This is a genomic window from Ligilactobacillus sp. LYQ60, from assembly GCF_045033015.1.
Taxonomy (GTDB): Bacteria; Bacillota; Bacilli; order Lactobacillales; family Lactobacillaceae; genus Ligilactobacillus.
Map to the genome: position 1 here is coordinate 57,672 of NZ_JBJFZV010000003.1, position 57,671 is coordinate 115,342.

The 57,671-nt window shown below is 45.2% G+C and carries 47 protein-coding genes, 1 other RNA gene and 1 other annotated feature (2 of these 49 cut by a window edge); of the genes, 8 read left to right on the forward strand and 40 right to left on the reverse strand.

The features are described 5' to 3' along the window. Nucleotides 1–397 carry the 5' portion of a glutamate racemase gene (gene murI, locus ACI3EZ_RS04015; protein ID WP_405024160.1) on the reverse strand. Its footprint begins 383 nt before the window's first position, so only the first 397 of its 780 coding nucleotides appear in the window; the start codon lies at nucleotides 395–397; its stop codon lies off the left edge, out of view. Further along, the gene (locus ACI3EZ_RS04020) at nucleotides 394–1,170 is read right to left on the reverse strand and encodes a DeoR/GlpR family DNA-binding transcription regulator (RefSeq protein ID WP_405025602.1); all 777 of its coding nucleotides are present in this window, start codon (nucleotides 1,168–1,170) and stop codon (nucleotides 394–396) included. Before ACI3EZ_RS04020 ends, murI begins: the two co-directional genes overlap by 4 nt. Nucleotides 1,171–1,403: 233 nt before the next feature. Here ACI3EZ_RS04020 and ACI3EZ_RS04025 point away from each other — a divergent pair, with 233 nt between their 5' ends. Together ACI3EZ_RS04025 and ACI3EZ_RS04030 are read left to right on the forward strand one after the other, a co-directional pair. Further along, the gene (locus ACI3EZ_RS04025) at nucleotides 1,404–2,897 is read left to right on the forward strand and encodes an MDR family MFS transporter (RefSeq protein WP_405025603.1); all 1,494 of its coding nucleotides are present in this window, start codon (nucleotides 1,404–1,406) and stop codon (nucleotides 2,895–2,897) included. After that, nucleotides 2,894–3,631 carry a DUF4811 domain-containing protein gene (locus ACI3EZ_RS04030; protein WP_405025604.1) on the forward strand — a complete coding sequence of 246 codons (738 nt, stop codon included), beginning with the start codon at nucleotides 2,894–2,896 and terminating at the stop codon, nucleotides 3,629–3,631. The genes ACI3EZ_RS04025 and ACI3EZ_RS04030 overlap by 4 nt, the downstream gene beginning before the upstream one ends. 761 nt (nucleotides 3,632–4,392) lie before the next feature. Here the strand turns inward: ACI3EZ_RS04030 and ACI3EZ_RS04035 are convergent. The 4 genes from ACI3EZ_RS04035 to ACI3EZ_RS04050 all read right to left on the reverse strand — a co-directional run bounded on the left by ACI3EZ_RS04035 (nucleotide 4,393) and on the right by ACI3EZ_RS04050 (nucleotide 6,959). Beyond that, a complete protein-coding gene (locus ACI3EZ_RS04035; protein ID WP_405024165.1) occupies nucleotides 4,393–5,526 on the reverse strand; it encodes a class I SAM-dependent RNA methyltransferase in 1,134 nt (377 codons plus the stop codon). A gap of 77 nt (nucleotides 5,527–5,603) precedes the next feature. Next, nucleotides 5,604–5,979: RNase P RNA component class B (gene rnpB, locus ACI3EZ_RS04040), an RNA gene on the reverse strand. Between the two features lie 26 nt (nucleotides 5,980–6,005). Continuing rightward, the gene (gene gpsB, locus ACI3EZ_RS04045) at nucleotides 6,006–6,341 is read right to left on the reverse strand and encodes a cell division regulator GpsB (protein WP_405025605.1); all 336 of its coding nucleotides are present in this window, start codon (nucleotides 6,339–6,341) and stop codon (nucleotides 6,006–6,008) included. A 51-nt stretch (nucleotides 6,342–6,392) separates the two neighbouring features. Beyond that, nucleotides 6,393–6,959 carry a DUF1273 domain-containing protein gene (locus ACI3EZ_RS04050; protein ID WP_405024264.1) on the reverse strand — a complete coding sequence of 189 codons (567 nt, stop codon included), beginning with the start codon at nucleotides 6,957–6,959 and terminating at the stop codon, nucleotides 6,393–6,395. A gap of 115 nt (nucleotides 6,960–7,074) precedes the next feature. On the opposite strand from ACI3EZ_RS04050, the gene recU reads away from it, so the two are divergent. Both recU and ACI3EZ_RS04060 read left to right on the forward strand, forming a co-directional pair. After that, nucleotides 7,075–7,674: a Holliday junction resolvase RecU gene (recU, locus tag ACI3EZ_RS04055; protein WP_405025606.1), complete on the forward strand. Its 600-nt coding sequence runs from the start codon at nucleotides 7,075–7,077 to the stop codon at nucleotides 7,672–7,674. A gap of 37 nt (nucleotides 7,675–7,711) precedes the next feature. Beyond that, nucleotides 7,712–9,937 carry a PBP1A family penicillin-binding protein gene (locus tag ACI3EZ_RS04060; protein ID WP_405025607.1) on the forward strand — a complete coding sequence of 742 codons (2,226 nt, stop codon included), beginning with the start codon at nucleotides 7,712–7,714 and terminating at the stop codon, nucleotides 9,935–9,937. Nucleotides 9,938–10,002: 65 nt separating this feature from the next. Here ACI3EZ_RS04060 and ACI3EZ_RS04065 read toward each other — a convergent pair whose 3' ends face one another. The 12 genes from ACI3EZ_RS04065 to ACI3EZ_RS04120 form a co-directional block, all read right to left on the reverse strand. Next, nucleotides 10,003–10,896 carry an EamA family transporter gene (locus tag ACI3EZ_RS04065; protein ID WP_405025608.1) on the reverse strand — a complete coding sequence of 298 codons (894 nt, stop codon included), beginning with the start codon at nucleotides 10,894–10,896 and terminating at the stop codon, nucleotides 10,003–10,005. Nucleotides 10,897–10,980: 84 nt separating this feature from the next. Then, complete coding sequence (gene pheT, locus ACI3EZ_RS04070) at nucleotides 10,981–13,392, reverse strand: phenylalanine--tRNA ligase subunit beta (RefSeq protein ID WP_405025609.1); 2,412 nt, start codon at nucleotides 13,390–13,392, stop codon at nucleotides 10,981–10,983. Nucleotides 13,393–13,396: 4 nt separating this feature from the next. Then, nucleotides 13,397–14,443, reverse strand: a complete 1,047-nt coding sequence (pheS, locus tag ACI3EZ_RS04075; protein WP_405025610.1) for a phenylalanine--tRNA ligase subunit alpha — start codon at nucleotides 14,441–14,443, stop codon at nucleotides 13,397–13,399. A gap of 48 nt (nucleotides 14,444–14,491) precedes the next feature. Beyond that, nucleotides 14,492–14,705, reverse strand: a binding site (T-box leader). Nucleotides 14,706–14,749: 44 nt separating this feature from the next. Continuing rightward, the gene (locus ACI3EZ_RS04080; protein ID WP_405024172.1) at nucleotides 14,750–15,079 is read right to left on the reverse strand and encodes a winged helix-turn-helix transcriptional regulator; all 330 of its coding nucleotides are present in this window, start codon (nucleotides 15,077–15,079) and stop codon (nucleotides 14,750–14,752) included. A 16-nt stretch (nucleotides 15,080–15,095) separates the two neighbouring features. Then, entirely contained in the window at nucleotides 15,096–15,593 is a 498-nt protein-coding gene (locus tag ACI3EZ_RS04085) for an HD domain-containing protein (RefSeq protein WP_405025611.1), read from the reverse strand. A gap of 98 nt (nucleotides 15,594–15,691) precedes the next feature. Then, entirely contained in the window at nucleotides 15,692–16,471 is a 780-nt protein-coding gene (locus ACI3EZ_RS04090; RefSeq protein ID WP_405024174.1) for a TrmH family RNA methyltransferase, read from the reverse strand. A 25-nt stretch (nucleotides 16,472–16,496) separates the two neighbouring features. Next, a complete protein-coding gene (locus ACI3EZ_RS04095; protein WP_405025676.1) occupies nucleotides 16,497–16,817 on the reverse strand; it encodes a hypothetical protein in 321 nt (106 codons plus the stop codon). Between the two features lie 67 nt (nucleotides 16,818–16,884). Continuing rightward, a complete protein-coding gene (gene lepA / locus ACI3EZ_RS04100) occupies nucleotides 16,885–18,720 on the reverse strand; it encodes a translation elongation factor 4 (protein ID WP_405025612.1) in 1,836 nt (611 codons plus the stop codon). A 2,019-nt stretch (nucleotides 18,721–20,739) separates the two neighbouring features. Then, a complete protein-coding gene (locus ACI3EZ_RS04105; protein WP_405025613.1) occupies nucleotides 20,740–21,717 on the reverse strand; it encodes an acyltransferase family protein in 978 nt (325 codons plus the stop codon). A 29-nt stretch (nucleotides 21,718–21,746) separates the two neighbouring features. Continuing rightward, nucleotides 21,747–23,012, reverse strand: a complete 1,266-nt coding sequence (locus ACI3EZ_RS04110) for a peptidoglycan bridge formation glycyltransferase FemA/FemB family protein (RefSeq protein WP_405025614.1) — start codon at nucleotides 23,010–23,012, stop codon at nucleotides 21,747–21,749. Between the two features lie 23 nt (nucleotides 23,013–23,035). Beyond that, nucleotides 23,036–24,298, reverse strand: coding sequence for a peptidoglycan bridge formation glycyltransferase FemA/FemB family protein (locus ACI3EZ_RS04115; RefSeq protein WP_405025615.1), 1,263 nt, complete (start codon nucleotides 24,296–24,298; stop codon nucleotides 23,036–23,038). A gap of 53 nt (nucleotides 24,299–24,351) precedes the next feature. Further along, on the reverse strand, nucleotides 24,352–26,439 hold the full coding sequence (locus ACI3EZ_RS04120) for a peptidoglycan D,D-transpeptidase FtsI family protein (RefSeq protein ID WP_405025616.1): 2,088 nt from the start codon (nucleotides 26,437–26,439) through the stop codon (nucleotides 24,352–24,354). A 250-nt stretch (nucleotides 26,440–26,689) separates the two neighbouring features. On the opposite strand from ACI3EZ_RS04120, the gene ACI3EZ_RS04125 reads away from it, so the two are divergent. Further along, a complete protein-coding gene (locus ACI3EZ_RS04125) occupies nucleotides 26,690–29,269 on the forward strand; it encodes a YfhO family protein (protein WP_405025677.1) in 2,580 nt (859 codons plus the stop codon). An 84-nt stretch (nucleotides 29,270–29,353) separates the two neighbouring features. Here ACI3EZ_RS04125 and ACI3EZ_RS04130 read toward each other — a convergent pair whose 3' ends face one another. The 9 genes from ACI3EZ_RS04130 to uvrC form a co-directional block, all read right to left on the reverse strand. Next, nucleotides 29,354–29,881 carry an adenine phosphoribosyltransferase gene (locus tag ACI3EZ_RS04130; RefSeq protein WP_405025617.1) on the reverse strand — a complete coding sequence of 176 codons (528 nt, stop codon included), beginning with the start codon at nucleotides 29,879–29,881 and terminating at the stop codon, nucleotides 29,354–29,356. Between the two features lie 15 nt (nucleotides 29,882–29,896). Beyond that, entirely contained in the window at nucleotides 29,897–32,227 is a 2,331-nt protein-coding gene (gene recJ / locus ACI3EZ_RS04135) for a single-stranded-DNA-specific exonuclease RecJ (protein ID WP_405025618.1), read from the reverse strand. A 10-nt stretch (nucleotides 32,228–32,237) separates the two neighbouring features. Continuing rightward, the gene (locus ACI3EZ_RS04140; RefSeq protein WP_405025619.1) at nucleotides 32,238–32,507 is read right to left on the reverse strand and encodes a lipopolysaccharide assembly LapA domain-containing protein; all 270 of its coding nucleotides are present in this window, start codon (nucleotides 32,505–32,507) and stop codon (nucleotides 32,238–32,240) included. Nucleotides 32,508–32,518: 11 nt separating this feature from the next. Then, complete coding sequence (locus tag ACI3EZ_RS04145; RefSeq protein WP_405025620.1) at nucleotides 32,519–33,328, reverse strand: SDR family NAD(P)-dependent oxidoreductase; 810 nt, start codon at nucleotides 33,326–33,328, stop codon at nucleotides 32,519–32,521. A gap of 11 nt (nucleotides 33,329–33,339) precedes the next feature. Continuing rightward, a complete protein-coding gene (gene rnz / locus ACI3EZ_RS04150; RefSeq protein WP_405024189.1) occupies nucleotides 33,340–34,287 on the reverse strand; it encodes a ribonuclease Z in 948 nt (315 codons plus the stop codon). A gap of 168 nt (nucleotides 34,288–34,455) precedes the next feature. Next, on the reverse strand, nucleotides 34,456–35,916 hold the full coding sequence (locus ACI3EZ_RS04155) for an NCS2 family permease (protein WP_405025621.1): 1,461 nt from the start codon (nucleotides 35,914–35,916) through the stop codon (nucleotides 34,456–34,458). Nucleotides 35,917–36,437: 521 nt separating this feature from the next. Further along, nucleotides 36,438–38,318: an acyltransferase family protein gene (locus ACI3EZ_RS04160; RefSeq protein ID WP_405025622.1), complete on the reverse strand. Its 1,881-nt coding sequence runs from the start codon at nucleotides 38,316–38,318 to the stop codon at nucleotides 36,438–36,440. A 320-nt stretch (nucleotides 38,319–38,638) separates the two neighbouring features. Further along, nucleotides 38,639–39,940, reverse strand: a complete 1,302-nt coding sequence (gene obgE / locus ACI3EZ_RS04165) for a GTPase ObgE (RefSeq protein WP_405025623.1) — start codon at nucleotides 39,938–39,940, stop codon at nucleotides 38,639–38,641. Between the two features lie 65 nt (nucleotides 39,941–40,005). After that, nucleotides 40,006–41,781 carry an excinuclease ABC subunit UvrC gene (gene uvrC, locus ACI3EZ_RS04170; RefSeq protein WP_405025624.1) on the reverse strand — a complete coding sequence of 592 codons (1,776 nt, stop codon included), beginning with the start codon at nucleotides 41,779–41,781 and terminating at the stop codon, nucleotides 40,006–40,008. 138 nt (nucleotides 41,782–41,919) lie between these two features. On the opposite strand from uvrC, the gene ACI3EZ_RS04175 reads away from it, so the two are divergent. Next, entirely contained in the window at nucleotides 41,920–42,060 is a 141-nt protein-coding gene (locus ACI3EZ_RS04175; protein WP_405025625.1) for an SPJ_0845 family protein, read from the forward strand. Nucleotides 42,061–42,129: 69 nt separating this feature from the next. Here ACI3EZ_RS04175 and ACI3EZ_RS04180 read toward each other — a convergent pair whose 3' ends face one another. The 12 genes from ACI3EZ_RS04180 to glyQ all read right to left on the reverse strand — a co-directional run bounded on the left by ACI3EZ_RS04180 (nucleotide 42,130) and on the right by glyQ (nucleotide 55,304). Next, nucleotides 42,130–43,509 (reverse strand): sodium:solute symporter family protein, encoded by a 1,380-nt coding sequence (locus ACI3EZ_RS04180; RefSeq protein WP_405025626.1) that lies wholly within the window; start codon nucleotides 43,507–43,509, stop codon nucleotides 42,130–42,132. Nucleotides 43,510–43,611: 102 nt separating this feature from the next. Continuing rightward, nucleotides 43,612–44,571 carry a dihydrodipicolinate synthase family protein gene (locus ACI3EZ_RS04185; protein ID WP_405025627.1) on the reverse strand — a complete coding sequence of 320 codons (960 nt, stop codon included), beginning with the start codon at nucleotides 44,569–44,571 and terminating at the stop codon, nucleotides 43,612–43,614. 12 nt (nucleotides 44,572–44,583) lie between these two features. Continuing rightward, nucleotides 44,584–45,579, reverse strand: coding sequence for a LacI family DNA-binding transcriptional regulator (locus ACI3EZ_RS04190; RefSeq protein WP_405025628.1), 996 nt, complete (start codon nucleotides 45,577–45,579; stop codon nucleotides 44,584–44,586). Between the two features lie 208 nt (nucleotides 45,580–45,787). Further along, the gene (locus tag ACI3EZ_RS04195; protein ID WP_405024195.1) at nucleotides 45,788–46,087 is read right to left on the reverse strand and encodes a nucleoside triphosphate pyrophosphohydrolase family protein; all 300 of its coding nucleotides are present in this window, start codon (nucleotides 46,085–46,087) and stop codon (nucleotides 45,788–45,790) included. A gap of 1 nt (nucleotide 46,088) precedes the next feature. Next, nucleotides 46,089–46,697, reverse strand: coding sequence for a ribosome biogenesis GTP-binding protein YihA/YsxC (yihA, locus tag ACI3EZ_RS04200; protein ID WP_405025629.1), 609 nt, complete (start codon nucleotides 46,695–46,697; stop codon nucleotides 46,089–46,091). Between the two features lie 332 nt (nucleotides 46,698–47,029). Further along, complete coding sequence (locus tag ACI3EZ_RS04205; RefSeq protein ID WP_405025679.1) at nucleotides 47,030–47,491, reverse strand: hypothetical protein; 462 nt, start codon at nucleotides 47,489–47,491, stop codon at nucleotides 47,030–47,032. Nucleotides 47,492–47,508: 17 nt separating this feature from the next. Continuing rightward, nucleotides 47,509–48,342: a Nif3-like dinuclear metal center hexameric protein gene (locus tag ACI3EZ_RS04210; RefSeq protein ID WP_405025630.1), complete on the reverse strand. Its 834-nt coding sequence runs from the start codon at nucleotides 48,340–48,342 to the stop codon at nucleotides 47,509–47,511. Continuing rightward, nucleotides 48,326–49,036 (reverse strand): tRNA (adenine(22)-N(1))-methyltransferase, encoded by a 711-nt coding sequence (locus tag ACI3EZ_RS04215; RefSeq protein ID WP_405025631.1) that lies wholly within the window; start codon nucleotides 49,034–49,036, stop codon nucleotides 48,326–48,328. Before ACI3EZ_RS04215 ends, ACI3EZ_RS04210 begins: the two co-directional genes overlap by 17 nt. Nucleotides 49,037–49,209: 173 nt before the next feature. Then, a complete protein-coding gene (rpoD, locus tag ACI3EZ_RS04220; protein WP_405024200.1) occupies nucleotides 49,210–50,334 on the reverse strand; it encodes an RNA polymerase sigma factor RpoD in 1,125 nt (374 codons plus the stop codon). Between the two features lie 14 nt (nucleotides 50,335–50,348). Further along, nucleotides 50,349–52,193, reverse strand: a complete 1,845-nt coding sequence (gene dnaG / locus ACI3EZ_RS04225) for a DNA primase (protein WP_405025632.1) — start codon at nucleotides 52,191–52,193, stop codon at nucleotides 50,349–50,351. A gap of 112 nt (nucleotides 52,194–52,305) precedes the next feature. Next, the gene (glyS, locus tag ACI3EZ_RS04230; protein ID WP_405025633.1) at nucleotides 52,306–54,384 is read right to left on the reverse strand and encodes a glycine--tRNA ligase subunit beta; all 2,079 of its coding nucleotides are present in this window, start codon (nucleotides 54,382–54,384) and stop codon (nucleotides 52,306–52,308) included. Next, on the reverse strand, nucleotides 54,384–55,304 hold the full coding sequence (gene glyQ, locus ACI3EZ_RS04235) for a glycine--tRNA ligase subunit alpha (RefSeq protein WP_405024203.1): 921 nt from the start codon (nucleotides 55,302–55,304) through the stop codon (nucleotides 54,384–54,386). The genes glyS and glyQ overlap by 1 nt, the downstream gene beginning before the upstream one ends. A gap of 364 nt (nucleotides 55,305–55,668) precedes the next feature. Between glyQ and ACI3EZ_RS04240 the strand changes: the two genes are divergently transcribed. Next, nucleotides 55,669–56,319, forward strand: a complete 651-nt coding sequence (locus ACI3EZ_RS04240; RefSeq protein WP_405025634.1) for a DUF975 family protein — start codon at nucleotides 55,669–55,671, stop codon at nucleotides 56,317–56,319. 80 nt (nucleotides 56,320–56,399) lie between these two features. Next, nucleotides 56,400–57,167 carry a DUF975 family protein gene (locus tag ACI3EZ_RS04245; protein WP_405025635.1) on the forward strand — a complete coding sequence of 256 codons (768 nt, stop codon included), beginning with the start codon at nucleotides 56,400–56,402 and terminating at the stop codon, nucleotides 57,165–57,167. 40 nt (nucleotides 57,168–57,207) lie between these two features. On the opposite strand, the gene recO is transcribed toward ACI3EZ_RS04245, so the two are convergent. Next, on the reverse strand, nucleotides 57,208–57,671 hold the 3' portion of the coding sequence (recO, locus tag ACI3EZ_RS04250) for a DNA repair protein RecO (RefSeq protein ID WP_405025636.1). Its footprint extends 343 nt past the window's final position; 464 of the gene's 807 nt are visible here — the last part of the coding sequence; the start codon falls outside the window, past its right edge; the stop codon is at nucleotides 57,208–57,210.

The window sequence follows — 57,671 nt, forward strand, 5'->3', positions numbered from 1 at the left end:
CCGCCAGCTGGGTAAATTTCTCTTCCCGCAGCGTTAACGGCGTCGCCATCACAATAATCTGTTGCCCGGGATGTTGCTCAACCGCGGGCTTCACTGCCGGTTCAATTCCGATAATCGGAAGCGCTGCGTACTTTTGCCGCAAAAGCGCCGCTGCCGCGCTAGTTGCCGTATTACATGCAATAACAATTGCCTTAACTTTCCTTGCCAATAGATGCCCAACAACCGCTTCGCTTAAACGTTGCACCTCCGCCGTTGGCCGGGGACCATATGGTGCATTCGCAGAATCACCAAAATAACAAAAATCCTCATGCGGAAGTTCCCGCACAGCCGCACGCAATACAGAAATTCCACCAACTCCCGAGTCGAAAATGCCAATCGGTTTATCCTGTTGCTTCATTCCTGTTCTCCTCCCTGTTCATTTCCAACGATCCGAATTTCAGTCTCACGCGGAAAAATCGCGCGCTGTTCCGCAGTTAAGCGCTGATCCGTGATAAAGAGGGATACCTTTGCCGGGGAACAAATCCGAAAATATGATTGGTTCGTAAACTTCTGATGTTCCGCCACCAAAATGACCTTTCGTGCCCGGCGAACTGCCATCCCAACAATTTGCGCATCTTCTTCATCTAGTAAGTACAATCCATGCCGATCAATTCCTGAGGCCGCAATAAACGCGGTATCAAAGGCAATGTTACTGAGCTCTTCAATGGCATCATGAGAGTAAAAAAACCGGTTATCATGGTTTAACGTTCCACTTAGAACCTTCACCGTCACCTTACTGCGTTCCGCCAGCGCAACGCAATTATCCAGCGAGTGGGTCATAATTGTCACGGACATATTAAGGTTCTGACAAGTCTTAAGCAAAATCGTTGATGAATCGATAAAATAAACATGATGAGGTTCAAAATACTCTGCCGCAGCCACCGCAATTTGCGTTTTCTGCTTGGTAAAACGCGACAATCGGCTTTGAAAATTAGGAACACTCCGCCCAAAATCCAACGGTAAAATTCCTCCATGTGTTCGCCGCACTTCACCCCGCTTAGTTAGTAAAACAATGTCCCGCCGGGCGGTGTCTTGCGACACACCAAACTCATGCATAATATCCCGCGTTGATAATTCCTGTCGTTCCTCTAACAGTTGTTTGATTAACGCAATTCTTTTTTCCTGACTCACCTGATGCCACCCCAAGACTTTTTTCTCAATTATACCCCATTTTACAATCTAACCGCAGATGATGAAAAAATGATCCTTTCAATTGACAATCACTTCCACCCAGCGTAAAATGACAAGATGTCACATGACATACCGTCATGTTGACTGCTCGCGCAAAGAATATTTTTAGCACTTCCAATGCTTAAGTGCTAAAATAGAAACCAGTTTAAAAAGATCAATTCGAGGTGAATTACATGGCAAAGATGAAACCTGCAACCGATGTTCACGGTAAACCGTATAGTCGGTTTCTTCTTTTTATAACCCTAATTATTGGCGGGTTCGTTGGTTTTCTTGCCGGAACAATGCTGGGAACGGCATACCCAACTTTTATGAGTAAATTTGGAATTGGGGCTTCGACAGTTCAATGGCTTTCAACCGGATTTATGCTGGTAACCGGGGTAATGATTCCGATTACCGCCTGGTTAATGAACCGCTTCAGCTCAAAACTCCTTTACATCGTCGCAATGATCCTCTTTACGGTGGGAATTACAATTTCATACTTTGCAAATAATTTCGGATTACTGCTAACAGGCCGGCTTGTTTCGGCCGTTGGTGCTGGGGTGATGACATCCCTCATGCAATCCATTGCCTTAACGATTTTCCCGGTTGATAAACGGGGAACAATCATGGGGATTGTCGGTCTTGCTGTTGGAATGGCCCCAGCAATTGGCCCAACGCTTTCAGGATGGATCATTGACACCTTTAATTGGCGGATGATTTTTGGAATCTTAATTCCGATTTCAATTATTGACATCGTCATGGCGTTCTTCTTTATGCGAACCGTTCTAGAGTTATCCCACCCTAAGATTGACGTTCTCTCTGCCATGCTTTCCGTAGTTGGATTTGGTTCGTTTCTTTACGGAACATCCGAAGCCGGAACGGATGGCTGGGGATCATTTCAAGTTCTTCTAAGCTTAATCATTGGAGCCATCTTCATTGCCCTCTTTTGCTGGCGGCAGATTAAGCTTGGCGATAAAGCCTTCTTGGATATTCGACTGCTTAAAAACTGGCACTTTACGATTGCTTCCATTCTTGGGTCAATCGCCCGGATTGCCCTAGTTGGGGTCGAGCTAATTCTCCCAATGTACATCCAAATTGTTCGCGGACAAACTCCGTTCCATTCCGGATTAATGTTACTTCCTGGAGCACTGATGATGGGGCTAATTAACCCAATTTCCGGGTTCTTATATGACCGAATGGGTGCTAAAAAACTTGCAATGACCGGATTAGCAATTCTTACGCTGGGAACGTTTAACTTTATCACGATTTCAACAACTACCCCAATGATCGAAATTATCGTTCTTTATGCCGTCAGGGTTGTTGGGGTTTCGTTCGTAATGATGCCGGTTAATACGGCCGGAATGAACGCCCTGCCACTGGCAAAAATCAATGACGGAACGGCCGTCAACAACACCCTCCGGCAAGTTTCTGGAGCAATTGGCACAGCAATTTTTACAACAGCATTGACTAATGTTCAGGATCATATGGAACCGGCTCACCACCTGCTTTATACAGCTCCGCTGAAATACAAGCACCAGATGATTAGTGCTGCTCTTGGTGGGTATCATATGACGTTCTTCCTGGCATTCCTCTTCGGGATACTTGGAATTATCATTGCGTTTTATTTCAAGGATGTTAAGCGGAAAGTTGACCTTCCTCTTGATTCAAAGGATGGTGAAGTAGCATGATTTTAGTTATTCTTGTTGTCGCACTGCTACTATTCTTAGTGCTGTCAATTCTATGGCACCACGGACACCTGCTAAAAGTGGTTATTTGTGCTGGATTTTTTTTGATTGCGGTTGCCTGCTCCCTCATACTGATGCTCAATGACGTCAGTCACCTGGGAATGAAAGAAGTAGCGGTAACTACTACTACAAAGTTACAGCCAACCATCAACCCTAAAAAGTTACCGGTTAACCTATTAATGTACAAACAGTTAGGAACGGGAAGTGAAAAGGTTTACCTATACAAACCAGCCGTCACAACTAAGGTCAGTCACACTGACGCAGATGTTTCTGCGTCAACTCAGGTTATTCATTCTTCCCGTGCTAAAACTGCAACGGTCACAATTACAAAAACCAAATACCAGGCAAAAAATTCATTTTGGCGTGTTCTATACTATGGTCTTGGCTTGGAAAATCAAGTTAAACAACGTCATTATCGGTTTACCATTCCGGTTAGCTGGCAGATCGTGAGTGTTGCACAACTTAAGCGGGCACAGCAACGGTTAAAACACGATAAACCTGCCATTGCTCAAGCAATGAAACAGCAAGTACCACTGCTTGTTAAACAGCAAGTTACCCAGGCCATGCAAAAGAACCCCACAATGAGTTCACACCAACGAGTTCAAGTAACGCAGCGCGCAGAACAGCAAGCTAAGCAACAGATAATGCGGCAGTTCATTAATAAGGCGTTTCAATAACCTAATTGGTATTGTGCCATAAACCAGATATCTATAATTCAACGCTTAAACAAACAGGCCGAGTAGAAGCTTCTAATCCCCCACTCCTTGCTCCATGATGCACTCAGCTTATTATTCCTGCAGCATTGGTTTTCTTTACTTACTTTTTAAGAATGGTAGCCTTATGTTATACTAACTCTATGACTAACTAAAGAAAGGAGCGTTTTGAATGGTACCGGGAATGCCGGAGTGGTTGTTAGTAGTTAACAGTCTTATCATTATTCTTATTACAACCAACTTCATCATTCAAACAACACTCCTTATTATTAAAATTTACCAGGGGAAAGTGGCTGTAATTCCTCACGGGCGGGTACGACTACGGTGCAGCGCATGCACAATTGAATATAATATCGATTTCATTACTACTCACCGGTACCGAATTAACCGGGTTCCTACAAACGATCCTAACATTGTTAGTTTTACTGAAAACTGCCCCTCCTGTCGTCAGTACTGCCCACAAGAGGTAATCGCTGATCCCCAAGGGGTTGTCCCAATGGCCGCCGGGCGCATTGATCCATCCTTTAAGCGGTTTTTCCTTTATGGCGCTATCCCCCTCCTTTTCTTAATGTACTCGTCTGGAGGATGTTGTGTAACGTTTACATCCCTGTACGTTATTGGAATGACTGCCATCACTGTTAAACATTGGTGGGAAAAGCATAAAGTAAGTAGTGGGGAGGGAGACAGCAATGGGTTGCCTTCCCCCCCCTACTTTATTACGAGGCTTACTTTACTTTTTTCCCCCAATACTGAAAAAGGTCTGTTCGTAACCGTCCGTTATATAACTTTCTACGCTTAGTGGCAGGTTGACCATAAAAGCGTTCAAATTCCATGTCACCAGTCAAAATATACTTACTCCAACTCGCCAATGGCCGGTAAACCGCTCCCATTTGTGCATACAGTTTTCTAGCTGCTTGGCGGTCCCCTAACCGTTCGCCATACGGCGGGTTAGCAACAATTACACCATTTTTTTTATCGGTTTTAAAGTCCTTCGCTGCCATTTGCTTAAAGGTAATACTATGAAATAACCCTGCTTCCTGCGCATTTTGCCGGGCAATTGCGACCATCCGCCCATCAATATCATAACCAGTAATGTCTAATTCCCGATCGTAGTCCGCCGCCGCATCTGCGGCCGCCCGTTCATTGGCGCTGACCTGCTGGGGTAACCATTCCCACTGTTCGCACGTAAAATCACGGTTAAACCCCGGCGCAATGTTATGACCAATCATCGCCGCCTCAATCGGGATCGTTCCTGACCCACACACTGGATCAACAAACGGCATCTCTGGATACCAGTGCGCTAGTAAAACTAACGCGGCAGCCATATTTTCCTTTAACGGTGCGGCACCTTTATTAATCCGATAACCCCGCTTAAAAAGGCTCGCCCCAGTTGTATCAAGGGTTAGAAGTACTTGATCCTTATTAAGAGCTACCTGAACGGGATATTGCGCGCCAGTTTCCGGAAGACGCGTCCGCCGATGAAAAACAACCTGTAACCGGTTAACGATTGCTTTTTTGGTGATTGCCTGAATACTCGGAACGTTATGAAGAACCGATTTTTGTGACTTCCCAGTAACAGGAAACGCAGCATCAACGGGTAAGTACCGCTCCCATTCAACTGCATTAACGTGATCAAATAATTCACCAAACGTCCGGGCGGAAAATTCGGCAATAACAATCCGTACTCGGTCCGCCGTTCGTAGCCACAAGTTTGCTCGAATAATATCCTGAATGGTGCCACTAAAACGAACCCGACCGTTCTCCACCCGTACATCATTGTACCCGAGATGGCGCAGTTCATTTCCAGTCAACGCTTCAATTCCTGCCGCACACGTTGTAATTAACTGATACCGTTCCACCAGCAATTCCTCCGTTATTTATTAACCAATAATAAAAGGGCCGTGACAACAGTCACCGCCCTCCTGAAGATGTAGGCCTCTATAAGCCACGTTCCGTACGTCATCCAGTCTCAGGAAACTGAAATCGGTGGTAATCATCTATCTCCGAACTGTTAACCAATTCGCCCCCATGATTAGTTCATTTCCGTCATGAAGCGCCCCTACCAAAATTTGGGTTACCTGCTCGCAGGGTTTACCGCGTTCCACAATCATTGTTTCCAACGATCCTCGTCTCTGTGGCACTTTCAAAACTACTTAAGCATAGCCTTAACGACCGTAGCCCTTTCGTTTGCCGTCACCATTAAGGTGCCCCGCCTTATTTTTTCAGCGAGTACGATCACTACGGGCATCGCAGCCCGTGCAAGCTTGGACTTTCCTCAGCCTACTCAAGGTAGACCGCGATTACCAGAAACCTACATCCGGATTAACACTAACTAAACCTAAAAGTGGTTCCCCTGAGAATCATTCATCTGGGAACCAAATACCCGCCGCTCAAGGTTTGAAAGGCGCTTAAGAATGTCCATGTTAGTGGCCCCAACCGTTGGTCGAACAGTCTGGCCAGACTGACCAACCGCAACCTGCTTGGTAAGATCATCAACTTTCTTTTTCAAGCGGTCGTTTTCTTCTTCAAGTTGCCGGGTAACCTTATTAAACTTCTCATAGTCCTGAATCACCTGATCCAAAAACTCATCGACGTCTTCCGGGTCATATCCCCGCATTTTGGGCTTGAAGTGCTTATCATAAATTTCTTTCGGCGTAAGCTTAATATCATTCATTCGTCTAACACTCCATTGTAAACTCATTAACACCTATATTATAGCTACAATTTACCATGATTGCAAATCATTCTTCACCGCTGCATACTCCGTTACGGCACTCTGCAGTTGATCCATATCAATTAACGTGCACGGATAATCATGCTGTTGTTGCCACCGTTTAATTGCTGCGTAATCGTATTTTGGTTTTCCTGGATACTCCTGATCATACACTAAAAGGGCTGCATCCGTATGAGACAACATAAAACGCTGATAATTTTGTAATTGGGCTGGTGACTGGTAAGGTTGGTCACTGACGTTCGCGTGAAAGTCAACCTGTTGTTGGAGAGTAGCTAACTGCAGCTGTTTATCCTCTTTCCACCGATGAGCAAACTCTGCGTACGGGAACATCATTGAAACATGCAACTCGGGATATTCATCCCGGAGAGTAACCGCCGTCATTGCCGCCCATTGTTCAACGCCCAACTGTCCTCCGGTAATTATCCATTCCAAACCGGCATCAAAAGCGTTAATAAACGCTTGTCTTAACGCAAAACGGATCACCGCTATCCGGGGATCATCATTATTAAAAATCGGAAACTCATAGCTCCGATAACCCGTTACCCATAGCCGCATAATGTCCCCCCTTAATTAATGCACCCTTATCCTACCGCATTCTCCCGCCAAAGGCCACTTCCTTTTGCTTCCCCCTAACGTCCTTGCTATAATAGGTGGGATAAGAAGGTGATGCATTGTGGCGTTGAAGTACCCTGACGGACGATCATTCCAACAATCAACCCCATTATCGCAGTCCAAGCACACTTCGATTCAATATGGTAATCGCGGAATGACGCTTGAACAAGAAATTAATGCAACAAATAAGTATTATCGTGTCAACGGGATTGCCGTTATTCATAAAAAGCCCATTCCAATTCAAATTGTGAACGTTGACTATCCCAAACGGAGTGCGGCTGTTATCCGGGAAGCATATTTTAAACAACCCTCAACAACCGACTATAACGGCGTTTATCAGGGGCACTACCTCGACTTTGAAGCTAAGGAAACCCGCAACAAAACAGCTTTCCCGTTGAGTAATTTTCACGCTCACCAGGTTGAACATTTAAAGGCTTGTATGGCACAAAACGGCATTTGTTTTACAATTGTTCGCTTCACCATTTTAGATGAACTGTACTTGATGCCGGCAGCAACGCTTTTCCGCTATTGGGATCAGCAAGCAAATATAACAGGCCGCAAATCGATCCCCCGAAAAGTAATCGCTACCGAAGGGATTAGCCTGCAATATGGTTTAAATCCACGCATCCCGTACTTGAGTGCCGTTGATCAACTAATCTAGCAATGTAAACTACTATAAAGGAGTATGGTACCTAATAATGACTGAACAGGATCCACATTATTCAAGAACAGCTCGCCACCAGACCCGAGAAAAAGAGGAACACCAACGGCATTCCCATTGTAAGCACCGTTTTTGGGGATGGGCGCTTGGAATTATTGCTTTCCTAATCGTTGCTGGCGGGTTTCTTTTTGTTGCGTACGCTAGTACTGCCCCCAAATTATCAATTTCCCGACTATCAAGTCCAGAAATGACAACGATTTATGCAAGTAACGGGAAAAAAATCTACACGTTAGGAAGCGAAAACCGTCAAATAGTTAAGCAAAACCAAATCCCTCAGCAGCTAAAAGACGCAATTGTTTCGATTGAGGACCGCGGTTTTTATAAACAAAAAGGGATTGATCCGCTCCGGATTGTTTCCGCAGCATTTTCTAATATTTTTCACCCAAACGCTATTCAAGGGGGGAGTACGCTTGACCAACAGCTGGTTAAACTTTCATACTTCTCAACTAGTAACGCTGATCGAACGCTTAAACGGAAAGCGCAGGAAGCGTGGCTAGCCATCCAGCTCGATAAACATTACAGTAAAAACCAAATTATGACGTTTTATGTCAACAAAGTTTATATGGGATCTAACTGTTACGGAATGCAAACGGCGGCCCATTATTACTATGGAAAGCCGCTTAAAGACCTGAATCTGGCCCAGACCGCAACAATTGCCGGGATTCCCAACGCTCCGGCATCTTACGATCCGTTAATCAATCCTAAACTAGCAACCCAGCGGCGGAATCTTGTTTTAGACGCAATGGTTCAAAACAAAAAGATTTCTTCCGCTCAAGCAGCGGCGGCAAAACAACAAAGTATTACTGCCGGACTTATTACGGACCATGCAGCCCAAAATGATGAAAACTCTAAACGTGAACTTGTAGCGGACGCCTACATTCAACAGGTTTTACAGGAAGCTAAGCAACAAGGTTATGATCCGAACAAAGGAAATCTAAAAATTTATACGAATTTGGACTGGAACGTTCAAAAAAGGCTCTACGCAATTGCTAATACCGACGAATACATTGTTTTCCCTAATAACAGGTTACAAATGGCCTCTACCGTCATTAATCCCCAGAACGGGAAAGTTATTGCGATGATTGGTGGGCGAAAAAGCAACACACCATTTGGGTTAAACCGCGCAGTTCAAACTAATCGATCTAATGGTTCGTGTGCTAAACCTCTAATGGATTACGGGCCGGCTATCCAGTACCTCCACTGGGCAACCTACCATCCGCTTGAAGATACTCCATACAAATATCCGGGAACAAATACTTCATTGTACGACTGGGATCACAAATATCCAGGAAAGATGACGCTCCGAAGCGCCCTCGTCCAATCACGAAATATCCCTGCTATCCGCACTTTATCAGCCGTTGGATTAAGCAATGCGCAGAATTTTCTGGGTAATTTAGGGTTTGACAGTTCTAAAGTTGATAAATACAGCTATGGGATTGGGATTCCATCATCTACTCTCCAAAATGCAGCTGCTTACTCTAGCTTTGCAAACGGCGGCACTTATTACAAGCCACAGTTTATCAGTAAAATAAAATCAACCGACGGTAATGTTAAAACGTTCAGTGTTAATGGGCAGCGCGCAATGAAGCCAGGGACGGCTTACATGATTACCGACATCCTAAAAGGTGTGTTTAAGGGAAAAGGAACAGCAACGGACGCTTCTATTCCAGGGTTATATGTTGCCGGAAAAGACGGAGAAACCAATTACCCAGATAGTGTCGCTAATAAAGTCCCTGCGCAATCATGTATGGATGGCTGGATGAACGGTTATACTAAAAACTATGCTGTTTCCGTTTGGGTTGGCTATGACCATCCAATGCACGCTGGAAACTACATGTCAATTCCGGAAGCCAAAATATCACATTCCATTTTTAAAAATGAGATGACATATCTTGCCGAACTAGCACCAAACACAGATTGGATTCGGCCATCTAGCGTTGGTACAAAGACCTTAAATGGAGTCAAACAACTCTACTGGATTGATTATCCTGATTCTGATATTTTTGCGGGGAATTCATCATCCGGATTATTTTCACACAGTGGGCATGATAATGATCATTCATTCAGCATGAATTTTAGCATCGATATGGGGCATTCTAATAGCACGAATAACAATAATCCCGACGTTTCTCAGGCCGTTAATAACGATAATAACAGTCAACAAAGTGGTAATACCCCAGCTCAAACTAACTCCAGTCATTAATTTCGGAATTGTCAACTCCCCCACGCATTATGCGTGGGGGAGTTTTTGTCTTAATAATTATAAAATTACCCTTCGTTTGGCTGATAATTCAGTCCAATTACAGCAATAATAATTATCAGTGAACCAACTACCGTTGCTAAACTCAAATGCAAGCCCAAAACAAGCACCGAACCCACAGTGGCTGTAAGGGGCTCGAAGGCGTCTAGCATGCTGGCAACCGTGGGAGAAATGTACTTTAACACGGTTGTAAAAGCAATAAACGGAATTACGGTTCCAATAACAATAATCATTAAAAACATTACTAATACCTGAGAAGTTAGCGCAAACGTTATTCGGGTTGGTGATACAACTTCAAGCCCGATCCCCGCGATAACTAGCCCCCACCCCGTGATTTCCATGGATGAAAAAGTCTTTAACAATGACCGTGGAATCAACGTATTTGTTGCAACACCCACAGCTGAAATAAGGCCGTAAATTAAAACTAACGGTGTGATTGCCAGTTGCGTAAACCGGCCATTAGTTGCTACTATCACCACCCCAATGAAGGCAGCAACCGCACTAATCACCTCTAACCGAGACGGAATTTCATGGTGGCGAACTGCCATGTATAACATAATGAAAAACGGGCCGATAAACTGTAAAATTGTTGCAATCGACGCATTTCCAATTTTCACCGTCATAAAGTAAAACAATTGGACGGGAATCAACCCTAAAATTCCGTAGCTGACGATTATTCCCGCATCATGCCACCGATACCAAATTTTTAACGGCTGTCGGCCCACTAACCATCCGATAAATAAAATAGTAATTCCCCCGATAATCATACGCACTTGCGTCACAGTCATCGGCGAAATGCGCGGACTAATCGCGAACAATATCTTAGCAAAGACTCCGGAAATTCCCCAGCATGTCGTTGACATAATGCCCAGAAGAACCCACGGCCATTTACGCCCTTTCATAACCATTCCTCCCGTAATTTATACACTAAAAAGGTCATAGCCACCGTGCGCTACGACCTTACTTTATTTATCCTTATGCTAATTCTACCGGACCTCAGCGGCAAATTCATCCTGAAGCTTCCGGACAATTTTATTAAACGACCGGTTAACATCCTCATCAACCAGCGTCTTGGTCGGATCCCGATAAACAAGCGTATATGCCAGCGACTTCATCCCTGGCGCTATCTTATCGCCCTGGTAAACATCAAAGAGCCGCACATCTGCAAGATGTGCTCCCCCGTTTTTAATAATGCATTGCGTCAGCTGTTCATTCGTCACGTCTGTCCGAACGGCTAATGCAATATCCCGCGTTACCTCAGGGAACTTCGAAACAGCTACATAGCGCTGTTCATTCTTCGGAAGATGATAGAGCACATCCACATCAAGTTCAAAAACATACGCTCGTTTAAGATGATTTTCCTTAGCAATGTCGGGGTGAACCTCACCTACAAAACCAACAAACGTTTCACCCACGTATACGTCTGCAGTCCGGCCTGGATGCATTTCAGCATGAGAACTAACCGGAACATACCGTTCCCCGCTAATTCCTAATTGCCGAAGGAGGTGTTCAACAATTCCCTTTGCAACGTAAAAATCAACCGGTTGCTTGGACTGGTTCCATCCCGATTGGCGGAATAACCCAGTTAACACCCCGGCCACGTGCTCGACTTCCCGCGGCCGAACATGTTCGCCATCACCAAGGAAAACTCGGCCCTGTTCGTACAGTGCAACGTCTTGTACCTTCCGGTGAACGTTATACGCCGCATCATCTAGCAACCCGCTCAAAAGGTTCATCCGGGCCGTGGTCCGATCAGAACTCATCGGAAAGGCGAGCTCAGTTGCCGTTGCTGGCGCAAACATAAACCGTTGTGCTTTGGTTGCAGTTGTTAAGCCATAAGAGATCGCTTGATTCAGTCCTGTCTCCTGCAATGTTTGCCGAATTATCCGGATAAACCGTTGCTTATGTGTCCGGACACCCGGGGTTGTTACTCCAACCGGGAGCGTCGCTGGAAGGTTATCATAACCATAAATCCGGGCAACCTCTTCGATTAGGTCAGCTGGTAGACTAATATCCCACCGAAACGGTGGCACATTTACGGTAAACGCCCCCGCCTCTTCCGCAACGTCAAACCCTAACCGCTTAAAAATCGCAGTAACTTCGGCTGCCGTTAACTTAGTTCCCAGTACGTCATTAACGCGCTGCAGTGAAATTTTCACGGTAACATCGTGTACGGGGTGGCGAGTTGCCTCTAAAATTCCCTGGGCGACTTGCCCGCCAGCGTTAGTTGCAATTAACTGTGCTGCTGCATCAAGAGCCGCCACCACTGCATCCTGATTAATTCCTCGTTCAAACCGCATTGCCGCTTCAGTGTGCAGATTCTCCCGCCGGGATGTCTTCCGAATCGCCGTTGGATTGAAAACTGCTGCTTCAAGAACAACATCTGCGGTATCAGCCGTAACCGCCGTTCGAACTCCTCCCATAATTCCAGCCAAGGCAACCACCTCATTAGCGTCTGCAACAACCACGTCGCCAGCCGTTAACTTTCGTTCCGTTCCGTCAAGCGTCGTTAGGTGTTCCCCTTCTTGCGCCTGCCGCACCGTCAACTGCTTTCCCGCAATTTCATTATAATCAAAGGCATGGAGCGGTTGACCGTATTCTAACAAGGCATAATTAGTCGCGTCAACAACGTTATTTACTGGCCGAATTCCCGCATTCCACAGTCGGATTTGAAGCCATAACGGACTCGCAGCAACGCGAACGTTTCGAATAACGCGGGTCATATACGTCGGTGCCACCTGCTCATCAGCAGCAACACTTAGTAACGAATCAACCTTAACATCGTCGGCTTCCTTAACGCTTACTTCCGGCAAATTAACCGGTCGACTGTACATTGCACCAACTTCCCGGGCAACTCCACGCATGCTTAACATGTCCGCCCGATTGGGTGTAATGTCAACATCGATGATATCCTCGTCCATTCCCAGGTACTTAAAAACGGGTTCCCCCGGGACGGCATCATCTGGTAACACATAGATTCCATTAACGTATTCTTGCGGAACAACCGCTTCCGGAAAACCAATCTCTTGCAGGGCACAAATCATCCCCATTGAAACGACCCCGCGCATTTTCCCCTTCTTAATTTTTTCGTTACCAGCAATACGCGAATTTGGGAGCGCAACAATTACTTTTTGATCAGCAGCGATATTCGGCGCACCGCATACAATTTGGTATGGTTCATCCTCACCAACATCAACTTGGCAAACATGCAGGTGGTCTGCATTAGGATGCGGCTCAACCTTTAGGGTATGGCCCACCACAATCTTCTTCAGTCCTGTTTCCCGCCGGCTGGTTTCGTCAACCTCAACGGCCGTCCGCTCAATTTTTTCCGCTAACTCTGTCGGCTTAAGGTCAGCGACATTCACGTATTCGTTTAACCACTTCGTTGAAACTTTCATTTGTTTATCCCTTCCATGCAAACTGCTTTAAGAACCGCTCATCATTCAGGTAAAAGTTACGGATGTCATCAACCCCATACTTCAGCATTGCAAAGCGGTCCGGCCCTAATCCAAAGGCAAAGCCACCATATTCTTCCGGATCAACACCTGCCATTGACAAAACATTAGGATGAACCATTCCGGCCCCTAACACTTCAATCCAGCCAGTTTGCTTGCAAACGGCACATCCCTTGCCGTCACACTTAAAACACGAAACATCAACCTCTGCTGATGGTTCAGTAAACGGAAAATAGCTCGGCCGCATCCGGATATCCCGGTCCGCCCCAAACATCTTCCGGGCCAGAAGTTGGAGGGTCCCTTTAAGGTCAGCCATGGTAATGTGTCGGTCAACCACAAGCCCCTCAATTTGGTGAAACTGATGTGAATGGGTCGCATCATCCGTATCCCGCCGGTAGACCTTCCCGGGAGAAATCATCTTAAGTGGTCCCTGATTAAAATCGTGTTTTTCAAGGGTTCGTGCTTGAACCGGGGACGTCTGGGTCCGCATTAAAATATTCTTCGTGATGTAGAACGTATCCTGCATATCGCGGGCCGGATGATCCTTTGGTAGGTTCATCATCTCAAAGTTATAATGCTCCTCTTCAACTTCGGGACCATTTATTATCTGGTAACCCATTCCCAAGAAAAGCTCCTCAATCTCGTCAATAATCTGCTGCAAAACATGCGCCGTTCCGGTTTTAACAGGTGTTCCTGGCAAGGTCACGTCCAGGGTTTCCTTTTCAAGTTTAGCCGCCATCTGAGCAGTTTCAAGTTCATCTTGCTTTGTAGCGATTGCCCGTTGCAATGCATCCCGCACCTCATTGGCAAACTTTCCAACCCGTGGTCGTTCCTCCGGGTTAATTTCCTTCATTCCCCGTAAAGCCGCCGTAATCGGCCCCTTTTTTCCAAGAAAATGAACCCGAATTTCATTTAACTGCTTAAGTCCTGTCGCTTCTTGAATTGCGCCAAGTCCTTCATCCCGCAATTGTCCCAGTTGTGTCGTTAAATCCATCAGTGTACTCCTTTCCCACAGATAAAGGCAATCAAAAAACCCCGTCCAAATAGGGACGAGGCTTCGCGGTACCACCCTAGTTTTGGTGACACACGGTCACCAACACTCTTTACGGATAACGGGCGTCCCGAACTGTTTTTCATTCATTAATTCCCAACAGTAGCTCCGGAAGTGAACTTCATCGTTTATTGAGGGGACACTTCCAGCACCAGTCCCTCTCTGAACTCTCCAAACGATTACTTTTTTCCATCATTGCCTTTAAAATCTTCGCCTAAATTTTAACCTGTCAGCCCAGTAGACGTCAAGCTACTCACAATCAGTAGTTGTATACCATTTATCTGCCCACTCATGAAGGGCAATCATCATTGCTTGGAGATCTTGGCCCCGCTCGGTCAGCCGATATTGTTCCCGGCAACAGCCATCAACCGCCACCTTTTCAACAAGTCCCTCTTTAACCAATTCCTTTAACCGTTCAACCAAAACACGGTCGCTACACTTATTAATTTTGGCCGCTAAATCGCGAAAACGTTGCGGCCCCGCCGTTAAGAGAACATCAATGATTAATCCGTTCCACTTCTTACCAAGAATACTAAAGATCTTCGTAAATTTTGGACATAATTGAAAATCAGCCTGCATCACATATTCCTTTCAATTATTTAGTTGTTAACTGTTGCTGAACCAGGTGTTTAGTATCAGTTAACACATGGGTACTGTACTCCTCAATTGCAGCATACTTATCAACAAGTGTTACCACATAACCCTCAGGATACTTCGGCGGAACAAGGGTTGCCCCCCACATATGCTTAACAATGATATCACGTTCCTTTGCGGTCAATGGCGTAATTTTTTCCGCATTGCGAAGTGCAATCCGGGGATGAAACCAAGCGTGCGTCCCCAGACTAAACTTGGTTGTTCGCCAATCATAGTAAAATAAATCATGTAATAATCCCGCTCGCGCGGTTGCCCGGGCATCAAGATGGAGCCGACGGGCAATTCGATAACTCTCGTACGAAACCGTAAGACAATGCTCCAACCGCGTCGTTGCGTGGTGCTGAACAAAGTTTGCTAACCGTTGAACTTCCGGATGTTCTAATAAGTCACGGACGTATCCAACATATACTGAATCAGTTTTCCATTCTCCCTGTTTCATGCATGACTACCCCTTTGTCAGCAAAATAACCGCTTCAATGCGTATCGTAGCCCGGACCTGGTAAAAATTCAAGCCTAAACTAACAGCCTTATTAATTCTTAACCGTCAATTAACTGAAACATCAAAATTCCGGCTGCTACCGCAACGTTCAATGATTCTGCTTGCCCAGCAATTGGAATGTATAGGTTCATCGCTGTTTGGTGAAGTAAATCAGCGCTCATGCCGTTCCCTTCATTTCCCATTACCAACGCAAAATCTTGGTGCTGACCAACGGTCCGATAATCACGAGCATTCACGTTTAGTTCACTCCCAAAAACCGGTATTTTACGGTCCCTAAACGTCGTGACCCACTCTCCTAAATTTAACGTTGTCACCAGATGCAGATGAAATTGACTACCCTGCATTGAACGCATAATTTTCGGCTGATGGTAATCAGCCGTTCCGGGTCCAAATACAACCCCGCTAAATCCGGCCGCATCCGCCGTTCGTACCATTGTTCCAATGTTTCCTGGATCCTGCACTCCGTCAAGGAAGAGCCATGCTCCCTGAGCTTGGTTGGGAGTTACGGGCTGCTGATCAACAAGGGGAGCCACCGCAAAAACACCCTGCGGACTGGGCGTTGAACTAATTTTTTGGGCAATCTCCCGGGTAATCATCACCACTTCACAGTCATTTGGAATTGATAAATCGTCCAACAAGCTAGTTTCATCAGCGACAATAATCAGTTCATTAATGACAACTTGGGCTGCTAAGGCTTCTTTCACCAGGTGCCACCCTTCCAACAGGTAACGGTGTTGCTTTTTACGCCCCCGACTAGTCTGTAATTTAGCCCAATCCTTAACCCGGTGATTCCCCGGGGCAGTAATTTCTTCTACCATAAGCTTCCTCCGTCTCTCACTCCAATTAATGCCGCACGCCGCGGTAATTATGACTTCCCTTAATTTTATGAACGTGTTGCTTAAAGTGCGGGCCACTATTAGTAACTAACTTAAAATTCTTCATTTTACCATTAAATGGCCGCCCACTTACCCTAATTTGGCGCCATGTCTTCATCGCTTGAATCATCGTTCCCAACTGTTTCTGCTGCACGGAATTATTTTCCCGCAATGCCGCAACAAAGATATCCGACTGCAGCCGCTGAATAAGCCCATCATGGTAGTTTAACAGTTCAGGGGTTACGGGGGCATGACGGTACTGGTTAAACAAATCCTGAATTACTGTCATCGCTTCACGGACACTCTTCGGTTGTATGTACCGTTGTGCCGGTTGCTTTTTCACTGTTGTTCGCCCCTTACTTATTATCAAGTTCCTCGTCAGTCTTTAAAACCGCCATAAAGGCTTCTTGCGGAACATCCACCTTACCAATGGCCTTCATCCGCTTCTTGCCCCGCTTTTGCTTTTCCAATAACTTCGCCCGCCGGTCTGGGTCACCGGTATGAATCCGTGCCGTAACGTCTTTCCGGTAAGCCTTAATATTGGTCCGAGCAATAATTTTAGCACCAATTGCTGCTTGAATGGGAACTTCAAAGTTTTGCCGCGGAATAATCTTTTTTAACTTCATCACAATTTCACGGCCGCGTTTTTCTGCGAATTCCTTGTGAGCAATGAAACTCAGCGCATCAATTTTATCCCCGTTTAGCAGAATATCGATTTTTACAAGCTCACTTGGCTGCGTGTCGTTTAACTCATAATCAAGCGACGCATATCCTCGGGTGCTCGACTTAAGCTTATCAAAGAAGTCAAAGATAATCTCCGATAACGGCATGTCATAAATAACATTTACCCGGTAATCGTCAAGGTATTCCATCGTATCAAATTGTCCCCGCTTTCGTTGGCACAACTCCATCACCGCTCCGACATAATCATTGGGGACCATAATCGTTGCTTTCACGAAGGGCTCATTAATCTGCTTAATTTCCGTTGCTGGGGGCATTTCCGCCGGGTTAGCCACAGCCTTATGCTGACCGTTTGTTAATGCAACGTCATAGGTTACCGATGGTGCGGTGGTAATCAAACTCAGGTTAAATTCCCGCTCCAGTCGTTCCTGAATAACGTCCATGTGCAGTAATCCAAGGAACCCGCATCGAAATCCAAAACCCAGTGCCTGGGAAGTTTCTGGTTCGAATTCAAGCGCTGCATCATTCAACTGGAGCTTTTCTAGGGCATCCCGTAAGTCGTTATACTTTGCGTTATCTGTCGGATATAACCCAGAGTACACCATCGGGCTCATCTCCCGGTAGCCGGCTAACGGCTTATCGGTTGGGTGATCCGCATTGGTAACGGTATCCCCCACCCGAGTATCCTGAATATTTTTAATACTAGCGGTAATGTAACCAACATCTCCGGCAATTAGCACATCCCGTTTTAATGGTTTCGGGGAGTTCACTCCTACTTCGGTTACTTCGTATTCCGCTTCGCTGTTCATCAGCTTAATTCGATCGCCGGCCTGAACGGTTCCTTCCACAATTCGGACACTCAAAACAACTCCGCGGTAATCATCGTAGACAGAATCAAAGATCAATGCCTTTAATGGGGCTTGCAAATTTCCAGTTGGTGCGGGCACCTGGTGAACAATTTGTTCAAGGATCTCCTCAATTCCAATCCCCTTCTTGGCACTCGCTAATACCGCATCGCTAGCATCAAGCCCAATTACATCCTCAATCTGCTGGCGCACTTTTTCGGGTTCAGCTGACGGGAGGTCAATTTTATTAATCACGGGTAAAATTTCCAAATCATCATCGAGGGCTAGATATACGTTAGCCAACGTTTGCGCTTCAACCCCCTGCGCTGCATCAACAACCAACAATGCCCCCTCGCACGCTGCTAGACTCCGGGAAACCTCATACGAAAAATCCACGTGGCCGGGGGTATCAATTAAGTGGAAAATATATGTTTCTCCATCCTTCGCTGTGTAGTGCAATTCCACCGCGTTTAACTTAATCGTAATTCCCCGCTCCCGCTCGAGATCCATTGAATCCAACAATTGATCTTGCATCTCTCGTTTGGAAACAGTGTCGGTTAACTCAAGAATTCGATCAGCAAGCGTCGATTTCCCATGATCAATATGGGCCACAATTGAAAAATTACGGATATGACGTTGGCGCTCCTGCATTGCTTTTAAATCCATCGTGCTCCTACCTTCCGTTCAGTCATCGTTGACCTTATTATAATAAGTCCGGGGGAAACCAGTCAATTTCTCATTGCAAACAAAAAGCTACCGCCACAACGGTAGCTTTCTGCTTGATACGAAAATGGATAATTTTTGGTTTAGTTCCGCTTCTTCCGCTCAGCTAAACCAAACACACTTAAAACTCCGGCTAATCCTAACCCAAGAATCTCGGCCACTGAAATAACGCTGTTCTAAGCATCTCCAGTATCTGAAAGAGACTTCTTAGCAGCCTGCTTGTTAGCCGTTATCGTATTAGCGTACACAACATCGGCGTCCCCGGCCTTGTATGATTAATGCTAATACCGCCGTAACACTTGATGACGTAGTGATTACTGATTTCAGTACTCGTCATTGGCTACTTAATATACTGAACAGACATCATGTCGTATGACTCATTCGCCTTCAATGTGGACCCTAATTCGTTCATCTTCTACAAGGGTACAAGGGGTCCTGGTATACGCTTTTTTAAGCCTGATTAAGCCGCCTGGACTGCATTGCTGTAATCATTCTGAGCGTCTACTAAGATCTTTTTGGCATCAGCGATGTCAGCAAGGAAATAGGTGAATGTCTTCTGATTGTTGTCCAGTTGATCCTACGCGTTTGCAAGTCATTAAAATCTCATTAATCTTACTATAACTATTTCTGACTGCTTCTCATTAAAAATAGAATCAGCATTCTTACACACTATTTATCGTATTAATCATTTTACAATACCTGCTAATTACTCTTTAACTGATTTTCGGCATCCTACAAAACGGCATCCACTATATTAATTGCTCTAAGGCTAATATACTTACTACTTTCCAAAACATTGTTTCCAAAACCATAATTCATAATGGCTCAGGATCAGGTAGTTATTCACGGTGTCTATAATCATCACCGCTATCTTTACGAATTATATCTTCTACAGTCATATTTATTAAAAAATATTCACCAATAATTTTCATCACACATCCCATAATATCTTTAACATTGTAAATAATTTAAATCCTATATAGGGGATTCAGATACTTCCTCGTATATCCCATCCTAATCTATACCTTGTTGACTAACATAATTTTATAATTTCAATGCGATTTAAATCAAATAGACGTGAATATTATTTAATTTATTTATTTCTCACTTACTTAATATTTACTATTTTTAAACCATTAATTTTACCCAACTGACTTATAATTGTCCCAGTTACTTATAATCTTACCAACATTCTCCTGATCTTGGATTACCTTAGCCTGAACATTTAAGACACTTTATCCATTTTCTAAATAACCCTTAATCATCCTTAACATCATCTTACTTGTTGACGATTATCATCCTTGCCGCTGCTAATTAACTGAGATTGCTTGGGCATATTATTCTTCAATGGTGACGGATCGTTAACCTTGGACTGATCGTCGCCTAATTTTAAACTAGCATTTGCGTTAATTTTGGCTGAACTACCTTTTCATTGTCCACTATTCACAACATTCTTGGAACTGTTCATACTGTTAACCACAACTCTTTACTGGCTAGCAACAGCAACCCTATCATTGAAATCTATGACTAACTCTTACCATCATAGTACGTTATGATTTCATTACCAATATACTACTTTATAAAAACAAACTTATATAGTTTTTTAACCAACACGTTCAATATATAGCAAATAGGATTTCCCTACTTTTAAGTTTTAACTTGTCCACTAGATTAAAAATATCACGTTGCTGAAAAACTCTTTATCGAATTTTTATCCTCGATGAAATTTAACAAAAAATTCATTCTATAACATTACCTCTGTTATCATTAGCCTTTCTGTACCGAAGAGAACACAATTCTAGGAAAAATTAACCACTCTTTCTATAAAATGTGAACTATCCCGTATGCATACACAAAAATCAACTAACTTCCAATCACTATATCCTACAGAATAGGTATTTTTTATTCAAATTAACTTAAAATATACCATATCTTACTATTTACATCCCAGTTCTATAATAATTAATACAACCGCTTTAGCCATTTAAAAGATTTTCGATGCGACAACATCATTATAAACGCCGCTAAGAAAGCAGTAATTATAATTACCAGTGTACAACCACCTACACTTTGTGGTAGCCGACAAACATCTATTACCCCAAAGCTAATGAAAAATAATAACGTAGCAAAATCACGAAACTTAATAGCATGCTCTTTAGGTTGCATGTTTGGGTGTTTTAATATAACAGTGAAAATCAAAACCATGGATACTGGTAATGTTATCCACATATCGTTATACTTCATACTTAATTCCCCAAGCGTACACCGCCGCATCACATATTCACACACCGTTAATGCAACGGCAATAATGAACCAACGCCATTCGCCAAAATGTTCAAGTAACCATTCTTTCTTCGTGGCAATAATATACGAGATATCGATCCAAAGTATCCCGGTAATTACCGTTGTTGCTAAATTAACATGAACCATTGGTACATGTGCTACTATTGGGCGATAATTAGTATCAAAACACAAAATTATCAGGATAGCCGCAGCAATTGTGTGGCACAAGGCCATTAAATTATGACGCCGCAAATAATCAACAACTAGTAGTCCTACAACAACTGCCATTAGGTACCAACTTCCACCATAACAAACACTTTCGCCTACCACACTGTCTAAAACCATCCTTAGTGCGCTTGCTCCTTCTGCGTGCGCACGTACATATATCTTAATTCCAGCAGGTAAATAAATTATCATCCAAATAAACCATAACCACAGCGTTTTTTTAATAACCTTATTAAGCCGCTCACGTGACGGATTTATGAAGTAAAAATACCCTGTAACCAACATAAAGAAGGGAACAGCATATAACGCAACCGTCACAGATACCCCAAAAAGGCCCCTTAAGCCTGCATGAATAACAATTACCAACACTGCTGCAATTATTCTAAAAAAATCAATTGTCGCATTCCGCTTTTCCATACAAGTTTGTATCATATTACAAACCTAAACCTCCCTCAATAACTTCACCTAATATCATCAATATGACCTGTTAGTTTCTTTACCACACGGTCTAAATAAAACCTAACGGGTCGCAAAGGTTTTTCAAACCACCCTAACGTTCGGTACGTGGCTCCATTAAAAAGCTGCTTAAACTTCAATACACCGTCCGAACCATCAAATAAACCTGTTACCATATAAAAATTATACGTTGGAATATGCTTCTTTATTGCTAGCCGCATCATATAATCCATTAAGTAATGCTGCCCATAATAATTAGAAAACTGCTTATTTGTGAAACTAAACAAGTAACCCAGTTCTTGCGGCTGAATATAAAACATCCCTCCGGATAAAGTCACAATCTTTCCGTACCTACTCTTCTCTTCCTTAGCACGATCAACTGCCTTCTTCAACCTATCAAGCTGTTTAGTTGCCTGAGAATATTTGCTTTTTAGTTTCTTGGAATTGGCACTTACTAAACGTTTTTCAAGCTCACTAATTGTTGTTTTTAGAGAAATAATCTCATTTTCTCTTTTACTAATAAAATCAACTAAATTTAGTTTTACCTCCACAAACATGACATTATCCCCAAAACTCTGGTATGCATGTTGATAAAACTCGAGAGTTTGGTCTTGATATGACCGATTTTCAGCTGTACTAGCCGTATTCTTCTTAAATAAGCCTAAACCATCGTAATTAACACGCTCTATGTACACGCCAAAACGCTCAGCCCGCCTAATATCGTTTCGCGCACGCTTATCATAAGTTGAACGTAACTCACCACTATTTTTAATTCCACGAAGGTCTTTCCTATACTCATAGCCCATTCCAACCTTAGGCATCCGATTATCAGTAATCGGATTTTGAGGAACATTTCTATAACCTAAGGCTGTTAAATGCCCTAAAACATGCTGATTATATTTCTCAACAACCCGTCCATCATCATCAAATTTCTGAAAATCAAGAACTGGAGTTAACCGAAAAGCCACCCCTCCACATTTTTTAAAATAACTTTCAGCACTCTTAAAAAAGAAATCAACCAACTCATCATTACTATAATCTAATAATGGGCCACCCCAAATCGAATAAATATCTCCCATCCGAGCATGGTCAATAAAATAAAAGGCACCTGCAATCAGCTTATTATCGTCATCAATAACACCAATACAGCCCACTTGCTTAGACACTTCGTTCATCTTCAACTGTCCGCGTGATTGCATATAGCGTCCTTGGGGATGACACATCTCAAATTTTTCAAATTTATTGAAATCCAAATTCTCTACGAATTTCATTTATTTTACCTACTCCTCTATAACTATCTTATTTCTTCTTTTCTTAAGGCCTTTCGAATTAAAGTGTTCACATAATACCGAAACGGCTTAAGCGGTTTCTCGAACCAGCCAATCGTTTGATAGGTGTTCCCTTTAAACAATTGCTTAAATTTTAAAACCCCATCTGTTCCATCAAAAAGCCCTGTTACCATATAAAAATTATATATCGGAATATGCTTCTTAACCGCCAATTGCATTATATAATCCATTAAATAATGCTGCCCATAATAATTACTGTATTGTTTATCTGTAAAGCTAAACATATACGCCATTTCTTGAGGATGAACATAAAACATTCCCCCCGAAAGTATAATTACATCACCTTCCCTTTTACGTTCATCCTGTGCTTTCTTAAGCGAGCGTCTTGTTTGCTGTAATTGCTGTTTAGCTTGACTTAGCTTACTCTTTACCTTTTTAGAGCTTCTAGACCGTAATTGTTCCTCCAAACCATTAATCCTTTGGGTCATTTTCTGCTCTTCCTTTTGACATTTAACTACGAATTTTTTCAAATTTAATTTAGCTTCAACAAAAAGTACATCATCACCAAAATTACGATAAACTTGCTGGTAAAACTCTAAGCTTTGATCTGGATATTTTCGCTCATTTGCTGTCCGCTGAGTATATTTTTTAAACTCCCCGAGCTGGCTATAATCAAGTTTTTCCAAATATACGCCAAATCGCTCCGCACGTTTCACATCATTTCTTGCTCTTTTATTATAAGTTGCACGTAACTCAGATACACTTGTAACTTTTCGAAGATCTTTACGGTATTCATACCCTAAGCCAACCGCTGGTAACCTATTGTCCCTAATTGGTCGTTGGCTAAAGTGCCGAAATCCAAGCTGACGCATGTGCTTAATTAATGCATCATTCTTTTCCACCAATACATTTCCATGCTCGTCAAACTCTTTCCGATCCAAAGGAGGAGTAATTCGAAACGATAATGCCCCCTGCTGTTTAAAATATTCACTACACGAATGTAAAAAGAAATCTAATAAATTCTCATCTTTATAATCCAATAATGGTCCGCCTTTAATCGAATAAACGTTCCCCATATGCGAATGGTCAATAAAGTAATGAGCAGCAGCGATTAAGTGATGCTTATCATCATATACACCAACACATCCCACTTCTTTTTTTCGACCGGTTACCTTCAACTGCTCGCTTGTTTGCATAAAACGCCCCAAAGGATGATTTACTGCAAATTTTTCAAAATCGTTTAATGACAAATTATCCTCAAATATCATTTAATTCGCCTCGCTCAATTGACAAAATCCGTTTTAATTATATCAAAGTAATTTTAGTGGAGTCCATCATTAGTTTGGACATCTTTCCAATACGCATTATAAATATCCTTCGTCGTATCCATCTCGGCAGTAAAATTCTTTACATCAGCCGAAATTCCCGGATAAACAACAATGACTACTACTTGTGGATGCTTATACGGTGCATACGACGCTGCATTGTAGGTATACGTATCATGGCCATCTGTCACAGTTTGCGCCTGTCCCGTTTTACCAGCAACTGCTGGCTTAATCTCTGCCATTGGTTTCCCAGTTATATAAGGGTTATTCCCGTGGACTACATCCCACATTCCTTCATGAATAACATTCCACTGCGCTGGTGATGCTTGTACAACGTTCAGTATTCGTGAACTAAATTTATATTGGATCGCTCCTAAGCGTCCATCCTTTGTCGGACGACGAATTGTATCCAGAACGTGTGGTTGTACCCGATATCCACCATTTGCAATAGTCGAAATATATTGGGCTAATTGCATAGTTGTATACGTATCAAATTGACCAAATCCCATATACAAAGCATTACCAATATGCTTTTCCCCAGTTTGTCCTTTCATTCCTGTTGTTTCACCTGGAATATCAATCCCTGTTTTAACTCCAAGTCCAAACTGGGCAAAGTTATTTCGTAACTGTGTAAAAATAGAAGCAGGCATTTTCAATTTCTTACCCGGGGCATACTTAAATCCTCCCATCCTCATAATTAACTTAACCATGTAATCATTAGAAGATACCTCCAATGCCTCTTGCGCCGTTAAACTCATCGTTAATGTCTTCCCATTTTGATCAAACCAAGAAGCAATCCGCGCAATTCCCTGCAAAACGATTGGCGTATCCTCAATTATATTATTTTCTGGCGTAATAACTCCGCTCTGAAGCCCCCCCATTACCATCGCAGGCTTAATTACTGAACCCATTGCAAAAGCCTGATTAATTGTTCCAAGCGCATCTGACGATTGTTTACCCGTTTTAGGGTTACGATGGACGCCAGCAATGCCAATTATTGCCCCATTATTTGGATTAATCACAACGGCATATCCTCCTTGGCATTGCGGGCTAGCTCCGGAAAGACTATTAACCTGCTTTTGGATAATCCCCTGCAAATCATTCTGAAACTTAGCGTTAATCGTTAACTGAAGGTCACTTCCGTTTTGCCCACCGTACTCTTCGACTTCTTTCTTGATCTTGTTGTTTTGAGTTTCAACCTTAATCGTCTTTCTGGTTCCTTTAAGAACGTTCTCGTACTCCGATTCGAGGTAACTAGAACCAACACTATCGTTCCGGGCGTACCCTTCGGCCAATAGTTCATTTACCTGGTTCTCGGGAAGCCCCTGTTTTTGAGTCGTTACCGTCCCGACGATACTCTTAATCGAATCCCCATTTGGATAATTCCGACTCCAACTCGTTCCCACCTGAATTCCGGGTAACTGGGCCATGTGCGCGCCGACCAGAGCCATTTCCTTATCACTGACATCCTTCGTCTTGATGTACACAGTTGATAACGATAAGGCTCCGTTCATTTTATTAAAAATCACTGCGGCATTCTGCTGCGCTGCCGATAAATTTTGTCCCAAATGATGCTGCTGAACATAATTTAATTCCGTTTTTGTCAACTTTCCGCCAGTCATCGTATTAGCACCACTAATTTTCTTCACTAGACGGGCATTATTTCTGGGATTAGCTAAGTAGTATTCAGCCTTTTGCGCGGAACTTAACGTATTTGTTTCCACGGAAAGAAACTTTCCAAGCTCGTTCGCAACCTGATACATCTGAGCACTCGTTACGTCTAATGGCTTTGTATAGGTGATTGCTCGCGAAGAGTCATTTCCTACAAGCACCTTTCCGGTTGAATCAAAAATCATTCCCCGCTGGACATTCTGGGTTTCAACCTTGGTTGAATTATTCGTTGCTTCCGCCGCAAACCGTTTACCCTGCATAATCTGTAAGTGCGCCATCTGAATAATTAGCATCACAAATAGCACAAAAACCAAAAAGAATAGAAGATTTAACCGGAACGGGACAATTGACTTGTTATCCCGCGGACTTCTCTTCCGTTGCTTAAACTTAATTTTACCGAGTGATTTCCTCATTCCGCTCTTCTCCCTCTTATCAGGGAGCCTTAAACACCCTGATTTCAGACGTTAGTTCAGAATCAATCTTACCATATTTTCATGTAACGAGTAGAACGAATTCCGATGCCTCATCCCCTAGTTAACGGAATCTATTTTTCCCTAACGTGGTAAACTAAGGAAGAATATCATCGGTAATAAACTGGAGGTTTTTACAATTAAGCGCATCAAACAGACTTTAACAGATCACTACCAGCTGATCCTAAGTTTCCTGTGCCCCGCAGTTATCATGTTGGGCTATTTCATTTATCGGCATATGGCTCCCTTTGGTTCCCAAACAATTTTAACAGTTGATTTAGGAGAACAATACGTCGATTTTTTCCGCTACTTTAAGCACATCCTGCTGCATCCAAGCGGCTTCTTCTACTCCTTCAGTAAGGCCATCGGCGGCGGGATGTTCGGTGACGTTGCGTACTACCTATTAAGCCCGTTTAACCTGATTTTGCTCTTCTTTCCAGGCAACAGCATTGTTGCAGGAATCTTATGGCTCACGGTTCTCAAATACGGTTTAGCTGGATTGGCTCTTGGGTACCTACTGAAAAAACGTAACCTACAAAGAGGCGTGTTAATCCCCGCCTTTGCAACCAGTTACGCCCTAATGGCATGGTTTGTGGCTAACCAGCTTAACTTACTTTGGCTCGACGCTGCCATTTTTCTACCACTAATCGTTTTAACCTTAATGAACATGTTAGAGGGAAAAAACAGGTATGCGTATTCCTTGATACTTGCGTTAATGCTGATCATTAACTATTACATGGGATACATGATCTGCATCTTCTTAGTGCTTTTCTTCTGCTGGTTTGAGGCAACCCGCCACATTTCACGCCAACAATTTTTTAAGGACAGCTGGTTATTTATTAAGCGTTCCCTCCTTGCTGCCGCCCTCGGGGCAATTACTCTTTTACCAACAGCCTACTCCCTGCTTAACAGTAAAGGGGCGTACACCCAGGCAATGACTACTAAGTTCCAGTTCTTCCTGCCAAAGATTATGTCCAAGATGGTCCTTGGAGCCTACAGCTTTAACCAAATGTCATGGGGGTTACCCAACGTCTTTGTCGGAAGTTTGGCCCTCTTTGGAACCATTATTTACTTCCTTACAACCCGTTTTAGTTGGCAACAACGGCTGGTTGCCTTGGCAATAAGTACGTTCCTTGTAGTCTCAATGACGTTTGATCCCCTCGTACTCTTCTGGCACGCTTTCCAATTTCCTGTTTGGTATCCGTGCCGGTTCTCATTCGTAATTAGCTTCTGGATGGTCTTTCTGGCAGCGGTAACGTTTAAAAACGAACACCTCACGGTCACATGGGGGCAAGCGAGCGTTGGCGCGCTCTTATTCGGGGGGATAATTACCTATAACTTCGTTAATATTAAGAAATTTGGTTACGTTAACTCCACTGAGCTTTACTTTTCACTAGCATTTGGAATTGCGATTCTTCTGCTTCTATTTATTCAACCGACTGATCGGTTCGTTCACCTCCGGAACATCTTGCTTTTCTGTACGGTTTTAGGCGAAATGGGAACTAATGTTATCTTCTCCCTTGGCAGTATTACGTACCTTTCAAAGAGCGACTATGACGTCCCCGCAACCCAGTTAGCCATTGATAGCCGCCAACTACATGAACTTGATAATGGATTCTACCGGGTAAGCGAGCTTTATAACCGCGACCGCAACGATGGGCTTGCCTTTAACATGAACACCGGTTCATACTTCAGCTCCGCCCTCGAAAAAGCTATCCCCGATTTCTACGGCAAAATTGGGGACCTTGATGGGGACAATAACGTTTCTTACAGTAATGGAACGGTAGTATCGGACGGGTTACTCAACATGAAGTACGCAATTGCCCCAACAACAAACCAAACCACGCCTCCGCTCAACCAGTTAACTGAAATTAACAACCTGTCGCTCTACGACCGGGTAGGCTCAACTACACATACGGCAATCTTTAAGAACCCGTATGCCGCAGGAATTGCATACGCAGCTGGTGATAAGATCAAACACATGCCAGCAATGTATGATAACCCAATTGCATACCAAAATGAGTGGTTAAATGCAGTTTTAGGGAATAAAAAGCAGCGTAGTTACTTTAAGGTTGCTGACTTTAACGGCGTTCGATACACCAACTCAACTGGCGGGAACACGCTCACTAACCGGGTCTTCTCGAAAAAGAACCAGGGTAATGACGGTAAGATTGACCTGAGTTTTGTCCCTGATTCTAATGATATTTACTACCTGACACTAGGAGCAACACTGGCGAGCCAAAATAATAACGCTACTATTTCGTTAAATGATCAACCACTTTGCCAAGATGGAAATTTCCGGCACACAGTGATTGCGAACGTTGCAAGCAAGAATAAACACCAGCAGGTGGAGGTCTCAATTGACTACACTCAACCAAGTATTCAACTCCAAAACTTTGTTCTGTACCAGATGAATAACCGTGCTGTCACCCAGGGACTTAAGGATGTTCAAAAGTATTCTCTCCACGTTACGTGGTTTAACTCCCGAAAAATTATTGGAACAATCACTGTTCCACACGATAAGCACATCGTAACAACTACCATCCCGTATTCAAAGGGTTGGCACGTTCGGGTTGATGGTCACCGGGTAAAAACCTTTAAAGTCCAACAAGCCCTCATGGCGTTTAACGTCAAGCCAGGAAAACACACTATCAAAATGACGTACACCCCACCGTTCTTCTATATGGGACTACTTGTCAGTTTCCTGGCAATCTTTTGGGTAGTATATCAATACCGTGATTCACTTAAAAGACTAAAACGGACACGTAGGTAGAAATAACCTTACAAGAAAAATAAAAAGGTGGCAACTGACTATTCAGTTGCCACCTTTTCAATATCCTTAATTAATGACATTCAACTATTCGCCAGCAAAACCCATTAATGCCAACGTGTCGTACCCCTTAATCCGCTCACGCCCCTTCAGTTGCGTAAGCTCGATTAAAAAGGCACACCCCACAACAATCCCGCCAAGTTGCTCAACAAGGTCGATCGTAGCACTAATGGTTCCGCCAGTCGCCAGCAGATCATCCGTAACAAGGACCCGCTGTCCTGGTTTAACCGCATCCCTATGCATATAAAGAGCGGAAGTTCCGTATTCTAAGCTATATTCCGCTTTCACGGTTTCACGGGGAAGCTTCCCCTTCTTCCGGGCGGGGGCAAAACCAACCCCAAGTTCATAGGCAACCGGACCGCCAACAATAAACCCCCGTGCTTCCGGTCCGACAATCATTTCAACCCCTTTGTCCTTAGCAAACTTAACAATCTGATCCGTTGCTTTCCGAAAAGCAGGGCCGTTAGCTAAGAGTGGTGAAATATCCCGGAAAACTATTCCCTTTTCCGGATAATCAGGAATACTTGCGACGTACTCTCTTAAATCTAATGACATATTTGTAATACTCCTTTACTGGGCAGCCTTTACAGCCAATTCTTGTACCAATGCCGTTAGGGCACTTACCGAACTATCCAGTAATTGATGCTCAAGCAACACCGCATCCGCCCGCGCTTTATACCGGGGTTGTACCGTCAAATCAACCGTTTGTACTGGTACTTGCGCGTCCATCAACCCCGCATTAATCGTCACTAATCCGGCATCTTGTAACACCTGAACCATAAACACCAGGTCGTTTTCCGGAAGGTGAAGGTACGCTGCCAACTCCCCGAACCGGTGCCGCACATCAACTTGGTGATGTTGCCGGGCGAACTTATAGAGTTTACCAAATTGTGCTCGACTTGGCAAACCCAGCCTCGCAGTCCCGTGATGGGCAAAAATCCGCACTACTGCTGGACACACTTCCCGCAGCACCCTTTGAAACTGATTCCGGTTAGGCGGGCAATCCACCACCGTTAGGGTTCTTACTGGATTAAGCGGCGCATTTGCCGAACAAACCGTCACGTTTTTTCGGGGTGGGAGGTGGGCTATCAGCTGGTTCGCTAACCGTTCATCAAAACACACGTAGGTCCCCGGGGTTGTAAACAATTTCGGACCCCACCGATGAATTCGGTTATCAATCACCTTAATTGGTCCAAACGACGCTTCATCAGTATCCGTCGTCATCATGTCTTTAATCATCACCTGCGGAGTAACCCGTCCCCAAAAAACGTTTTTACTCAGTTCGCCAACAATTCGAAGAGTGGCCCGTTTCCGTTTGAGCTGTGGGATTACGTCTCCAACAGAAAAGGCTACGGCATTCAGCTGCGTTTCCTGAAAAGTTACCCGAAGATGCTCTCGCTTTTTTCCCATCGCACTAATTACTGGCGGGGTTACCCCGGTAACTTCAAAGACGGGCTTAGGATTATCAGGGCCAAACGGCGCAAGCACTGCTAACTCATCAATTAGGTTTACCGTCACTTGTTGGGCCGAAAGGCGACCGCTAATGGTTAAAGGAGATTTTTCTGGCTGGGTAACTTGCGCAGAATATTCCTCATCAAGAACCGTTTGGAGATCCTGTAAGGCTTCCCTAGTACAAGCTAATCCACACGCCATATGATGCCCGCCAAAACTTGTCATCAAATCCCGGTGACCATCTAAAGCGGTAAAAAGGTTATAGGCCGCAACCGACCTCCCGGAGCCCTTCGCTTCGCCCCGCGTGCCATCATAATTCAACACCACCGTGGGGTTCCCGGTTTGTTCAACCAACCGACTCGCAACAATCCCTAAAACCCCTTCGTGCCAATCAGTTCCCCATACAACGTTTACCGCATGGGAATGTTTCTTGTGGGCTAAATACTCTCCTGCCTCGGTGGTAATTTGGTCGACCAGCTGTTTTCGTTGATCATTTAACTTCGTCAGGTGTTCTGCTAATTCCGTTGCCCGTTCTTGATCAAAGGTGGTCAGTAGTTCAACTCCCACCTGGGCTTGTTCCATTCGTCCCAACGCATTCAAGCACGGGGCTAACGTATAACTAATCGTTTCCTCATCAATCTCTTCAGGCGCAGTTTTTGTCGCCTTTAATAGCGCTTGCAAACCCGGCCGGGTGGTTGTCCGCAAAGCAGTCAACCCAAACGTCACGAGTGCGCGATTTTCGTCAATTAACGGCACAAGATCCGCCACCGTCCCCAACGCTACCAGGTCAAGGAGCTCAGCTGGTGGTTCTTCTAGGAGAGCAGAAGCCACCTTAAAGGCAACGCCTGCGCCGGATAACCCTCCAAACGGATAACGACCCGCGGGATGACGAGGATGAATGACTGCGCTTGCCGCGGGAAGCTCCCTTGGGAGTTCGTGGTGGTCGGTTACAACCACGTCCACCCCCTGCTTTGTCGTAGCCGCAATTACATCCTTTCCAGAAACACCATTATCAACGGTCACAATTAACTGCGCGCCCGCAGCAATCAACCGGTCATACGCTGCTTTATTCGGCCCGTAACCATCCTTAAACCGATCAGGAATGTAGGCTTCAACATTCGCGCCCAGCTGTTCAAGGGTTTCAACCATAATAGCAGTGCTTGTCAAACCATCAACGTCATAGTCACCGTATACCACGATTTTTTCGCCCGCGACGATGGCCTGCTTAATCCGCGCAACCCCTGCCTGCATACCATGCATCCGGAAAGGATCATGTAAATCAGTTTCCTGAGGGTGTAAAAAGTCATTAATTGCTGCAGGTGTGCGGTAACCGCGATCAACTAGAAGAGTAACCACTAACCGGCTTAGTCCCGTCTGCTGAACTAACTGCTCGTAATCAACAGCAGGATCTTCCCTTAGTGGCACCCACTTACTTTTTGCTTCAACCACAACTTACCACCTATTTATTTGTTTCCTGGGAGTTCTTCTTATTCTCCTGCTTCTTAAGCAGCTGCTTATTTTGCGTTTTCAGCCGCAAAATAGTAGGCATTGCCCCCATAAAGGTAATAATCATTCCAATAAAAAGGGTCCCCACAATAATCACCACTAACGGCAGCCGAACAGTTCCAAACAAAAAATTAACTGTTACCCGCTGAAAATTCACCATCGCAAAAATAACCACAATTAATGCAAGAAAAACAGCCCCAATCAATTTCAATTGTTGTTTCATTTTTATTACCCCTATTTCTTATTAAACACCGTTGCTGTCAACCGGTCAGCTATCCGAGGCACCCAATCATACACCCGGTGCGCCGCTTCAAATATCCACGGCGTATTCAACTCCCGTTTCCCGGTAAGAACAGCGCGGACCACCTGGCCAGCGACCTTTTCTGGCACCAGGGCTAACGGCCCTAACTGATCAAGATAATCACTTGCCACCCCTGCATGGGCAAAAAAAGACGTGCGCATTGGCCCAGGGTTAATCGTAAGCACGTGCACTCCTGTTTGCCGTAGTTCAAGGCGCAGAGCGTTTGAATACGCAATTACAGCTGCCTTGGTTGCGGCATAAACTGCCGCTTTGGGAGTCGCAATTTTCCCCGCGCTCGAAGCAACGTTCACAATCGTTCCGGAATGTCGGGTAACCATTAACCGCGCCATTTCCCGGCTAGCAATAATAGTACCAAGCGTATTAACCCGAAACATTTGCGTGGTAATTTCCGAAGACATTTCAACGGCCGGCATCATCTTGCCAACCCCCGCACAATTAATCCCAATCTCAATTGGCCCTACCTGCCGCTCAATCGTTGCAATTGTTTGCTCCACCTCACAGGAATCCGTAACATCAATAAGATACAGGGTGGCCGGTTGCCCAGATATCTGAGCACACTTTCGGGCTACCCGGGCTAGCTGCTCTTTCCTCCGGGCACAAACAACTATTCGGGCATGCTCACTAGCAAATGCATACGCAAGTTGCTCACCCAGCCCCGATGATGCTCCCATAATAAGAACGACCCGCCCTGCAATTCTTTGAGAATGGCAAAGATGATTCATCAGTTTTCCTCCTAACTGCCAGCGGAAAATGGCACCGGAATTACGTCAAAGTCCCTGACCACCCGGGTTGCTGGAAAAACATCCCGGGCATCGCGAATCAATTGCTTAATGGCCGGTCCCACGTACCGGGCAGAAATGTGCGTTAAAAGAAGCTGCTTCACCCCTTCTTCACGGGCAACCGTTGCTGCTTGAATACACGTTGAATGATAGTAGTTCCGCGCTAACCGCGCTTCCCCCTTTCCAAACGTACTTTCGTGAACAAGAACATCTGCCCCGTGAGCAAGCTGCCGGATTGTGGCTGTTTGGCGGGTATCTCCTAGAATCGTCACAACTCGGCCCTTCTTTGGCTCCCCAACGTAGTTCTTCCCTGAAATAACCCGACCATCCGGAAGCGTTACGGTCTTTCCGGCCTTCAGTTGCCCGTAGACCGGACCCGCTGGAATATTGTCAGCCTTGAGCCGCTCAACCTGAAGCTCTCCTGGATAATCTTTTTCAATCACCCGGTAGCCAACACACGGAATCCGATGGTCGAGCGGTGCATACTCCACCCGAAAATGCTCATCGTCAACGGCAATCCCCGCTTCGTTAGGCATAAATTCAACAAACTTAAGCGAATATCCTAGGTGCGTTTGGGAAACCCGCAAACTTGTTCGAACATATTCCTGAATTCCTCGGGGACCGTAAATTGTTAGCGGTCCCATCTGGCTTCCTCCCTGAAACGACCGGCTACTCAAGAAGCCTGGCAACCCAAAAATATGATCACCGTGCAGGTGCGTAATAAAGATTCGTGTGACCTTTCGCGGCCGAATTGTCGTCCGTAAAATTTGGTGTTGGGTGCCTTCACCAACGTCAAACAACCACACCGCATTACATTCATCTAACAGCTTTAATGCGGCAGCCGTAACGTTGCGGGACTTTGCCGGAGAGCCAGCGCCAGTTCCTAAAAATTCAATTTCCATTATTTTTCGTACCCTGTTTCTCTTTATTTGCCAATTAATGGCACACAAAGCTATTCTATCACGGATTTTGGCAAACCTCAGCCCGTCATAATCTTTCTCTTTATTTGCCACTGATTACTAAAAAATAACAAAGAGGTTAAGACATCCGTCTTAACCTCTCATCATAAACTATTCGATAATCGCCAATACGACAAAATTAAGAATAAACAGGGCCGTACATATCCACATCATCGGATGAATTTCTTTCACCTTCCGCTTGGCCAACTTTACAAAAATATAGAAGATGAAGCCAGCCGCGATTCCATAAGCGATGCTATAACATAGCGCCATAAATCCCGCTGCAAAGAATGCTGGAATGGCATCTTCGAGGTTCGCCCACTCAATATTAGCAAATGACGCCATCATCATTATCCCCACAACAATTAACGCCGGCGCTGTTGCCGCATCTGGCACAATCGCAACTACTGGAGCTAGCAGGCTGCTCAAGGCAAACATCACGGCGGCGGTGAGACTCGTTAATCCCGTACGCCCACCAGCACCAATTCCTGAGGCACTTTCCACAAACGTTTCAACGTTAGATGTTCCAAAAATTGCTGCAATGATTGAACCGGCCGCATCGGCAATCAACGCACGGCTCATCTTGTTATTCATCCCAATTCCCTGATCAAGGGCCTGATGATCGGTTGTCGTAAAGATTCCTGAACGCATCCCGGTTCCAATAAACGTCCCAATTGCATCAAAAATATCGGATAAACTAAAGGCGAAAATTGTCATTACCGCGAGTAACAAACGCCCCGGATGGCTCCATAATGCACCCATTCCCTGAGCACCAAAGGCAGCCCCCATCGTACTTCCGAGCTGATGAAAGGCCGTTCCCAACGAGGCGCCGGCCGCAACGTGTAGGTTAGTCACCCCAAACGGAATCCCAATAATCGTCGTGACAATAATTCCGATTAAAATTGCCCCCCGCACGTTCCACATCAACAGTACTACCATGATTAACAGTCCTAATAGTGCAACCAGCGGTGCAGCGTGGTTGAAGTTTACCAGGGCAGGAGTAGCACTACTATTGGCCACAAAAGAATGCACCCCACTGGCGTAGTGGGTTACTGCTGGATGATATGGAGCACCGTTAATGCTCGTAATCCCAGCTTTATCCACGATAAATTTGATAAAACCGGCGTTCTTTAACCCGATATACGCCACAAATAATCCAATTCCCCCACCAATCGCGTGTTGAAGAACCGGCGGAATCGCCTGAATAATCAGCTGTCGGATTTTAGTCACCGTAATCAAAACATCAATCACCCCGCACAGAAATACGAGGGCCAATCCCTGCTGCCAGGTAAATCCTAGCTGTAGAACCACGGTGTACGCAAAGAAAGTGGCAAGCCCAAGTCCTGGAGCCAACACGTACGGAACGTTTGCAAAAAATGCCATCACTAATGTGCTAATAACCGATGCAATAATGGTTGCCAGAAAAATTGCTTGACGTGGCATTCCTGTCGTTCCTAAAATATTAGGCGCAACAAATAATATGTACGACATTGCGAAGAACGTTGTTAATCCCGCAACAATTTCGGTGCTAACGGTCGTATTGTTCTCCCGCAATTTAAATAACTTATTCATCAATTCTACCCCTTATCTCACAAAACTAGTGCCATTATAGCGCAGATTCTTCGGAACTTTAAGGGAAAAAGATGCTTCGCTTTGGTATTTTAGTGTAGAACTAAGCTAATCACGAATTTTGAAAGAAGGGTCTCAAACGTTAATCCATGATTTTCTAAGCATAACCACTGGCGTCGCCCCCACAACCCCGGTCTATTACGATGCTACCCCAGCAATCCCAGTAACCCGGGGGCCCCTAATACACGACCACCTAACACTGGTTCCTACTTCCCAGCCCATCACCATTAAAGCACTCCAACACCAACTAAAGCATTACGCACCCACTTTTCACCTTGACTGGCGCGCCTCCTCGGAACAAGCCAATCAGCCAATTTTCGGTTACCGGATTGCCGCAGGAAGGTTACTTATTAAATAGCGTAAAGTAAACGGGTAAAATGAAAGATTGCAAGCCCTCGAATTAGGTAATTCGCTTGGCTTTCCCCTTCTATTCCACCCGTTTTTTGTTTGGAGTCACTATTTTACTAATTCACTGAATGATGCTTAAGAATTTGCTTAGCAACAAAGTTACTGAAGAAGTTTAGTCCATATGGATTCGGATGTACGTTATCGGCATAGAACCAATCAGTATGCCCATCACTGAACTTATACCAATTAATAATCGTTAAGTTCTTGTACTTCTTTTTGCTAGCCATTAACTTAGCATTCACTTCATTCTGCCACGATCGCGTTGGAACATGGACGTTTACCCAGTAAACGGGCCGGCTCCCCGCTAGTTGCATGATTTGTTTCATTTGATCATCCGTAAACGGCCCGTTTGTTCCTTCAACCACCAGCAAGGGCCCATTGAGTTTACCCTGCTTCTTTAGGTCTTGAAGAACCGGAATGGCCTGATCAACCTGACGCCCAACTTTCGCATTAATAAACATCTGCGGGAAAATCTTCTGCAGTGCGGCGGACGAATCCGCTAACACGGAATCACCTACTGCCGTTATTTTCATTTTTTGCGCTTGCTGTTGCTCAGCGACCGTTAACCGAATTGTCGGCGGCAGCTTAGGCCCAGAAGATTGTTGACTAGAGTTAACCGTCTGCTGACCACTCTTTCCGTGTGCCAAAGCCGCATTATGCTTATTTACCACCTGCTGGTTCTTTTGAATTGCCTGCTGCAATGCTTGACTTCCATTTTCTGGGTTAGGCTGCTGCGGTGCCGGGGAACAAAAGCCATATAGCCCCACTGCTAACAACGCAAGCACCGGGAGAACGGCTAAGCGATGCCACCCGTACCGGGAATGACGTTTGCCGAATTCGTGAATTGACGCCCGAATCTGCCCCCACTTAATCTGAGCAATCGGCTTTTCAATCAAGTGGTAGGATAAGTCACTAACTACCAGAATAAGAATAATCTCAATCAACGCGTAACCTACCGGGTGAGGAGCAACGTTGACCTTTGCTTCAAACAAAACCATCACCGGGTACTGGTACAGGTAAATCCCGTAACTCCGCTGACCAATCCACGTAAAAATCCGATTAGAAAGCGCCCGGTTCATATCCGCCCCGGGATGGGCAACCATTGCAATCAGAATGGCCGTTGCAATACAAAACAGCAACATCCCTCCCCTATATAACCATGGCCGCTCGTCGTCACAAAAACCACACATAACAACTACTACAACCAGTGCACTAAACCCTAAAAGATCAAACGTTGTCCGCCGTCCCCAATCAAGCCGGGATTTTAACCGGTTTAACGGCCAGATAATCGCCAAGGCCGCCCCGATAAAGACGGCAAAGATTCGGGTATCCGTCCCATAGTACACCCGGGATGGATCCTTTCCTGGTTGGTATAAAACAGCCATTAAAAGAGCTGATAACAACGCTAACCCCACTAAACTGAGAAACAGGGCTCCCCGCCGTTCGTGCAAAAACTTAAAGAGAAACACCATCAGGAAGGGCCAAATTACTAAAAATTGAAACTGAATCGCCATAAACCAGAGGTGGGTAAATGGGGACTGCACCCCAAACCGAGCAAAGTACGATTGATGGTGTGCAATCTCATACCAGTTATACACCCCGCAAAGATTGCTAATAACTGCTCCCCTAATATGAACCAAAAGGGACCGTTGGAAAAACGCAATATATCCCAGTGTCGCTGCTAGGACTCCTACTAAGGCTGGATACAGCCGGCGAATTCGCCGCCAATAGAAACTAAGCAGGTCGAACCGTCCAGTTGTTGTCCACTCCCGAATAATCGAGCTCGTTACCAGATATCCTGACAATACAAAGAAAATTAATACCCCCATAAAGCCACCCTTAAACTGGTAAACAAACAAGTGGTACAGAATTACAAACGCAACCGCCAGCGAACGTAACCCATCAAATCCCGTAATATACGTCTTTTTTTGCTCCATACTGTTCTCCTCACCCCGATTCAGTCTTCCAGAATCGGCTACCACCAGACAATTATAGCGCGTTCGCTTTTAGTTGAATATAACAACTTGCTGCAATTTACAGGATTTTTGTTTTCATTCTTTTCTCTAATCTCATCAAAAACTTCCAACATCATTTGACTAATAACAAACAAAAAAACGGGCAAAGAAAAGCCCAAAACCAGCCGTATTGCACAACGCACAATTTAGTGGCGTTTAAACTTATACTTATCCCGTTTATTTTTAAATTCTTGCCCACCTAAAAAAGGCACCCGAAACCATATTTTAGTGCTTATTCCGCCCTAATCAACAAATTCAAACGTAAATTTTTCAATCCGAACCAGATCGCCATTCTTGGCGCCCTGCCGCCGTAATTCATCATCAACGCCCATTCCCCGCATTTGCCGGGCAAAACGCATTAGACTCTCATCATGATTCAAATCGGTCATCTTAAAGAGTTTAAGCAGCCGCGTTCCCCCAAGAACCCAGGTCCCATCCGCGGCCTGAGTAACGGTAAAGGCCGGTTCCGTTGCTGAATCCGCCGTGTATTCAACCGGCTCCTTTTGTCCCGTAGTTGCCACCGGAAACGCCGGTGTTTGATCAAGAACATCCGCAACGTGGTGAACTAACTGATCTAATCCTTGGTGCGTAAGGGCCGAAATAGCCATAATTTCCGGAGCTTGTGGTAAGGTATGGTTCGCTGCAATCTGCTTTTTAAACCGTTCCAGGTTCACTGCTGCATCGGGCATATCCATCTTACTAGCCACAATAATCTGCGGCCGTTCCAGTAAAGCTGGGTCGTACTTTTTAAGTTCAGCGTTAATTTTCAAAAAATCCCCGTACGGATCGCGTTCCTCCGTTCCCGACATATCAACCAGGTGTAGGAGAACCCGGGTCCGCTCAATGTGCCGTAGAAATTGAATTCCTAACCCAATTCCCGCTGAGGCCCCCTCAATCAAACCAGGCATATCAGCCATAGCAAAATCCCGACCATCGTCTAGCCGAACCATTCCCAGATTCGGCACCAACGTGGTAAAGTGATACTCCGCAATTTTGGGTTTTGCACTCGTCACTACTGAAAGTAACGTCGACTTTCCCACCGACGGGAAACCAATTACCCCAACATCAGCCAGCATCTTCAATTCCAAATTAAGCGTTCGTTCCTGCCCCGGTTCGCCGTTTTCCGCGATCTCTGGTGCGGGGTTTTTCGGACTTGCAAAGTGGATGTTTCCGCGACCACCGCGGCCCCCCTTTGCAACAACCAGCTCAGCGCCCGCTTCGGTTAAATCACCTAGTACCTCTCCGGTATCAGCGTCCGTTACGGTCGTTCCCCCCGGAACAGCCACTACGAGGTTCTGAGCACCCCGACCATACATTCCCTTATTCATCCCGTTTTGTCCGGCTTTCGCCTTAAAAATGCGGTGATAGCGAAAATCCATTAGGGTGCGAAGGCCCTCATCAACCCGGAGGATGATACTGCCTCCCCGGCCACCATCACCACCGGCTGGCCCGCCGTTTGGCACAAATTTCTCCCGCCGAAAGGCAACGATCCCGTCGCCCCCTTTCCCAGCTTTTACTTGGATTTGAACGTGATCAACAAACATATCCGTCCCTCTTTTCCAGTATAATCTCTTGTCCTACTATACCAAATTCACCCACTAACCAGCTACTAAACATTTCGTAAGCTTAATTTCACTGCCTTAGCCACCTTTGTGGAAATGCCAAGGGCTTCAATTTCTTCCAGTGAAGCCTCCTCAATGTGTCTGAGGGAACCAAACTGTTTTAACAGCTTAATTCGCGTCTTCGGCCCAACCCCTTTAATCTGCTCCAAGCGAGACGATAACGAATTCTTGGAACGCAGTTGCCGGTGAAACGTAATTGCAAACCGGTGAACCTCGTCTTGAATTCGCTGTAACAGGTAAAACGCCTCACTTTTGGGGTCCAACTGAACTTTCTGGTACTGTCCGTTCATCAGGTCAGCCGTTTTATGGTGCGTGTTTTTCACCATTCCCGCAACTGGAATCGTTAGTCCCAACTGATTTTCAAGAACGTCCTGGGCGGCCGCAACTTGTGTCTCCGCACCATCCATGAGAATTAAATCCGGCAGCTCACTGTGCTCCTTTAATATCCGGCTGTACCGCCGGTAAATTACTTCCCGGGTACTAGCAGCCTCGTCCGCATGGTCAACATCGCGTAACTTATACTTCCGGTATTCCTTCTTATTTGGTTGCCCGTCAATAAAACACACCATCGCTGAGACGGGATCCTGCCCCTGAATGTGAGAGTGGTCAAACGCCTCAACCCGGTGCCCATGAGGTAAATGCAAAACATCCATCAACTCATCCATCGCACCCACCGTCTTCCGATTATCTAGCTCTAATAACCGAAACTTCTCTTCCAAAACTAACCGGGAGTTTTTCTGAGCCATTTCAAGGAGGGAACGCTTTTGTCCGCGCACTGGAGTGCGCACCGGGATTCCGAGTAAATCACTCAACATTTTTGTATCCAAACTGGCTGGAACTAATAGTTCCTTAGGCTTTATTCGGTTACGTTGCTGGTACAACTGAAGGATAAACGATGTCATTTCCGCTTCCGGCGTATCTACACACGGAAAAAGTCGTTTTTCCCGCTTCATTAACCGGGCTTGTCGGATTGAGAAAATTTGCAACGATAGCCATCCCTTATCCATGTAATATCCGATTACATCCCGGGGAGTATTATCGTTGGAAATAATCTTTTGCTTTTCGACCGTCATCGCCACATACTTAAGCTGATCCCGAAGCTCCGCGGCCCGCTCGAATTCGAGGTTAGCGGCCGCTTTTTCCATTTTTGTCCGTAGCTCCCGCTTTATTTGCCCAACATTTCCGTTCAAAAAACTCTTAATTTTTTCGATATTCTTCGCGTACGCTTCCGGAGGAACGGTCTTAAAACACGCTCCTAAGCACTGTCCCATATGGTAGTACAGGCATGGCCGTCCTTGACGCCCCGAACAGTGCCTTAACGGATAAACCTTCTCCAGCAGGTGCAGCGTTTCGGTAGCCGCATAAACGTTCGGGTACGGTCCAAAGTAGAAGCCACCATCCCGCTTTATCTGACTAACAATCTTTAGCTGGGGATCCCGTTCGTTTGTAATCTTAATGTACGGATAACCCGTTCCCTGTTTAAGCTTAATGTTATAGTAGGGCTTATGCTTCTGGATCAGCGTGATTTCCAAGAGAAAAGCTTCCTTATCGGTCGACGTAATAATTGTTTCAAAGTCCCTAATTTGGGAGACCAACCGCGCTGTCTTCCCTTCATGGGAACTCTTAAAGTACGACCGCACCCGATTCTTTAAGTTTTTAGCCTTTCCCACGTAAATAATGTGCCCGTTAACATCCTTCATCAGGTAACATCCCGGTAAATCTGGCAAGAGCTTTAATTTATTTTCAATGTGTTGGGTTACCATAAAACCTATAACCTCCCTTCGTAATAATTAATCTCACCTGATTATAACGCGAATAAAATTCCGTTCAAAAATTCTCGTTTGCGCTTTATTTATAAAACTGGTACGCTAACGCTGATAATTATCAAAGGAGGAATCACGATGGGATTAAAAATTACCCGGGACGCTAACCTAGACAAACTATTTGACCAATTTGCCATCGGCCCTGATGACCAGAAGCGGGGAAAAGATGAGCGGAAGCCTAAAACTTCCGCTAAAAAAGAAAGCAATCCCAAAAAATAATTAAAAGGACGTCTTCATATCAATAACTAATTGAAGATGTCCTTTTATTTTTATTACTTAATTATAAACCTAACGTATAGCAACTCGTTTAAACGTATTCCCGACAACCATTACAATCATAGGAGTGATAAGCGCAATATAGGTATCATTAATTCCAAATGGATTTCCTAAAATAAACCATACTGTTGTTAATACCGTCGTCCCAATGAGCGCTGCATTAGCAGTTTTTGTCGAATTAAATGTTGGAAGATAAAAAGCCATTACAGCCACTATCGCAATGGAAACACGTAAGGCCTTAGCAAAAAAAGATAACGCCAAAATATTTGGAACATAAAACATAAAAATGAGCGGAAGTAATCCTACTATTACAGAAGTAATTCTAGTTACCCGAAGCTGTTTATCTGGTTCAGGGTGACAACGGGGAATATAAAAATCATTAATAAATAAAGCTACTACTGCTAAACCACACGAGCTAACCCCAACAAAAACCCCTGCAAGTAATCCAATAGAACATATTACTGCAGCAATTATATTCATATGACCTAGAAAAACGGGCAAAGCATATAGCGGATTAATTCGCGGGAAAAGAAACCGAGCAATAACACCAATTATCCCCAATAAAATACCAAAAGGTAGCACTAAGAGGCATGCACTATAGGCAGCTCGTTGTGCGTTTCGAGCACTTGAAGTGGATGCGATTGCTTGAGCAATCGTTTGAGTAGAAAAGATTGCCCCAATAGAAGTAAGAATCCAACCAACGATTGTTCCTACCCCTACTTTCCCGGTAATCGTAAAATAATAATGAGGCAATCCTATACCTACTTGGTGCATTCCATGAGACATGCGCCAAGCAACTACCGCAATAATTAATACACAAAGATATTTCATCACAGTATGAATCAATGTAGTACGTGCAACGCTTTTCATCCCACCAATACTAAAGTAAATAGTGCTAACAACCGCAATCAATAACATCGCAATTGGCAACCTTGTCCCCAAAATTTCGTGCAATACACTTGCTCCGCTAATATAAGTGTTTAAATTCAACATTAACATTGCATAAATCATTATTAAGGACACAATTAATTGCGTCGAACGACCATATTTTTCCCTAATTGCACCCGAGATTGTAAAACTCCCTGTCCCATACAAACGTTTTACAAAAAAGAGTCCGTACAGAAGAAACCCTATTCCAGCAGCAATTAAGGACCAACTTGCTGCTAGTCCCCCTGTAAATGCCCGTTGAGGAGTACCGATAATCGCCATAATTCCGTTATAATTCGAAAAAATCATTATACCAACAACTATGAACGAAAGCTGCCGCCCCCCTTGCATAAAATCCTCGTTGGAATTCCCCCGCCAGCGATAACTTAACCAAGCAGTAACAACAATATAACAGGTAACCGCAACTAAAACGATCATGGCTATGCTATGGCGCATAAATGTCATTATCTCGCCCCCTATTCAAGAAAAGCGTTGCTACCGTTTAATCACGTGCAGCAACGCTTTAAACGTCAAAAGTCTATATGACGCTAGCTATCCTAATTATTACTAAAATTTCGACAGGTCAACCTGCGCTAACTTACTATTTGCAACTCCTTGAGCAATAATTGTTTTACTATTTTCCGTTAATGGAAGAACCGGTTTACGCATGTGTGCACTTGTAAAGATCCCACGGTCAACCAATACCTGTTTTAACCGGGCATGCGCTTCTCCAGAAGGTTGCCCTCCACGATAAATTGCGCGTTCTACTGGGAAAATTCGATCATCAACTGCATGTAACTCAGTGCAAGTTCCTGTCCTTGCCACCTTAAAAGCCTTGGTAATTAATTCAGGAATACACCCAGCAAATCCTAAAATTGCGCCATCCATTTCCGGAAATAATGAATTACAAATGGTTTCATCGTGGCATGTTAATAATGCTGCGTCAGGCGCCGCTTTACGGATTGACCGAACCTGCTCTTCATAGACAGATTGAACACGAGTCCCCATTTTAACCCCTTTAACATGCGGGATTTTAGTCAACATCTCAATCATTTGTTCAGCTGTATACGTCGCTTTAGTATATGCTGGATAAAGATGCAAAATAATATCGATATCAGCTTCCTCCGCAACATCATTGACAAACTGAAATGGAGATTCTGGATTCATTCCAAAGCGAAGCCACATATGCGGTGGCATTAACAAAATCCCATCTGCTCCCGCTTCCTTAGCATCACGAGCTGTTTCAATAGCTCCACGTGTGTTTTCGCTGCTTACACCTGAAACAATTGTCAAAGTATCCCCGACTTCATCAGCAGCAATTTCCGTAATCCTTTTTCTTTCTTTCCGCGTTAAAGCCGTGATTTCTCCCGTGTGACCATTGGTAACAATTCCTTGAATTCCGTCATCATAAAAGGACTTTAGCCAACGAAGGTATGCCCGGAATTCCGGTTCATTAATCGAATCATCCGCATTCATTGGGACTGAAATTGCTGGAAAAATAGTATGAAAATTCTTAACCTTAGCCATCACAAACTCCCCCTAGCATGTCTTTCGTTTTTCAAACCGTGTCTGTACATTTACTCTGTGAATTTCTGAATACTGCTCTAATTTTTCAACTTTGGTAATTACCATGCGTATTGCACAACGAGCAAGTTCATCTGATGGAAAATCAATTGCACTCACCTCATTTGAAGTCAATCTGCTAACAGTTCCTCCAGCAAGACTAATGAGCTTAATATCTTTTGGAATCTTAATATTGTATTCCTCTGCATATTGAAGAACACCCAGCGCCTCCGAATCATTTGCCACCATCACCCCGTCAATATTTGACGTTTTACTATACAAGTCCTTAAAAAGATCGTATCCAGCTCTAACAAAAGAATGTGGGTAAGCATCTAATTCTGCCATTTTTGCTGAATAGCCAGCCTCTTGGGCTAGTTGCTTGTACACTATAGCTTTTTCATGATATGAAATATCAGATAAAGGCCCGTTGATTAAACCAATTTGCTGACAACCTGCATCTTGCAACACCGTAAAGGCATCACGAACACTCTGTCCATAATCAACCGATACACAGTCAAGTTTCTGGCTAACATCACGTAAAACTTGAACGACAGGAATACCGCTAGCATTAATATCATTCAGTAACGTATTGTTTCCTCCCGTTGAGGTAATAACAATACCATCAACTAACCCCGTCCTCATCTTTTTTAATAACCTATTTTCACGTTGCACATCATCACCCGATAAACATACAACAAGGTCATAATTTTCTTCAGTAGCACGAAGTTCAGCTTCCCTAACAAAGTCCATAAAAATATTCAACTCAATATCTGGGACAATAATCCCCACAGCATGTACTCGTCCGCCAGTCAAAATTTCCTTAGTTGCATTTGAACCATATCGTAATTCACTTGCTACCTGAAGAATTCTCCGTTTTGTACTTGGATGAATACAAGGAGAATCATTTAATGCCCTTGATACTGTACTAATATCGACGTGTGCTCTTTGTGCAATATCTTTCAATCTTGGCATGTATGCCTCCCCCCCATTTCATCCAATTTAAGTAAAGAAATAATTATTTAGAGCTCTTAATTGCCTTTACAGTGCTAGGTTATCATAAAAACAACTAATTACAATAGCGTTGGCGTTTTCTGCAAAAAATTGCATAATATTTCACAAGTATTCGTAAATAAAATCCCGCGTAATCTATAACTACGTGGGGTTTTATTTACGACTTAAATTAATTTTCCCGTTTATATCCCCGCGGATACCGCTTCTTGAGAGTATCGATGTTTTGTTCTGCCACCTCACTGAATGGAATCTTAGCCCACTCAGCAATTTGAGAAAGGTACCACAAAACGTCCCCCATCTCATCAATTAACCGGTCGCGGTCAAGCTCGTCACCATGAAAAGTGTATTCCTTGATCAATTCGATTAACTGCCCACTTTCGCCGGCCAAACCCAACGCACAGTTGGTTAACACCCGCTCGTTCCCATAAAGTGTCCGGTTTGCTGCTTTTTGGTAGTCATCAAAATCCATTTTATTTCCCCCCGTTCGTTGCGGTTAAGTTACACTGCCGTTCAATCCAACGCCACACATTGTCTTTTCCGGTTCGATCCACCGCTGAAAACAACACCAATTGGTCAGCTGGCACCAACCGTAGCGTCTTACGAATCACACTTTCACTCCGATTACGCCGACTCCGCGGAATCTTATCAACCTTTGTGCCAACAACCAGCAGTGGAAATTGATAGTAATGAATAAAATCAATCATCTGTTGATCCAATTCAGTCGGCGCATGCCGGGAATCTACCAAGGAAATTACCCCCGCCAACTGCTGCCGCTGGGCAAAATATTCCTCAATCATTGCTCCCCATCTTTCACGGTCCTGCTTGGAAGCCCGGGCATAACCATATCCCGGAACATCCACAAAATTAAGCTGCTTTTCAACATTATAGAAGTTTAGTGTTTGCGTTTTTCCCGGCTGGCTCGACGTTCGCGCAAGTTTTTTGCGATTAATTAGCGTATTAATCAAGGAGGACTTCCCGACGTTCGATCGTCCTGCCAACGCAATTTCTGGTAAATTTCCATGCGGATACTGTTCCGGACGCACGGCACTAATTGTTAGTTCAACGTTGTGGACTTCCATCTCCATACCCCTTTCTAACCTGCTGTTATTCTAGCATACCTCCTCGAAGCACACGGGAAGAAAAAGCAGAGTCCAGCCCACTTGTGAACTAGCTCTGCTAACGGAAAATTACTTTTATGTTACGAATCAGCTACTCACCAGCAACTAACCGCACAACCTCCAAAATTACGACCATGGCTTTTTCATCACTTCAACGGACGTAAACTCATACCGAGAATGCTTGTTGTCCGTCCCGGCAAACAAATTCGACGTTGGAATTTCCATAAGAAAGCCATCCGTTCCACCGTCCGAACCGGGTAAACGACAGACAGAATGCCGAGTTTCCCCATGGCCTACTTGGCAACGTTAACGACGGTCATGTCCCTTTCGATTACTTCGCGCATGTCATAGTACTGATTCTTCGTATCAACAATTATCCGCGGTTCATCGTAGTTAGCATTCATCTTAGCCGCAATGTTTTTTACCCGTTGCTTGCGTTCTTCAAATTTTTGCCAATCGTAGCCGCGAATAATGTAGGTCATTTCAACGTGCTCCACCGTCCCACTGGAAGAAGCCTTCTCGATCCTCCGTTTCGGCGGGAACTTCATGAGCAGGTATTGCGTATCAAACTCCTCGGCTAGTTTGATGGCATTTACCATACACCCTTCGCAGTTACCGGTTTCCACAAACGAAATCTTCGCCTGTGTCTGCGGTGACAGAATTGTCGTTGCGTTTTCATCAGGCCGTGTTTCCGTCCCAACATACTTTAAAAACCAGGGAACGAGTTGCTCATACTTTGCCCCCCTATTAATCACCTCATTAAAAAACCTACCTAAACAAACTCAAACGGTTCGGTATTAATTTTGGACTGAATAACAGCGATATGCCAACCATTTTCTTGATTCCACTTCTCAAAGAGCTGACGCATATACGAAGCACTTATAACCTCAATATGATGCCCTGGATCAACCACCGTTAAACCAGCCGCCACCATGTCATGCGCGGTATGATAACCCACATCACCCGTCACGTAGGCGTCTGCTCCCTGAGCAAGGGCATCCTGGTAGAAACCAGCACCACTTCCACCTAGTACCGCAACCCTAGAAATCTTCCGGTTATGATCAGGCGTAATTAACCGTAATCCTGGAACGTTCAAGTGATCCTTACAATAGTCAGCAAATTCCCGGGCAGTTAACGGCTGCGGTAACGTCCCAAGCCGCCCAAGCCCGTAGCGGCCGGTCCGATGCTCCGCTTTAATTTGCGCCTTCTGGGAGGCATCTGGTTGGATAAGAACAGCAATATCAGTCAATCCGAGTTGACTACATAACCAATCATTCATCCCGTTAGTCGTACTATCCAGATTTGTATGTGCGGCATACACGGTAATTCCATGCTGCAGGATGGTTGCGTACATCCGGTTTTGCGGCACGGATAAGTCAAAGGTTTTCACAGCGTGAAACAGCGCCGGGTGGTGCGCATAAATCAAGTCCACCCCAGCATCAACGGCCTCCGCCACAGTCTCTGGTCGCACGTCTAACGTCACCATCATCTTATGAACTTCCTGCTGGTTATCACCAAGTTGGAGGCCAACATGATCCCACGACTCTGCTAGCCAAGCCGGTGCATACCGTTCCATCGGGGCAACAACATCATTTACCGTTACCATTTGCCACAACCTCCGTAATCATCTTAATTTCGGATCGAAGCTGAGTAATCCGCGCTTCAGCGGGCGCCTGCGCTTGCTGAACCTGATATAAAATCCGTTCCCGTTTGGTCCGCTCACGGACCCACTTATCCATGAAAGCCTTCGCGTGCTCACGCATTAAGAACGGTCCAAATAGCTCTTCTTCCGGACTGAGCTGGCGAATCCCCTGACCGTAATCCGCTACAATTATCTCATAGGTATGGTGATCCTCCCTAATGATTCGTTCGGCAACAATTCCGTAGCCATGGTGAATACACCACCGCCGAACGTTACGTTCCCCCACATTAGGTTGTAAGATTAATCGGGGATGCTGCAGCAATTGGCATACCCCAGCATCCAAAATATCCCGGATTAACGGTCCGCCCATTCCGCAAATTGTCACTGTATCAATCCGATCATCCGCATTGATTGCCGCTAACCCGTCTGCTAACCGGGGAACAATAATTTCCTGCAGGTTTTCCCGTTTAATTTCCCGGCAAGCATTCTGGTACGGTCCCCGGACAACTTCCCCCGCAACGGCGTACTTAATCTGGCCCTGAAGCGCCAAAAACGCCGGGAGATACGCGTGATCCGAACCAATATCAGCTAACCGCGCACCCGCAGGAACAAATTCAGCGGCCGTTGCTAACCGTCGTGATAGGTGCCGTGCATCCACGTTAATATCCTCCTTAAGAACGAGGCTGGGACAAACGTCTCAGCCTCTTCACTGTTTCCATAATCAATGTCAAAACAAACGCATTCCACTGCAAAATTAGAAAAATTTACTTTTCCGAGTAATTTACCCCACTCGTCTGTATCGTTTTGAATCTCTTGGTCACCTTTGTGTAACTAATCTAAGAAGTCCCGTAACTGCTTCGACCGCGATGGGTGCCGCAGTTTCCGCAGTGCCTTAGCTTCAATTTGCCGGATCCGTTCCCGCGTTACCCCGAAGGCCTTACCAACCTCTTCAAGGGTCCGGGTTCGCCCATCATCCAGCCCAAACCGTAACCGTAAAACGTTTTCCTCCCGATCAGTCAGGGTATCTAAAACATCCTCCAGTTGTTCCTTTAAAAGCTCATACGCCGCATGTTCAGCTGGACTCGTTGCATCCTGGTCTTCAATGAAATCGCCAAGGTGAGAATCATCCTCTTCCCCGATTGGGGTTTCTAGCGACACTGGCTCCTGAGCAATCTTTAAGATTTCCCGTACCTTTTCAGTTGGCATATCCATCTCATATCCAATTTCTTCTGGCATCGGCTCGCGGCCAAGATCCTGAAGCATCTGTCGTTGAATCCGGATCAACTTATTAATCGTTTCGACCATGTGAACTGGAATCCGAATTGTCCGGGCTTGATCAGCAATCGCCCGCGTAATTGCCTGCCGAATCCACCAGGTAGCGTACGTTGAAAACTTGAATCCCTTCCGGTAATCAAACTTCTCAACGGCCTTCATTAGCCCCATGTTTCCTTCCTGGATTAGATCGAGGAACGACATTCCCCGCCCAACGTAACGCTTAGCAATCGACACAACCAACCGTAAATTAGCTTCAGCTAACAGCTGCTTTGATTCCTCATCCCCCATTTCAATCTTGAGGGCTAACTCCTTTTCTTCGTCCGCTGTTAACAGGTCAACCCGCCCGATTTCCTTCAGGTACATCCGCACCGGATCGTTAATTTTAACCCCCGACGGTGCAGAAACACTTTTATCTTTCCGGGCCTTCTCCGCTTCACTATTTGCTGCCCGTAAACTTTGTTCGCTTGGATTCCCGTTTTCGTCAACCACAGAAATTCCTTCGTCCTCCACCTTAATAATAAGGTTATCCATCTGAGTCGCATTAAGGTGAAGCGGCGTTGCCAGTTCATCGGTCAGCTGGTTATAAGTAATCTGCTTGCTCTTCTTGTACTTCTGGACAAGTTTCCGGATTGCCTTTTCATAGGCAACCTTGTCAAATTGATCCTTCTTCTCCTTTGCCACAGTTTACAGCCTCCCTATTCATCTTGTTCCTGTTGCCGCAGTTTAACCAGCGATGTAAGAAGCATCACAATTCTATCCTGGTCGTTCGCCCGCTTGGCATCAGCAATCTCCTGTTTTATTTTATCAACTTTTTCCCTTATCGGGTAGTCATGTTTAATAACCGCCAGACAGTCGTCAACTTCCCCATCCGGCGCCGGCTCCGGATAATGCGCCATTTCAATCGCATTAATTACCCGGGCAAGTCGCTGGTCATCCACTAACGTGAGAAAATCAGCGACGTTAAACTCCTTGCGGTCCTGAAAATATCCCTGAAAATGAACGTAGATTTCCTCATACACTTCATGTGGAAATCCAAAATCAGAATCCTCAAAAATCCGTTCCCGCACCTCATCATCGGTAAACATTCGGTGTAACAATAACCGTTCCGCCCGCTCAGTCCGCGAAAGCTTTTCTCGTTGTGTGGGGGCCGCAACATACTGTTGCGCAAACTCGTGCGGTGCTTCTTGGCGTTCTTCTCTTTGCTGGGCGTCCGTCTGCTGGCGAATTCCCGCTAACTGTAATGAAAGTTGCTCCTGAGAAAGATGAAATTCCTTTGCCAATCGTCCCAGGTACAAGTCAACTTCCATTTGGTTATCAACCCGAGCAATTGCGCGTAAAACATCCTGTAGATACGCTAACTGATCCGTTTCATTTGCCAGATTACGCCCTTGCCGGTAATACCGCATGAAAAACGCCAACGGACTTTCCCTGGTCGTTGTCAAGGTGCGCTGAAATTTTTCCACCCCGTATTTTTGAAGGTACTCATCAGGATCCAAGCCCGCCGGCAATATAATAACTCCCAGATGAAGCCCCTTTACCGGAAGCATTAGCCCTAATGCCCGGTTAATTGCCCGCTGCCCTGCTTCATCACCGTCATAACACACGTTAATCTCCGTTGTTAGCCGCTGAAGAATAGCTACCTGTTCGTTTGTTAAACTAGTGCCCATCGACGCGACACTGTTTTTAACCCCTGCGCGGTAAGCGGCAATTACGTCCATAAACCCTTCAAACAGGATTACTCCACCGCCCTGCCGGATTGCTTCCCGGGCCTTATCAAGATTAAAGAGCACCCGGCGTTTATTAAAGAGCGGTGTTTCCGGTGAATTGAGGTACTTCGGGGTGTTAGGAGCTTTCTCCAAAATCCGTCCGGAAAAGGCGATTACGTGGCCATTTTCATTGCGCAGGGGGAACATCACCCGGCCAAGAAACCGGTCCCGAAGCCTTCCGTCCCGTGCCGTTACAAAAAGGCCAGATTTCCGCATTTCGTCATCCTTAAAGCCTTGTTCGTGTAAAACTTCCACGAGCAGGTTCTGCTTTGCTGTCGGGGCAAACCCAAGATGAAACTCTTCGATAATTTCATCGTCAAGGTGCCGCCCGTGCACGTACTGAAGGGCCGGTTCTCCTAAGGCCGTATTCACCAGCACATGGTGATAGAGATCATCAGCCACCGCATACATTTTTCGCAGACGCTGGTCGGGCCCTGATAAAGTTGTTTTCTGACCACCATTAGCTGCATTTCGCACCTGGTCATCGAGCGGAATGTTTGCAAAATCAGCGACCTTAATGACCGCCTCGACAAACGAACAGTGCTCAATTTCCTGAACAAACCGGAAAACGTTCCCGGAGCGGCCACACGAAAAGCAGTAGTAAAATTGTTTATCCTCTCGTACTGAAAATGACGGGGTATTTTCTGTCTGGAACGGACATAGCCCAAACCAGTTTTGCCCCTCTTTTCGGAGTTGAACGTACTTACTAATAACGTCGACAATGTTGACTTCATCGCGAATCCGATCAATAACTGCTGTTGGAATCCGTGCCACAATTTTCTCCTTTCCGGATTAATACCGCCACCAACCCCAATTATAGTAACTATCATTATAAAAAGGAGCGGACTAAAAGTCCACTCCTGAGCTATTTGAAATGATGGAACCACTACTTCACAATCAATTGGGTTAAATCTCCCAGTGTCCGAGTCAACTGCGCAATTACCACCAGCTGCTTTAAGTGGTTATTCTTAACCTGCTCATTATCACTCATAATCATCGTGGCATCAAAGTACGTACTAATAACGTCCTTCAGGCCAGCTAACGCCGCGTACTTTCCAGCAACATCCTGCTTGGCAAACCCGCCGCTAATTGCCGCAACTGCGTCGTTTAACTGCCGCTCCGAATCGTTCTCAAAGAGTGCTGGATCAACCGTTAAGTCGGCTAAGTTTCCGGCCTTCTTGCTCAACCGAACAACCCGGGTTAAGGCTTCAATCGTTTCCTTGAAGTCGGCATCCGCACTGTGGTCACTGAGAACCTGGGCGGCCTTAAAGATAGCCGGGAAGGCGTTGTCCTTTCCCGCAACGACAGTTTCAATAATATCGTGGCGGTACTTAGCATCATGGAGAAGCTGCGCAATCCGGTCCATCATAAAGGCAATCATCTGTTGACGGTTTTCCGTTGCCGGAATCGTCTTGTACAGTGCTGGTAACTGCTGAGCGGCCTGATCAACAAACCTTTCTAGAGTAGCCACCCCAAGGTTCCAACCCTGGTCCTTGATAATCCGGATAATTCCCAAAGCCTGCCGCCGGAGAGCATACGGGTCATTCGAACCACTTGGAAGCATTCCCGCAGCAAAGAAGGCCTGGATGCTATCGAGCTTATCAGCAATCGCAAGGACTGCACCGACCTTCGTTTGCGGGAGGGCGCCGTCCGCACTGGTTGGCATGTATTCTTCCCGCATGGCCATTGCAACGGCTTCGTCCTCGCCCTGAAGCCGGGCGTAAATTTCACCCATCGTCCCCTGCAGCTCAGCAAATTCACCGACCATCCCGGTTACCAGGTCAAACTTGTAAATCTGCGCTGCCCGGTGTAGGTACGCTAATTCATCCGTCGTTAAGTTAACCCGCCGCCCAATTTGCTGGGCAAGGTTATCAACCCGCTGCATTTTCTCGTAAATTGTCCCAATTTTATCGTGGAACGAAACCTTCTTAAGCTGTTCAACGTAGTTCGCAATTGTTGTCTTTTGATCCTCTTCGTAGAAGAACTTGGCGTCTTCCAGCCGGGCCGTCAGTACTTTTTCGTTGCCGGCAACCACGTTGTCCAAGTACTCGGTGTTCCCGTTCCGCACGGAAACAAAGTGCGGTAACAGTTTACCAGCATGGTCCGTCACATAGAAGAACCGTTGGTGATCCCGCATTGAAGTAATTAATACAGCGTCTGGCACTTGAAGGTACTTTTCGTCAAAGTTCCCCGCAAAAACGGTCGGGTACTCAACCAAATTATTAACTTCCTCTAATAAACCTGGTTCAACGTTAATCTGCCAGTCGTGTTGCTGGGCTATTTGATCAATCTGGGTTGTAATCATCCGCTTCCGAACACTCGCATCCGCAATCACCCACTCGTCCTTAAGCACCTCCGGGTAATCCGTTGCTTGCTTAATGGTTACCGGGTGGCCAAGAAAACGGTGTCCCTGGGACTCTTTCCCCGCAGAAATATCCCGAATGGTCAGCGGGACAACCGCGTCATCAAGGAGTGCTACCAACCACCGAATCGGCCGAATAAACTTAAAGTCCTGCGTTCCCCAGCGCATCATCGTCGGAAAGTTCATCTTAGTGATAACCGGCGCCATGTCCCGCAAAACCGTCGCAGCAGGTTTGCCCGCCACAAACTTTTTAACGTAGGCATACTCGGTCCCCTTTAATTCCTTAAAAAAGATGTCATCCGGCGTCATTCCTTGACCGCGGGAAAACCCAATTGCTGCTCTTGTCCAGTTACCATCTTCATCCTGGGCAATTTTTTTGGCCGGTCCCTTTGCCTCGGTTGAAATGTCATCCTGCTTATCAGCTAATCCGGTGACCTTGAGGGCTAACCGGCGAGGAGTTGAGAACTGTTCAATTTGGTCATAAGCAAGTCGTTGTTCCTTTAAGAAAGCCGCCATCCGGTCAGCTAACTGATGGACGCTAGGTGTCACCACGTGAGCCGGCATTTCCTCGACCCCAATTTCAAGTAAAAACGTATGTGCCATTATTTCTCCTCCTCTGCTAAGAGCTGTTGCCGGAGCTGCTCATCTTTAATCAACGGGAAACCAAGCTTCTTCCGCTCGGCAACAAAAACCCGTGCTACTTCCCGGGCCATATTCCGGATCCGGGCGAGATACCCCGCCCGCTCAGTAACGGACACCGCTCCCCGCGCATCCAACAAATTAAACGTGTGGCTGCACTTTAAGATGTAATCATACGCCGGATGAACCAAATTTAACGCCAAAAGTCGTTTTGCTTCCCTTTCAAAGATATCAAACTGATTCAACAGCATTTTCTGGTCGCTTTCATCAAACGAATACGTTGAGTGTTCAAATTCTGGTTCCTTAAAAATATCACCGTACAAAACGCCGTCCGCCCATTCGAGCTCAAAGACGGAGTTAACGTCCTGAATGTATGATGATAACCGCTCCAGCCCGTACGTTACCTCAACGGCCACCGGGTTCACTTCAAGCCCCCCAACCTGCTGGAAATAGGTAAACTGGGTAACTTCCATTCCGTCCAGCCAAACTTCCCAGCCGACTCCGGCACACCCCATTGACGGGTTCTCCCAGTTATCCTCAACAAACCGGATATCGTGCTCGGTAGCTACAATTCCTAACCGCTGTAAACTCTGCAGGTATAACTCCTGAATATTCTGTGGTGATGGCTTCATTAAAACCTGAAACTGGTGGTGTTGGTATAACCGGTTAGGGTTTTCACCGTACCGCCCATCAGCTGGCCGCCGGGACGGCTCCACGTAGGCAACGTTCCATGGTTCCGGTCCAATTGCCCGTAAAAACGTGTACGGACTCATCGTCCCGGCTCCCTTCTCCGTATCATAGGACTGCATCAGCATGCACCCCTGTTCCGCCCAAAACTGCTGCAGCGTCAGGATGATATCCTGCACGGATAACTTCGCTGTCATTTGTATCCATCCTCCTTAAAAAAATTAACCCGCGGCCCAATCATCCATGAGCCCATGCAGGCACATAGGGACGATTTTCACCGCGGTTCCACCCTATTTCTAGCGAACTATCTTCGTTAGCACTTAATTAATTTAGTTCAGGAAGTGCCCCGAACGGTTCACCGGCCCCCTCACACTTCCAGGGCTCGCTGTGCGGCTGACACCATTCATCCTCATCCATCGTTACTAAACTTTTCTACCGCCTAGAATAGTAAAAAAGTGGCGGAATGTCAACGTTTATTAGAGGAATTCCTTGACCCACCCCAACTTTATTTGATAAGATTACTAACGTTTTAATTAATTACATAAAAGGAGTTGTTGATTAATGACACGTGCTGATTTAAAGGCCGCTGCCAAGGAAAAGTTACGCGGAAACTGGGGTTGGGGTGCGCTAGTGACACTGATTTTTTGTGTAATCTGCACTTTTCTACCCGTTTTTCGGGTTAGAATAGTTGTTAGTCTTATCGCAGCTTTTTTAAGTTTAGGGTTGTTATCTGCGACGTACGACCTAGTAAACGATAAGAAAACGGATAACGTCTTCATGGCCACGTTTAGCCAGATTAAGGGGCAACGATCTGGGCTGATTTTTAGTACCTGGATATTGAGTTTTATCTTCCAGACCTTATGGACGTTCCTGCTTGTTGTTCCTGGAATTATTAAGGGAATTGCCTATTCCCAAGCAATTTATATCGCCCAGGATGCTGCCGACGACGGAAAGACAATGACAGCCACCGAAGCTATTACACTTAACCGGAAGGTAATGGACGGCCACAAGTGGGAGCTTTTTGTCCTCTGTCTCTCATTCCTTGGTTGGGAAATTTTATCACTCTTTACCCTTTTCATTGGTTTCCTATGGGTGATTCCTTACATGCAAACTACGCTCGCTGAATACCACAAGTACGTCATGGACGAATACTCAAAGCAGCAGGGCCAGACATCAACTGATGGTCAGCAAACAACTAGTTTTAACGTCTAGTGATTTAATATACTATAATGAAGCCTGTTCTGGATCTTTCCGGAACGGGTTTTATTTAAGCACATAGGGGAGTTGATTTCATGTTATGGAAAGCATTAAAAACCGTGGCTAAAGAGAAATTACGCGGAAACTGGGGCTGGGGCGCCCTCACCATTCTTCTTTTTGGCATCGCAAGTAACATCATGCTATTTGCTGGCTACATGTTATTTACTGTTGCGTTGCTTCTCACTCTCCTTATCCTTAAACCCGTTAACGACGACTTTTATGGCATTTTGGGCATTTTCATACTCATCATTTTTCCCATCTTTTTATTTACCATGGTTTATGTTTTACTATTCCTCCTAACAGGAATTCAAGCGGCCACCTATGACCTTGTTAGCGGTAAAAAAACAGATAACGTTTTTGCGGCAACCTTTAGCCAGTTTATCCACCACCGGGGCTGGCGCTTCTTTAAGACGTGGCTTTTATCCTTAGTTTTTAACACGCTCTGGTCCTTTCTTTTTCTTATTCCTGGCTGGATTAAGGGGTTGGCTTATTCCCAGTCTCTCTACATTATTCAGGATGCCATCGATAACGGAACGTCCATGACGGCCCGGAAAGCAATTACCCTAAGCCGAAAAGTAATGGACGGCCACAAATGGGAATTATTGGGATTAATGTTATCATTCGTTGGATGGCTATTTTTAAGCATTATCACCTACGGCATTGGTTTCTTCTGGACGTTGCCGTACATGTTCACCACTATGGCCGAATACCATAAGTACGTAATGGCCGATTACACCAGGCGTCATCAGAACGGACTACCCAGTTCAAAGACGTATACAACAGCCAGCTATTCCGTTAAGTAGTTCATTATTCTAAAACAGGCTGAGGAAGTAAATCCTCAGCCTATTTTCTATTATCTGAATTTGCGCCCCTTCGCCGCACCTGTAAGTCCGGGGCCACCATCATCTTACGCAAAAACTCCCGCGAGCGAAGCTGCAAATCAACGTAATGATCATATAACCGATCAATTACCAACTGCAAGTTCCTCTTGGTTGCCGGACGAATGTCAATCTGGTTCACCCGTTCAAGGTTTAGCATCGTAAACTGGCGCAAGAAATATATCGTGTGGGCATCAAGGTGCAACCGCTGGGGATCACGCCCCCAGTGCCGCTGACATAACAGTCCCCCCATTTCCAAGGAAAAATCAAACGGCGGCGTTTGCTCGTGGCACACCACACAATCAGTAAGGTGCGGCATCACCCCAAAGCACCGCCACAGTTGCACTTCAACGATGTTCGTTACCACCTGCGGGTCCAGCCCATCATCGATCATAGCTAACGCCCGCCGGATCCGGGGAAACCATTGCT

Excerpts from the sequence above, each read along its gene's own strand:
- ACI3EZ_RS04025 (WP_405025603.1), top strand. The coding sequence starts at position 1,404 with ATGGCAAAGATGAAACCTGCAACCGATGTTCACGGTAAACCGTATAGT.
- ACI3EZ_RS04030 (WP_405025604.1), top strand. The coding sequence starts at position 2,894 with ATGATTTTAGTTATTCTTGTTGTCGCACTGCTACTATTCTTAGTGCTG.
- gpsB (WP_405025605.1), bottom strand. The coding sequence starts at position 6,341 with ATGAATGATATTAAGCTTACGCCGAAAGAAATTTATGATAAGCACTTC.
- ACI3EZ_RS04060 (WP_405025607.1), top strand. The coding sequence starts at position 7,712 with ATGACTGAACAGGATCCACATTATTCAAGAACAGCTCGCCACCAGACC.
- ACI3EZ_RS04065 (WP_405025608.1), bottom strand. The coding sequence starts at position 10,896 with ATGAAAGGGCGTAAATGGCCGTGGGTTCTTCTGGGCATTATGTCAACG.
- pheT (WP_405025609.1), bottom strand. The coding sequence starts at position 13,392 with ATGAAAGTTTCAACGAAGTGGTTAAACGAATACGTGAATGTCGCTGAC.
- pheS (WP_405025610.1), bottom strand. The coding sequence starts at position 14,443 with ATGGATTTAACGACACAACTGGGACAATTGCGGGATGAAGGACTTGGC.
- ACI3EZ_RS04080 (WP_405024172.1), bottom strand. The coding sequence starts at position 15,079 with ATGCAGGCTGATTTTCAATTATGTCCAAAATTTACGAAGATCTTTAGT.
- ACI3EZ_RS04085 (WP_405025611.1), bottom strand. The coding sequence starts at position 15,593 with ATGAAACAGGGAGAATGGAAAACTGATTCAGTATATGTTGGATACGTC.
- ACI3EZ_RS04090 (WP_405024174.1), bottom strand. The coding sequence starts at position 16,471 with ATGGTAGAAGAAATTACTGCCCCGGGGAATCACCGGGTTAAGGATTGG.
- ACI3EZ_RS04095 (WP_405025676.1), bottom strand. The coding sequence starts at position 16,817 with ATGACAGTAATTCAGGATTTGTTTAACCAGTACCGTCATGCCCCCGTA.
- lepA (WP_405025612.1), bottom strand. The coding sequence starts at position 18,720 with ATGGATTTAAAAGCAATGCAGGAGCGCCAACGTCATATCCGTAATTTT.
- ACI3EZ_RS04105 (WP_405025613.1), bottom strand. The coding sequence starts at position 21,717 with ATGATACAAACTTGTATGGAAAAGCGGAATGCGACAATTGATTTTTTT.
- ACI3EZ_RS04110 (WP_405025614.1), bottom strand. The coding sequence starts at position 23,012 with ATGAAATTCGTAGAGAATTTGGATTTCAATAAATTTGAAAAATTTGAG.
- ACI3EZ_RS04115 (WP_405025615.1), bottom strand. The coding sequence starts at position 24,298 with ATGATATTTGAGGATAATTTGTCATTAAACGATTTTGAAAAATTTGCA.
- ACI3EZ_RS04120 (WP_405025616.1), bottom strand. The coding sequence starts at position 26,439 with ATGAGGAAATCACTCGGTAAAATTAAGTTTAAGCAACGGAAGAGAAGT.
- ACI3EZ_RS04130 (WP_405025617.1), bottom strand. The coding sequence starts at position 29,881 with ATGTCATTAGATTTAAGAGAGTACGTCGCAAGTATTCCTGATTATCCG.
- ACI3EZ_RS04140 (WP_405025619.1), bottom strand. The coding sequence starts at position 32,507 with ATGAAACAACAATTGAAATTGATTGGGGCTGTTTTTCTTGCATTAATT.
- ACI3EZ_RS04145 (WP_405025620.1), bottom strand. The coding sequence starts at position 33,328 with ATGAATCATCTTTGCCATTCTCAAAGAATTGCAGGGCGGGTCGTTCTT.
- rnz (WP_405024189.1), bottom strand. The coding sequence starts at position 34,287 with ATGGAAATTGAATTTTTAGGAACTGGCGCTGGCTCTCCGGCAAAGTCC.
- ACI3EZ_RS04155 (WP_405025621.1), bottom strand. The coding sequence starts at position 35,916 with ATGAATAAGTTATTTAAATTGCGGGAGAACAATACGACCGTTAGCACC.
- ACI3EZ_RS04160 (WP_405025622.1), bottom strand. The coding sequence starts at position 38,318 with ATGGAGCAAAAAAAGACGTATATTACGGGATTTGATGGGTTACGTTCG.
- obgE (WP_405025623.1), bottom strand. The coding sequence starts at position 39,940 with ATGTTTGTTGATCACGTTCAAATCCAAGTAAAAGCTGGGAAAGGGGGC.
- uvrC (WP_405025624.1), bottom strand. The coding sequence starts at position 41,781 with ATGGTAACCCAACACATTGAAAATAAATTAAAGCTCTTGCCAGATTTA.
- ACI3EZ_RS04175 (WP_405025625.1), top strand. The coding sequence starts at position 41,920 with ATGGGATTAAAAATTACCCGGGACGCTAACCTAGACAAACTATTTGAC.
- ACI3EZ_RS04180 (WP_405025626.1), bottom strand. The coding sequence starts at position 43,509 with ATGACATTTATGCGCCATAGCATAGCCATGATCGTTTTAGTTGCGGTT.
- ACI3EZ_RS04185 (WP_405025627.1), bottom strand. The coding sequence starts at position 44,571 with ATGGCTAAGGTTAAGAATTTTCATACTATTTTTCCAGCAATTTCAGTC.
- ACI3EZ_RS04190 (WP_405025628.1), bottom strand. The coding sequence starts at position 45,579 with ATGCCAAGATTGAAAGATATTGCACAAAGAGCACACGTCGATATTAGT.
- ACI3EZ_RS04195 (WP_405024195.1), bottom strand. The coding sequence starts at position 46,087 with ATGGATTTTGATGACTACCAAAAAGCAGCAAACCGGACACTTTATGGG.
- yihA (WP_405025629.1), bottom strand. The coding sequence starts at position 46,697 with ATGGAAGTCCACAACGTTGAACTAACAATTAGTGCCGTGCGTCCGGAA.
- ACI3EZ_RS04210 (WP_405025630.1), bottom strand. The coding sequence starts at position 48,342 with ATGGTAACGGTAAATGATGTTGTTGCCCCGATGGAACGGTATGCACCG.
- glyS (WP_405025633.1), bottom strand. The coding sequence starts at position 54,384 with ATGGCACATACGTTTTTACTTGAAATTGGGGTCGAGGAAATGCCGGCT.
- glyQ (WP_405024203.1), bottom strand. The coding sequence starts at position 55,304 with ATGACAGCGAAGTTATCCGTGCAGGATATCATCCTGACGCTGCAGCAG.
- ACI3EZ_RS04240 (WP_405025634.1), top strand. The coding sequence starts at position 55,669 with ATGACACGTGCTGATTTAAAGGCCGCTGCCAAGGAAAAGTTACGCGGA.
- ACI3EZ_RS04245 (WP_405025635.1), top strand. The coding sequence starts at position 56,400 with ATGTTATGGAAAGCATTAAAAACCGTGGCTAAAGAGAAATTACGCGGA.